This is a genomic window from Ornithinimicrobium sp. F0845 (assembly GCF_023015765.1).
Classification (GTDB): domain Bacteria; phylum Actinomycetota; class Actinomycetes; order Actinomycetales; family Dermatophilaceae; genus Ornithinicoccus.
In genome coordinates, this window is record NZ_JALKAL010000011.1 from 57,672 (window position 1) to 114,938 (window position 57,267).

Genomic DNA, 57,267 nt, shown 5'->3' on the forward strand with positions numbered 1-57,267 from the left:
CACACGGCCGGGAGCCCCAGCTGCACGGAGGCGATGCCGCCCCAGGCCTGCCCGAAGTCGCCGGTGTCGAGGCACTTCAGGGCTGAGGTGCACGGAGAGTGGTCGGAGACGACGGCGTCGATGCTGCCGTCGGCCAGCCCGCTCCACAGCAGGTCACGGTTGGCGGCGCCGCGGATCGGCGGGCAGCACTTGAACTCGGTGTGACCGTCGGCCACGTCCTCGTCGGCGAGCGTCAGGTAGTGCGGGCAGGTCTCGACGCTGAGCCGCGTGCCCCGGTCGCGGGCGGTGCGGAGCGTCGGCAGCGCGTCGGCCGCTGACAGGTGGACGACGTGCACGCGGGCACCGGTCTGCTCCGCCGCGGCGACCAGCCGCTCGATCGCGACCTGCTCGGCCCGCGGCGGACGGGTCGCGACGAAGTCGGCGTAGGCCCGGCTCTGCAGCGGCCTCGCGTCGATCTCCCCTTCGTCCTCGGCGTGGACCAGGAGCAGCGCGTCCAGCCGGGCCAGCTCGGTGAGCGCCTCGCGCAGCCCCGCGTCGTCGAGGTGGCCGAACTCCTCGACGCCGGAGGGCAGCAGGAAGCACTTGAACCCGAGCACCCCGGCGTCGTGCAGCGGCTCGAGGTCGGCGAGGTTGCCGGGGACCGCTCCGCCCCAGAAGCCCACGTCCACGTGCACCCGCCCCCGCGCCGCCTGCTGCTTGGCGCGCAGCCCGGCCAGGGTGGTCGTGGGCGGCACCGAGTTGAGCGGCATGTCGACGATCGTGGTCACCCCACCGGCGGCCGCGGCCCGGGTCGCGGAGTCGAAGCCCTCCCAGTCGCTGCGGCCGGGGTCGTTGACGTGGACGTGGGTGTCGACCAGCCCGGGCAGCAGCACCTCGTCGTCCGCGAGGACGACGTCGGGCTCCTGGCCGGGCGGGAGGACAGCGTCGAGGGTGGCGATCCGGCCGTGCAGTATGCCGAGGGTCACCGGCCGCTCCTGCTCGCCGACGACCGCCCGCTCGGCTCGGACGACGCGGTCGTAGGGCTCAGCTGCCACGGTAGGTCGAGTACCCGAACGGGCTGAGCAGGAGGGGGACGTGGTGGTGCTCGTCGGCGGTGATCCGGAAGGCGACGACGACCTCGGGATAGAAGGGTCCGTCCAGGTCGAAGCGCAGCCGGTAGCTGCCCGTCGGCAGGTCGCCGCCGAGCGCCCCGATCCGCCCGTCGTCGTCGGTCACCCACTCCGCGAGCGCGGTGCCGTCCGCGTCCAGCAGCGTGACGGGGACACCCCGGGCCGGTCGCCCGGTGGCGGTGTCGAGGACGTGGGTGCTCAGGGTTGCCATCAGACCAGGACCTCCTTGGCGCGCAGCAGCGCGATCTGCACGAGCTGCTCGATCGTCTCCGCGCGCTCCTGCTCGTCGGTGTTCGTCAGACGGATCCGGAGCTGGTCGAGGACCTGTTGCCCGTCCCGGCCGGCCGCGCGGATGATGAAGACCCGGCCGAACCGCTCCTCGTAGGCGCGGTTGCCCTCGAGCAGCGCCCGCGCCAGCTCCTCGTCGGAGCGGTCAATCGCGGACTGCTCGCGCTCGGAGTGAGTGGCCTCGTGGCGGTCGGCGTCAGCCCGCTCCCCGATGCGCGGGTGGCGGGCCAGGGCCAGGGTGAGCTCCTCGTCGGTGATGGTGAGCGCCGCGGACCGCATGGCGGCCTCCAGGCCGGACCACTCCGCATACTGCCTCCCGGCCACCACCTGGTGGGCCCAGCGGGGGACGTCCAGGCAGGTCAGCAGGCGGGCCCGGGCCTCGTAGGCGGCCAGCTCGTTGAAGGCGCGGGGGTCGGTCATTCTTCGTCCCGGGTGACGGTCGCCTCGATCAGGCCGTAGGGGCGGTCGGCGGCGATGAAGACCTCCCCGTCGTTGGCGACGTCGAAGGGGGACAGGTCGACCAGGAGGTGGTGCTTGTTGGGGGCGCTGAAGGAGATCTCGGTGATGCCGGGCTGCTGCTCGAGGACGGCGCGACCCATCAGCCACAGCGTCTCCTGGAGGGCGCGGCTGTAGGTCGTCGCGAAGGTCTCCAGGAGCGTGGCGCGGACCGCGGTGTAGGTGCTGTTCCAGTCCACGTCGAGGCCGGACCATCGCCAGGTGGCCGTCAGCGACGTGGCGAGGATGCGGTCGTCGGCCTCCGGCAGCGTCGTGTAGTCGTCCTTGAGGAACCCCTGGAACTCCGAGCCGGTGGACTTCAGCAGGACCAGGTCGGTCAGGCCGGAGGTGACGCTCGCGCCGTCGCGGGTGCGGTCGACCTCGGTGGTGCGCACCTCGCCGCCGCGCCGGACGAAGGCGTGGTCGTGTCCGCCGCCGTCGGGACCCACGGGGATCCGGTCCCAGGCGTACTCCTCGACGCGCGTCCGGCAGCCGGTCGCCGCGGGCGAGGCGTCCAGGAGCCGCTGCCCGAGGGCCAGGGCGTAGTCCTCGATCGAGGCGACGCCGTGCTCCTTGGCGTAGGCGAAGGCGGTGTTCTTCTGGGTGTCCGTGGGCAGCACCGCCGACTGGTCGCCGTCGACGTGCGCAGCCTCGAAGTCCCCGCGCAGGGACGTGGAGACGTTGAGGTCGCGGATCTCGTGGCGCTCGGAGTCGCGCACGATGCGCACCACCCGGCTCTCGGACTTGCCGTAGCGGTTGGCTCCCAGGCGGATGCCCATGCTCATGCTCCTCTCACAGGACGCCGGGCCATCGCCCACAGCGTCTCGGTCTGCAGACCGGTGGCCCCGACCACCTCGGACTCATCCAGCGCCCCGCAGTCGAGCCCGCGCACGACGAAGTCGGAGAGCGCCCGGGCGGTGGCCGGCTCGTCGAGGACCGAGGACTCCTCCCGGCGCACGTAGGTGCCCAGCCGCTCCGCCGCCGTGGCGAAACCGTCGCGGAAGTAGCGGTAGGTCGCGGCGTAGCGGGTCGGCAGCTGGGCCGGGTGCAGGTCCCAACCCTGGTAGAAGCCGCGCTCCAGGGAGCGCCGGACCAGGCGCAGGTGCTCCTGCCAGCCGGGGACCAGCTGGTCGCCGACCGGCAACCGGTTGGTGGAGCCGTCGGAGAGGCGCACACCGGTGCCGGCCGCGGCGACCTGCATCACTGCCTTGGCGTGGTCGGCCGCGGGGTGGTCGAGGGCCTGCTGACCGGCGGCGATCCCGCAGGCCGCGCTGTAGTCGTAGGTGCCGTAGTGAAAGCCGGTCAGCCGCCCCCGGGCGGCGGAGACCATCGGTGCGAGCAGCACGCGGCCGTCGGCGCCGAGCACCGACTGGGGTGTCTCGACCTGGACCTCGAACTGCAGCCGGCCGCCGAGGTGCTCCTCGAGGCGCTCGCAGACGTGCGCCATCGCCTCGACCTGCTCGACCGCGGTGACCTTGGGGAGGGTGACCACGAAACCCTCGGGCACCCGGCCGAGCGCGTCGAGGAAGAGGAGCAGGGTGCGGACCCCGCGCGCCCGGGTGGCCGCCTCGAAGCTGCGGATCCGGAGGCCGGTGAACGGTGGGGCGGCACCGTCGTCCAGCAGCACCGCCAGCGCCCGGCCCGCGGCCGTGGCCGCGTCGTCCTCCTGCGCATCCGGCGGTGTCCCGTAGCCGTCCTCGAAGTCGATCCGCAGGTCCTCGATCGGCTCGCGGTCGAGCTTGGCCCGGACCCGGTCGGCGAGGTCCTCGTCCCCGTCGATCACCGCGCGGAACTCCTCGGCGTGCTCGCGGACCACCTGCGCCGCCTCGCGCCCCAGGTCGTGGACCGCCCGCTCGTGGAACCGGTCGGCCGGGAGATAGAAGGTGTGCACGGGCTGGCGTCCTGCGCGCTCGCCCGGATAGTGCTGCGCCAGCGCCGCATCGGCGTCGGCCAGCAGCTCGTCCAGCTCAGCGGTGAGCGGGCCCAGCAGGTCCATCCCCAGACTCTAGTGGCCCGTCCACCACCTCGACCGAGCGTGGGACGGAGAGACCCCAACCCACCGGGCACGGGGCGTACCCCCAACCCCACCAGGAGCGTCGTGCTGCTGCCCCCCAACCCCACCGGGGCCCGGTCGGTGCGAGCAACATGCCGTCGGTGTCATGGCCCGGTGCTCGCGTCGACGGCGATTTGCTCGCACCGATCGTGACGGTGGCGTGCACCGATCTCGCCGACCGGGTGCACTGGCGCCGACCCGGTGCACTGGCGCGGACCGGGCGTCGTACGGCTGCCACCGCCCCACCGGGCGCGTCGCGCTGCTGCCGTCAGCCCCCACCCAGGCGTCTTCGAGCGCCTCGGTGATCCCCAGGCTGGCTGCAGTCGGCCCGAAGAACACGTGGGCGCTCGAAGAAGGCGGCGGTCCGGCCAGGCAGGCGTGCGGGAGCTGGTTGTCGGCGGCGCCGGCCCCACCAGATCGAGTCCGCTCGTATCGCGATGACCCGCTCGCTTGACAGGCCCCGCCCGGTCAGTGTCGCGACCTCGCGATCTGTGGCAGGCTCGACCCGTGAACATCGTCTTCGTGGAGCCACACTTCCCACGCAACCAGCGCGAGTTCGTGCGGGCGCTGGCGGAGGCGGGCGCGAACGTCCTGGGGGTGGGCGAGACACCCGCCGACTACCTGGACGACGAGCTGAAGTCCTGGATGGGCCACTACGAGCAGGTCGGCTCAGTCACCAACGTGGAGGCCATGACCGACGTGGTGCGCAGGCTCCAGGGGATGGTCTGGGTCGACCGGCTCGAGGCGACCATCGAGGCGCACACGATGCCCGCCGCGGTCGTCCGCGAGGCGACCGGCATCCCGGGCACCTCCGTACACACCACGTGGCTGTGCCGCGACAAACCGTCCATGAAAGAGGCCCTGCGTCAGGCGGGGGTGCCCACGGCCGCCTCCACGGGAGCCTCGAGCCTGGCGGAGGTCCGCGAGTTCGCCGAGCGGGTGGGCTACCCGCTGATCCTCAAGCCGCGCGACGGCGCCGGGGCCGCCGGCACCAGCAAGGTGGAGAGCGACCGGGAGCTGGAGGCGGCGCTGGCCCGCTTCGGACCCGGCACCACCTCGATCGCCGTCGAGGAGTTCGTCGAGGGCCACGAGGGCTTCTACGACACGATCAGCGTCGACGGGCGACCCCAGGTCGACTTCGCCTGCCACTACTTCCCCAACGTCCTGGAGGCGATGCGCACCCGGTGGATCTCCCCGGTCTACATCTCCACCAACCGGATCGACGGCGGCGGACTCTACGACGAGATCCGCGTGATGGGGCAGAAAGTCATCACCGCCCTGGGCATCGGCACCTCGGCCACCCACATGGAGTGGTTCTACGGCCCGAAGGGGCTGAAGTTCAGCGAGATCGGGGCCAGGCCGCCCGGGGTCGGCTGCTACGACCTCTACTCCGCCGGCAACGACATGGACACCTACCGCGCGTGGGCGGACGCCATCGTGCACGGCCAGGTGTTCACCCGGCCCAGCCGCAGCCACTCCGCCGCGATCATCGCGCTGCGCCCCGACCGGGACGGGCGGATCACCGGCTACTCCGGCCTGGAGGACGTCGAGAACCGCCTCGGCCGCTGGATCATCGACGCCCACCTGCCCCCGGCCGGCACCCCGACCCAGCCGGTGGAGGCGGGTTACATGGCCAACGCCTACATCCGGATGCGGCACCCCGACTACGACGTCCTGCACTCGATGCTGGACAACGTGGGCCAGGTCGTCCAGGTCCATGCCGGCTGAGGAGGCGCCGCACTCGGAGCACTCCGCCTCGGTCACCCTGCTCGGCCCGCAGCGCCAACCCCGGGTCGACGCGGTGCTCGAGTCGCTGCAGCTGCGCGGGGCCCGCGCGGCCGTCATCAACGCGGGGTGGCGCGAGCGGGAGCCCGAGGACGAGCTGCTCATGTCCCTCACCTCCGGCAACGCCGTCAACCTGCGGCTCTGGCACCGGATGCAGGAGGTCTGGGAGGCCGACCCCGAGTTCGCCGCCGCCGACCAGCAGCGCCGGATGCTGCTGGAGGAGATGCAGGACCTCTACGTCATCGCCCTGGACCACGTCGTCGACGCCCTGCGCACGATGGCCGAGCGCGTGCCGCGGTCGATCCAGGTGCAGCGGGTCGCCCTCGGGGACGCCCAGCAGATCATGCGGGAGATCGACGAGCGGCACCTGGCCCGGGTCAACGAGATCCACGCCGACTTCTGGGAGCGGTGGCCCCCGCACGAGCGGCGCGCCGTCCAGCTGCTGCGCCAGCTCATCAGCAAGGACCTGGCCGATGCCGAGGTCGTCCTGATCCCCGGCGGGCACGTGGGGGTGCTGGTCGGGGCTCTGCACCTGTTCAACATCGCCCCCCAGCTGCAGGTCCCGATCGTGGCGTGGGGTGCGGGGGCGATGGCGCTGACCGACCGGGTCGTGCTCTTCCACGACCGGGCCGCGCACGGCCCCTCGGTCAGCGAGATCTTCACCCAGGGGCTGGGGCTGGTGCGCAACACCGTCGCCCTGCCGGGCGCCCGCGAGCGGCTCGACCTGGGCAACCCGGCCCGAATGGGCGTGCTCGCCCGCCGCCTGGCCCCCGCGCGCTGTCTGTTGCTGGACGCCCGGGTGCGTGTCGACATACTGCCCGGTGGTGAGCTGCCCGAGGACGCCCCGGTGCTGGCCGATGACGGCGCCGTCACGACCCTGGGGCAGGTCCGGTGAGCGTCTCGCTGCCGGGACAGCCGGTGCGGGGCACGCCACGGGGCAAGCTGGCGATCAACCAGTTCCGGGAGCGCGAGCACCTCGACGAGGCCGCCGTCGACGCCTTCCTGCACGAGCGGCAGGTGCCGATCATCGAGGGGGCCAAGTGCACCTTCCTCTACCGCGGGCAGGCCGACGAGGTGCATCTGCTGCACCGCATCGTCAACCAGCCGCAACGGGTGCCGCTGCGCCGGATCGAGGGCACCGACCTCTGGTACGTCATCGTCGAGCTGCCCTACGGCTCCCGCGTGGAGTATCAGCTCGAGCTCTCCAACAACGGCCACACGGTCCGGGGCAACGACCCCCTCAACCCGCAGATCGCGCACAGCCCGGTCGGGTCGTCCTCGGTGTGCCAGGCCTTCGGCTACCAGACCCCGGAGTGGACCCAGCACGACCCGGACGCCCGCCCCGGCGAGCTGCACGACCTGACCCTGCCGTCCAAGGCACTGCGCCGCGAGACGCACAACCGGATCTACCTGCCGGCGCGGTTCCGCACCAGCTCGGCCTACCCGTTGCTGATCGTGCACGACGGCGACGACTACCTGAACTACTCGGCGATGAAGACCGTCCTGGACAACGTGATCCACGACCTGGACATGGCCGAGACGATCGTCGTCTTCTCCAACCCCGGCGACCGGATGCGGGAGTACCCGAACTACGCCCCGCACGCCCGGCACCTCGTGGCCGAGCTCATCCCGCACCTGGAGGAGCACTACCCGGTGATGCGGCGCCCGGAGGGGCGGGCCCTGATGGGTGCCAGCTTCGGCGCGGTCGCCTCGATGAGCGTGGCCTACCGCAACCCGACGATGTTCGGCTCGCTGCTGCTGCAGTCCGGCTCGTTCGTCTTCACCGACATCGGCGACGACCACGGCGGTGGCCCGGCGTTCGACCCCGTCGTGAAGTTCATGAACCGCTACCGCGCCCGGCCGCGCAAGGTGGCCGACCGGCTGTTCGTCTCGTGCGGGGTCTACGAGCCGCTCATCGTGCCGAACCGCTCGATGGTCCCGGTCTGGGAGAGCACAGGGAGTACCGTGCGATACGTCGAGGCGCGGGACGGCCACTCCTGGGAGAACTGGCGGGACCGGCTCCGCGACGGGCTGTCCTGGATCTACCCGGGGCCGCAAAAATTCGTCTATGAATAGTTGAGACCCACGGAGGTCACTGTGGATGACCACACCCAGCCCACGGCATACCTGCTGGTGGACGGCGAGAACATCGACGCCACCCTCGGCACCTCGATCCTGGGCCGGCGGCCCGAGTCGCACGAGCGACCCCGCTGGGACCGGCTGCTGCAGTTCACCCGGGAGAAGTGGGGTGGGTCGCCGCGTGGGCTGTTCTTCCTCAACGCCTCGACCGGGATGCCGATGTCGTTCATCCAGGCCCTCAAGGCGATCGGCTACCTGCCCGTGCCGCTGTCCGGGCCCGCCGACGAGAAGATCGTCGACATCGCGATCCAGCGGACCCTGCAGGCGATGACGCAGCGTGCGGGTGATGTGCTGCTGGTCAGTCACGACGGCGACTTCCTGGAGGACATCGAGCCGCTGCTGGGCGGGGACCGCCGGGTGGGTGTCGCGGCGTTCGCCGAGTTCCGCAACAGCGGCTTCACCCACCTGCTGGACCAGGGGCTGGAGTTCTTCGATCTGGAGTATGACGTGCGCGCCTTCACCGCACCGCTGCCCCGCATCCGGGTGATCCCGATCGAGGAGTACGACCCGCTGGCTTTCCTCTAGGAGGGGAGTATGCCGACCGGCCCGGTCTCCCCGCGCGTGGTCTATCGACCGGGCGAGGAGGGCGTCAATGCGTATCGCCTGCTGATCTCGGTCGTGCTGCCCCGGCCGATCGCGTGGGTCAGCTCGCTGGACGCCCACGGGGTGGGGAACCTCGCGCCGCACTCGTTCTTCTCGGTGGCCTCGGCCCGGCCGCCCGTGGTGTCGTTCACCTCGGTCGGTCGCAAGGACACCCTCGCCAACGTGCTGGCCACCGAAGAGTTCGTGGTCAACATCGTGAGCACCGAGCTGCTCGAGGCGTGCAACGGCACCAGTGCCGAGGTCCCGCCGGCCGTGGACGAGGCGCTGCTGCTCGGCATCGAGCTGGAGCCCAGCGCGGTGGTGGGGCCGCCCCGGGTCGTGGCGTCACCGGCGTCGATCGAGTGCACCCTGCACGCGACCGTCGAGGTGGGCGACAGCGTCGTGATCCTCGGTCTGGTGCAGGCGATCACCGTGCAGGGGCGGGTGCTGCGCGACGGCCGGGTCGATGCCCGGTCGCTCGACCCGCTGAGCCGGTTGGGCGGCCACCAGTGGGGCACGCTCGGTGAGATCCGTGAGGTGCGCCGGCCCCGACCCGAGGACGTGCTGCCGTAGTGATGCGCGGGTTCCGCCCGTGCGCGGCACGTGCGAGGCTCGCGGAGGCAGGGCCGCTGTTGGTGCGCGACCAACTCACCGTGCACCATGATCATGAGATCGCCCCCACGCGGGCCGGTCGCTCGCAGGCGGGGCCGATCGCACGCAGGCGGTCGCTGCGCGGTGGGCACACCCACGTTCGAAGGAGCTGGTGATGGTGGAGCTGGTGATGCGGGAGTTGGTGCGAGGTCGGTGGTGGTTGCCGTGGCGGCCGTCCGCGGGGCACGGGGTGGTCTGAGATGAGCACCCTGGCGGGGCTGCCCGACGCGATCCGGTTGGTCGAGGTCGGGTTGCGGGACGGGCTGCAGGCCGTGCCCGAGCCGATGCCGACCACGGAGAAGGTCGCGGTCGTCGAGGGTCTGATCGCCGCCGGCGTGCGGGAGATCGAGGCGGTCTCCTTCGCTCACCCCAGGGTCCTGCCGCAGCTGGCGGACGCCGAGGCCGTGATGGCGGCCGTGCCCCGCCTGGACGACGTGACCTATCGCGGGCTCGTCCCGAACCTGCGCGGCGCCCAGCGGGCGGTGCCCTGCGGTCTGGACGAGTGGACGCTGGTCATCGCCGCCGACGAGGAGACCAGTCTGCGCAACCAGCGCCGCACGGTCACCGAGATGCTGGAGGAGCTCGGCGCTGTGGCGGCCTTGGCGCGGGAGCACGGGGTGCGCCTGGTGGTGGCCGTCGCGTGCGCCTTCTTCGCGCCGGCGCGCGGCCCGGTGCCGCGGGAGGAGTACCTGCGTGCCGTGGACGCCGCGGTGGACGCGGGTGTGCCCGCGCTCTACCTGGCCTGCACCACCGGGCAGGAGCACCCCGGTGAGGTCGGTGACCGGATCGCGGAGGTGCGCGCACGGCATACTGCCCTCGAGGTCGGGGTCCACCTGCACAACCGCAACGGCTTCGCCCCGGCCAACGCCATCGCCGCCATGCAGGCCGGCGCCGCCTGGCTGGAGGGAAGCTTCTGCGGGCTCGGCGGCGACCTGTGGTTCCCCGGCGACCCGACCGTGCTCGGCAACGCGCCGCTGGAGGACCTGATCCACCTGTGCGACAGCCTCGGGGTTGCGACGGGGATCTCGCTGGAGAAGTACCTGCCGGTGGCTCGTCGGGTCGAGGAGCTGACCGGGGTGCCCAGCACCTCCTTCGTCGCCCGCGGCGGCAGCCGGAGCGACCTGGCCGCCGCCGAGTGGCCCGACAGCCCGCAAGGATCCGCCTGATGCGCGGCTGACGGCCGGCAGCCCACCGTGACCTGCCGGCCGTCAGGGTTCCCGGGAAGGGGTCAGGGACGGTCGAGGGAGAAGGTGTAGCTCCCGGACCCGCTGTAGGAGCGCACGACCCACGAGTAGTAGCCCGAGGAGCCGGCGTAGTTGATCTGCTCCTCCGACCCCGTGCTCAGACTCGAGGCGACGCGCACCCAGGAGTAGCCGTTCCACTTCTCCAGGTAGAGGTCGAAGTCGGCGCTCGCCGGACCGGACAGGCACCCGACGTGCGTCCCGGAGCCGCTGTAGTACATCCCGCTGCTGCCGGGGTGGTAGCGGTAGGCACCGCTGCCGGACAGCGTGCCGGACTCGGTCTCGGGCAGGTCGCAGCCAGGCTCCGGGTCCGGACCGGGATCCGGGTCGGGGTCCGGGTCAGGATCTGTGGCACCGAAGGTGGTGTACAGCAACAGGTTCGGCGAGCCGCTGCCGATGCTGGTCAGCCGGTTCGGCGTCGCCGCGCCGACGAGGGCGGCGTTGACCGTGGCCGGTGAGGCCCCGGGGTTGTCCTCCAGGTAGAGCGCCGCCGCCCCGGCGGCGTGCGGCGAGGCCATCGACGTGCCGCTGATGCTGTTGGTCGCGGAGTTGCTGGTGTGCCAGGCCGAGGTGATGCTCGAGCCGGGGGCGAACAGGTCGACGCAGCTGCCGTAGTTGGAGAAGGAGGAGCGCGCATCGCTGCTGGTGCTGGACCCGACGGTGAGCGCCTCGGCGACCCGGTTGGGTGAGCCGTTGCAGGCGTTGGCGCTGTCGTTGCCTGCCGCCACGACGTAGGTCACGCCCGAGTTGATCGAGTTGCGGACCGCCTGGTCCAGCGCGGAGGAGTTGCCACCGCCCAGGCTCATGTTGGCCACCGACGGGCCGGAGGCGTTCTGCGTGACGTAGTCGATGCCCGCGATGACGCCGGAGTTGGTCCCGGAGCCGCTGCAGTTCAGCACCCGGACCGCGATGAGGTCGACGTCCTGCGCCACGCCATACCGCTCGCCGCCCACCGTGCCGGCCACGTGCGTGCCGTGCCCGTTGCAGTCCTGGGCACCGCGCCCGTCGTTGATGGCGGTGAACCCCTCCGAAGCGCGGCCGGAGAACTCCGTGTGCGCGGTGCGGATGCCCGTGTCGATGACGTAGGCCGTGACGCCCTCGCCACTGGCTGCGTAGGTGTAGGTGCCGTTCAGGGGGCGGTCCCGCTGGTCGACCCGGTCCAGTCCCCAGGTCGCGTTGGTCTCGGTGCCCGAGGCGGTGAGCGCGACGGTGGTGTCCTGTTCGACGTAGGCCACGTGCGGGTTGTTGCGGATCCCGGCGAGTGCGCGGTCGTTGGCCTGCACGGTGAAACCGGTGAGGGCCGTGTCGTAGGACTGCAGCACCCGGCTGCCGGTGGAGGTCAGCGAGTTCCGCGCCACGGACAGGGCACGGCTGGGGGCGTCCTTGTCGAAGACGACGATGTAGCGGCCCTCGATCGGCTCACCGCCCTGGGGCACCACGAGGGGGGCGGGCTCGGAGCGCGTGGCGGCGAAGCTTCCTGCGTCCTCCCGGTCGGGTGGCGCACCCCGGTCCGTGGTGGCAGCCTGGACCGCTCCCACCGGGGCGAGGGCAACCAGCGCCCCGACGGCCAGCGCACCGGCACGTCGCATCAATGATGTGGACATCGGATTCCTTTCCTTTCCGCCTCGGGAATGAAGCGGTGCCGATCACCCTGCGGCCAGAAATCCGCGCTGGCAAGAGTTAACAATTAGAACGAGGTGTCAGGGAACGCATCATGCGGGTCATCGGTCCATTTCCAGCGCGCCCCCACCACGCCCGGACGGCCGTCCAGCTCCACGAGGAGCAGACCGTGCTCGGGGTCCAGCGGCAGCGGCTCGGTGGTCGGCTCTCCGTCGACAGGCTGGGCGTAACGCTCGCACGCGACGGGCACCGCCCCCGGGTCGAAGACCACCTCCAGGACGTACTGCCGGGTGCCCATGCGGCGTCGACGCTCCCAGCGGAAGGCGGGCGGGTAGGGGGCGGACTGGACGAACTCGTACTCCACCGTGACGAACTCACCGCGGCGCAGCGGCCGGGGCAGCAACAGCTCCGCGGCCACCACTCCCGACCCCGGCGAACTGGTGGTCCGGCCCACCCGGCAGCGCTGCAGGGCACGTGGCCGAGGCACCGGACAGCGGGGGTCGTCGTTGCCGTGCATGACGACGAGGCGGTCCACCCCGTCCCGCTCGCTCCGCATGATCTGCCTGGTCGTGGTGCTGCGCTCGGTCCGATCTGGTCCGACGCGCACCCGATCGTGGACGCTCACCCTCGTCAGGTAGTCCTCGGTGCCACCGGCGACGCCCTCCATCGCTGACACCACGGCTGGCAGCTCGTCCCACAGCTCCCGCAGGGTCGGCGGCGCTTGGTTGCGGCCCCGGACCGGTGGCCGACCCAACTGTCCCGCGAGGTGTCCCGGCTCGACCTCGAGGATCCGCTCCAGGGTGGCCAGGCACTCCAGGGAGGTGCGTCGCCCGGGCTGACTTCGGCCGGACTGCCAGTAGCTCAGGGTGGCGGCGCTGACGGGCGTGCCCGCGTCCTCCAGCCGGGCGACGAGACGCCCCAGGCCGAGGCCCCGCTGGTCGATCGCCTCGCGCAGGGCGGTCGCGAACGGTGTGGCGCTCGGTGCAGCGGCCACGGCTCTCACCCCTTGCGATCGCACATCCGGAAACCATTCCTGAATACGGCAAGGCTGCAGAGTACCCACCAGTAACCTCGACGTCTATGCCAGGGACGCAAAGAATAGGTCAAGAATGCGTTGGCCTTTGTCAAGAGTTGGATTAACAATCATGTGCCGCCCGGTAATCGAGGTGGTGCCCGGCCCAGATCAGGATCGCCACACCTTGCTAGCGCAGAGCGCGGTGATGGGTCTAGTTTCGACAGCATGGCTCTCAACGACACGCTCCTGAAGGCACTGTCCGACCAGATCACCCTCGAACTCGAGTCCTCGATCGTCTATCTCCAGCTGGGGATCGCCCTGGACGACCAGGATCTGCCCGGCATGGCCGGCTGGATGCGCCTGCAGTCCGACGAGGAGCGCGATCACGCCGCCAAGTTCATCGCGCACGTCACCGACCGCGGCGGCCGGCCACAGATCGGGGCCATCCCCGCGCCCCAGTCCGTGGACGGTCTCAGCGTGCTCGCGGCGTTCGAGACCTCCCTGGCCCACGAGCAGAAGGTGTCCGAGTCGATCCGCAACCTCTACCGGCTGGCCCAGGCGGAGGGCGACATCGACGTCATCCCGCTGCTGCACTGGTTCATCGAGGAGCAGATCGAGGAGGAGGCCACGGTCTCCGAGATCGTCGGCCGGGTGAAGCTGATCGGTGACGACGGGGCAGGTCTCCTGCGGCTCGACGCCGAGCTGGGGTCGCGCACCGCCGCCGAGTGACCCGACCGTGGCAGCCCTCTGGTTCCTGGCCAGGCGCCGGACCTACGACCAGTTCCTCGAGAGCTATGACCCCGCGCAGGCCAGGACCGTCGACAGCACCGGCTCGACCCTGCTGCACGCCGCACTGGCCAACAAGCCCCCGGACCGCGCGCTGATCGCCGGTCGCCTGCTCGATGACGGGGCTGACCCGGCGGCGTCACCGCAGACGGGGTGACCACCGCGCACGTGCTGCTGGGCCGACCCCGCCTGGACGCCGCCACGGACGCCGCGTTGCTGCGGCGCCTGTTCGAGGGCGGGTGCGATCCCAACCGCACCATGGAACGCTTCGGGACCCCGCTGGTCACCCTCGCGCGACAGCTGAAGTTCACCGACGAGACGCTGGCCCCCTTCTATGACGTGCTCCTCGCGGCACCGGGTTTCGACCCGATGGCTCCTCCACCACCCGCTCCCTCGACGTTCGAGGCCCTGGTCCTCCTGGGTGAGCGGCGCGCCATACTGACCGATCGTGTGCGGGATCTGCTGCGGGCGCAGGGCCGGCAGCCTCCGCCCGTGACGGCCCCCGTCGCGCAGGTCGGCGACGTAGCGGCCGCCCGGCGCGTGGCCCGGGCCGCGCTGGACGAGCTGGAGCGGGAGTATGCCGTACCGCTGGCTCTGTGGGAGGACAACCCTGCGGTGGACGTCGTCGCCGACCACGGGGACGTCTGGGTGGTGAGCTGGAACTCGGTCGAGTACCTGCGCACCCTCGAGTTCTCCCGGCAGGTGCTGGCCGGGCCGATCGCCGTGCCCAAGGACGGCAGCGGCTGGCTGGTGCTCGGCACCGCCCTACCCCTGGAGGAGGAGCTCCGGGAGTGGCGCGTGGCGACCGGCCGGGTGTCCGACTAACCGTCGAGCACCCTCCTGCGCGACCTCGTCGGTAGGGGATGGGTACCGTGGGCGCGACGGGCCAGGGCGGCCCGCCAGGCGAGGAGGCCCTATGTCACTGCTCACCCGGTCCAGCACCGTCGATGGCGTCCTGCGGCGCAGCGCAGCCCGCTACGAGGACACGGTTGCGCTCAGCTTCGCCGACCGGACCTGGACCTATCGCGAGCTCGACCACGCGGTCACCCGGGTGGCTGCCCACCTGCTGGGGCTCGGTCTGACCAAGGGTGACCGGGTCGCCGCCCTCGGGCGCAACAGCGACGGCTACCTCATCGCCTTCCTGGCCTGTGCTCGCGCCGGGCTGGTCCACGTCCCGCTCAACTACAACCTGCTGGGTGGCGAGCTCGACTACCTGCTGAAGCAGTCGGGCAGCACCGCCCTCCTGCTGGATCCTGCCCTCGGGAAGTCCCTGGACGGCATACCGGAGTCGACTCTCGGCGGGATCGCTCACCGGATCCCGCTGCGGGACGCCGACGACTCGGTCATCGCAGTCGCGACCGAGGGCGAGGTGCCGGCCCTCGATGTTGAGGTGACCGACGAGGACCTGGTGCAGCTGCTCTACACCTCGGGCACGACATCCCGGCCCAAGGGCGCCATGATGAGCCACAAGGCGCTCGTCCACGAGTACCTCTCCTGCATCGTCGAGCTCGACCTGGCGACCGACGACAACCCGCTGCACGTCATGCCGCTCTACCACTCGGCCCAGATGCACGTCTTCCTGCTGCCGTGGCTGGCCATCGGCGCGACCAACACCGTGCTGGAGGTCCCTGACCCCGGGGAGGTGCTCCGCCGCATCGAGCAGGACGGTCACCGGGCCTTCTTTGCGGCGCCGACGCTGTGGGTCGCCGTGGCCAACCACGCCGACTTCGCGGGACGGGACCTGTCTGGGCTGCGCAAGGCCTACTACGGCGCCTCGATCATGCCCGGTCCGGTCCTGCAGCGGCTGCTGGAGAAGGCGCCCGACTGCGGCTTCTACAACTGCTTCGGGCAGTCCGAGGTGGCGCCGCTGACCTGCGTGCTCCGTCCGGAGGAGCATCCCACCAGACCGGACTCGGCCGGCAAGCCCGTGCTCTTCGTCGAGGCCCGGGTGGTTGATGCCGAGGGTCGGGACGTCGCGGTGGGGGAGAGCGGTGAGATCGTCTATCGCTCGCCGCAGCTGTGCACCGGCTACTGGGACAACGAGGAGGCCACTGCCGAGGCCTTCGCGGACGGGTGGTTCCACTCCGGTGACCTGGTGCGCGTCGACGAGGAGGGCTTCGTCTTCGTCGTCGACCGGATCAAGGACGTCATCAACACCGGTGGTGTCCTCGTGGCCTCCCGTGAGGTAGAGGACGCGATCTACACCCACCCGGCGGTCGCCGAGGTCGCGGTCGTGGGGGTCCCCGACGAGAAGTGGGTGGAGGCGATCGCCGCGTTCGTGGTCCGCAAGGGCGAGGTCGACGAGGCCGCCATCATCGAGCACGTCCGCGGCAGCCTGGCGGCCTTCAAGGTGCCCAAGCGGGTCACCTTCCTCGACGACCTGCCCCGCAATGCCTCGGGCAAGATCCTCAAGCGCGAGCTGCGAGACGCCGGTGCCTAGACACGAGCCGCGCGGCGTGCGCACGGAGGTGGACGGCGCGGTGCTCCGCATCGTCCTGGACCGACCGGAGGCCGCCAACGCCTTCGACATCCCCGCGACGCTGGCGCTGCGTCAGGCACTCGATCGCGCCGAGGACGAGCAGTATGCGACGGTGCTGCTCTCCGGGGCGGGTGCCCGCTTCTGCGCTGGTGGGGACCTCGCCTCCTTCGCGGACGCACCCGTCGGTGAGCGGTCGGCATACTTGCTCGAGCTGGCGACCATGCTGGAGGCCGAGCTGCGGCGACTGGCCGCCCTGCCCAAACCCGTTGTTGCCGCGGTGCATGGAGCTGTTGCCGGTGCCGGCCTGGGCTTTGTGCTGAGCTCGGACATCGTCGTCGCGGCGCGCTCCACGAAGTTCGTGTGGGCCTACGCCGGGGTCGGGCTGACGCCGGACTGCGGGGTGTCCTACCTGTTGCCTCGGGCGATCGGGCTCCCGCGCGCCCTGGACTTCGCGATCGGCGGCACGGCGCTGAGCGCCGACACGGCCCGGGATTGGGGGCTCGTCGCCCGGGTGGCCGAGGACGACGACGTCCAGCAGGCGGGGATCGACCTGGCGCGCACCCTCGCGGCTGGCCCCGTCGGCGCCCATGCCCACGCCAGCCGGCTGCTGCGTCGAGGGTTCGAGGTGGATCGGGACACGCACGCCTCCGACGAGGCCGCGACGATCGCCGCGCGGATCACGACGCCCGAAGCGAGCGCACTCATCGAGCGTTTCATCGGCCGCTGACGAGGCTGGTCTGGTGGACGCCGGTGGACTCACACCCAACGTCTGGGTGCGGTTCGAACGCGTCGGTTCCGCGGGTCTGCAGAAGGGTCCAGCAGTGCAACAGACGTAGATGTCACGGCTCGGCGACAAACCCGCATGTCATGGTACTGTGACATTCGTGAATGTCACAGATCCGTGACATCGACGGGTTTGGAGGTAGGCCGCATGCTCAGGACCGTCCGAGACGTCGGTGCGGCGGTGCGCCGAGCACGCCGGGAGGCCGCGCTCAGCCAGCAGGCCCTTGCGGATCGGGCGGGGGTCTCTCGCCAGTGGCTCTCACGCGTGGAAGCGGGGAAAGGCCCATCTGCCGAGATGGGCAAGGTGCTCGACGTCCTCGCCGCGCTCGGACTCGCGATAGACCTGGTGACCACCCCCGTTGCCGAGGCCAAGGACGACGACCCGTTTGCCGGTCTCTTCGAGAACGGATCATGACAGCCTTCCTGAACGTCTACCTCGACGGCGTCCTTGCCGGACAACTGGCGCAGAACCCCGGTGGGGCGCTCGCCTTTGCCTACTCCAGTGCCTACACCGCCCGTGCCAACCCCACACCGCTCTCGCTGGCGATGCCGCTGAGTGGGTCGTCCCACTCGAACCGTGTCGTCTCCGCCTGGCTCGAAGGGCTCCTCCCGGACAACCTTGCCGTCCGGGAGGAGTGGGCTCGTAGGTTCGAGGTGTCACCGCGCAACCCGTTCGCCCTGCTTCGACACGTCGGGCGCGATGCCGCGGGGGCCGTACAGGTGCTCCCCGTCGACGTCGACCCATCGGATGCAGCTCAGCGCACGGGTGACGTCCGCCGGCTGACGGACGACGAGTTCTCGGATCTTCTCTTGCGGCTGTCGGTCCGCGATCACGGCTGGGACGTCGGTGCCGGCTCGGGACGATGGAGTCTGGCGGGAGCGCAGAACAAGGTGGCGCTTCACCGCCTGGACGACGGCGGGTGGGGTGTTCCCCAGGACTCGACGCCCACGACGCACATCCTCAAGCCGAACCCCGCCGGGACCCGCTTCGAGGACCTGCACGTCAACGAGTTCGTGTGCCTGCGCGCCGCGGGTCTCCTAGGGCTGCGCGTCGCCTCAGTGGACCTGGTCGACGTCGGCGGTGCCCAGACTCTGGTCTCCACCCGCTACGACCGCGGCCGCGGACAAGACGGGGTGTGGCTGCGCCTCCATCAGGAAGACCTGTTGCAGGCGATGAGCTACCCACCGTCCAAGAAGTACCAGTCCGACGGGGGCCCCAGCGTCAAGAACGTTGCCTCCCTCCTGTCGACGCTGTCCCTCGCCGACCGCGATGCCGTGCGGTCGGCGTTCTTCGACGCCTTCGCCTTCAACGTCCTGATCGGGGGGACCGACGCCCATGCGAAGAACTATTCGCTGCTCCTGCGTGGGCCGCGGGTGGCCATGGCACCCCTCTACGACGTCGCTTCCTACGCGCCGTACCTCAAGAGGGGCGAGGCGGTGCGGAGCTCGATGAAGGTGGGGCGCCACTGGCACGTCCGCGACGTGACCGTCGAGGACTGGGTGGCTGTCGGGCATTCTCTGGGCCTTGAGGCACCGGAGGCCGTGGATCGTGTGGAGCGCCTGCGCACCGGCCTTCCCGAGGTGGTTCTCGCAGCGGCTGAGGCTGCACCCGCACCCTTCGTCGAAGAGGCACGCCGCGTCGCAGATGCCGTCGCTGCGCAGGGCCATCTCAAAGTTCCACGCCTTCCGCGCGAGCCGCGCAGACAGCCAAGGTGACCACTGCAGTACTTTTCTGAGCACGGACGCGACGGAAGCCCTTCCCCGACGACCTGGAAGGGCTTCTGACCTCGGTGGAGCCTAGGGGACTCGAACCCCTAACCCCCTGCTTGCAAAGCAGGTGCGCTACCAATTGCGCCAAGGCCCCGTGCCGACCGCGGTCGGCGGGTGTTCAGTTGTGGTTGTGCTCAGTTGTCGCTGGGAGGCTCCGTGGTCACCCCGTCGGTGGCCTCGGCCCAGAGGTCACGCTCGGCCTCCTGGTCCTGGAGCTTCTTCACGACGGCCGCGACCCCCGCAGCCAGGGCGGCGAACACCAACAGACGCTTCATGAGACTCCTCAGCTCGAACGTGCCCAGCAAGGATACCTGCGCCGGGCCGCTCCGTCCTAAATCGAGCCGCCTCCCCACCGCACGCTCACCCGGGATGCTCCCGTCACAGGTCGCGCAGCTCCACCACGCTCGACGGCGTCGCGGCCTCGATCGCCTCGAGCAGCGCCTCTGCGTCGAAGGTCTCCGGGTCGGCGGTCAGCACCACCAGCGTGTCCCCGACCACCTGGCCGGCACCGACATAGAAGACCTGGCCGTCAGCACCGCTCCACCGCAGCCGCATCGCCTCCGTGCCGCCGTCACACTCCCGGTCAGTCATCGACTCGGCTGAGAGGGCGAGGCCGCAGGGGTCACGCCCCTCCAGCGGGATCAGCACACCGGTGACGGGCTGGTGGGCACCCTCGGCGTCGGCGTAGTAGTTCAGGGTGATCACGTCCACCGAGCCCTCGGCCCGCTGCCCCGGCCAGGCCGAGCTGAGGTGATAACCCGGGACCTGCGGCGTGACGACCTGCTCCACACCGACGGCCTCGAAGCGCGCCAGCCGCTGTGCAGCGCGCTCACTCTCGGCCCAGGTGAGCCCGGCAAACACGAGACCGATCACCACCACGATCGGCACGACGCGCGCCGGCCAGCTCCGCCCCGGCTGGTTGACCCAGTGCGCGAGCGCCGCGGCGAGGCCGCCCAGGAGCACCCACGTCCACCACGGCGCGAGCCCGTCCGGACCGTCGGACCACACGTCGAGCACGGTGATGAGGGTCACGATCAGGGCCGCCCCGCCGGCGAACCCGAGCACGGTTGTCACGAACACCGGCCGCACCCGCAGCAGCCGCAGGACGAGCAGGGTCACCAGGAGGGCCAGGACGGTCCCGATGAGCGCACCGATCGGTCTGCCGAGGCACTCACCGATGGTGTTGCAGTCCTGCGTCGTCGGCTGCCACGCCAGCCACAGCACCCCACCGACAACGGCCCCCACCAGGGCGCTGATCACGGTCCCCCGGTGAGCAGTGCGGGCCGGGCTGCCGGTGGCCCGCTCCATGGTCATCTGTTCCACCCTGGGAGCGTAGGCCTCCACCGACCGCGGCTGCGCCATTCGCACGAGTGGTTCGCCGGCGCCGCAGGGATGACATGGTGTCCACCTGCGGAGGTACGCCACTCCTCGCCCGCGCACCGGTCCCGGTGAGAACGCAACCCGTGCTGTGACCACTCCGATGGCTCCCATGGGCCCTCGGTCCCCTGAGAACGCACAAGACCGCGGACACGAGGTCCGCGGTCGAGGGTGGGCCTAACAGGACTTGAACCTGTGACCTCTTCCTTATCAGGGAAGCGCTCTAACCGACTGAGCTATAGGCCCGGGAGAGTGCCGTGCCCGACGGACACGCGCCGCATGAGATTACCCCATCGGACCCGCTTGCTCCAAAGCGAGCCGACCACGGAAGAGGGCCCGCGGGATGTTCTACTTGAGACCACCAGCCACCGCGGCCACAGGAGCCCGATGACGCCGACACCACCAGCCATCCAGACCCGCCACCTGCAGATGCAGTATGGCGCCACGAGGGTCCTCGACGACGTCACCGTGACCATCGGCCGGGGGGAGGTGGTCGCCCTCCTCGGTCCGAACGGTGCCGGGAAGACCACCACGATCGAGATCCTCGAGGGCTTCCGGGTCCCCTCGGGCGGCGAGGTGACCGTGCTCGGCGAGACGCCACACACCGCCGGCGAGCACTGGCGCGCCCGGGTCGGGGTGGTCCTGCAGTCCTGGCGCGACCACGGCAAGTGGCGGGTCGGGGAGTTCCTGGACTACCTGGGCATGTACTACGCCGACTACGCCACCCCCGACGTCCAGCGCCCCTGGCCCACGACCGACCTCATCGAGCGCGTCGGCCTCGGCGGCAAGACGCTGCGCAGGCTCGACCGGCTCTCCGGCGGGGAGCGGCGCCGCCTGGACGTGGCGGTGGGGCTCCTCGGCCGCCCGGAGGTGCTCTTCCTGGACGAGCCGACCGCCGGCTTCGACCCCCAGGCGCGGCGCGACTTCCACGAGCTGGTCCGGTCCCTGTCCGACCTGGACACCACGATCCTGCTGACCACCCACGACCTCACCGAGGCCGAGCTCCTGGCCAACCGCCTCCTGGTGCTCGCGGGCGGCTCGATCGTGGCCGACGGCAGCCCGGACGACCTGCGCCACCGGATGTCCGCGACCGCCTCGGTCCGCTACCGGCGCGACGGTCAGCTGCACACCGAGTCCACCGAGGACCCCGTCAGCCATCTGCGCGAGGCCTTCGCCGAGCCGGGGGTGATCCAGGACCTGGAGGTGCGCCGGGCGTCCCTGGAGGAGGCCTACCTCACCCTCGTCCACCAGGTCGAGACCGGCGCCGACACGGATCCGGCGAGCTTCGGCATACTGCCCGACGAGCTGCCCGACGAGCGGGAGGGAGCCTGAGATGCCCACGGTCGTGCGCGCCGGCCTGCGCCGGGCCAGGATCGAGCTGCGCCAGCAGATCATGACGCCGATGGCGCTGTTCGTGCTGCTGGGCCCGGCCGTCATGCTGGCCGTCCTCTACTGGTTGCGCGACTCCCCGCTGATGGAGAGCGCGCTGTCGGTGGGGCAGTTCCTGGTGCCGGCCTACCTCGCGTTCGGCATCATCAGCGGCGGCGTGCTCGGTGTCTCCGGCGAGATCACCACCGAGCGCGACGACGGCACCCTGCTGCGCGCCAAGACCGTGCCGCACGCGATGACCGGCCACCTGTTCGCGAAGTTCTTCGTCAGCATCGTGACCACCCTGCTGCCGATGACCGTCATCATCGTCGGCGCCTCCTTCCTCGTCGACGGCGTGACGCCCACGACGACCTGGGGGTGGATCCGGCTCCTGCTCCTGTCGGTGCTGACGATCGCCGCGATGCTGCCGCTGGGAGCGGTGCTGGGCTCGATCTTCAAGGGCCCCATCGCGCTGCTGTGGACGACGATGGTCATCTACGGCCTGTGCGCCGTGTCCGGGCTGTTCTACCCGATCACGGCGCTGCCGGTGTGGCTGCAGTGGATCGCCCAGGTCTTCCCCGTCTACTGGCTGGGCCTGGGCTTCCGCTCGGTGATCCTGCCCGCCGAGGCGGTGGTCCTGGAGATCGGGGAGTCCTGGCGCACCTGGGAGACCTTCGGGATGCTCGGTCTGTGGGTCGTCATCGGCCTCGTCCTGGCTCCGATCGCACTGCGCCGTATGTCGAGGCGCCAGTCCGGCTCGGCCCTCGCCTCCGCGCGGGAGCGCGTGCTCACGCGCGGGTACTGAGACGAGGGCCGAGGCGGTCAGTAGCGTCGGCGCACGTCGAACCTGACGACCTCGCCGCCACCCGGGACGACGGTGCCGGTGGTGACGTAGGCGGAGTTCTTGTGGACCGCCACGCCGTAGGGCGCGAACAGCCCGTCGGCGATCACCGTGGGGGCGTCCGACCCCTCGCGCACCCGCACGAGAGAGCCGGTCATGTCACCGGAGAGCAGGCCGTTGTCAGCCAGCTGCACGGCATACAGCTTGCCCTTGGCCCAGGTCAGGTCGGTGACGTTGGTCAGCCCGGTGGCCCACTCGGTCATCGACCCGTCGCGGGCGATCCGCCAGATGCTCGACCCACCGACGGGGAACGGGAAGCCCGTCAGCAGACTGACGTAGATCGCGCCGTCCGGACCCCGCTCGGCGGCCGTGGGCACCGGCTCGAACGGGATCATCGTGCCCGGTGGCAGCTCCAGGAAGGGCGGTGCCTCCGCCATGCCACCCGGTGGCACGGCGACCGTGCTCAGGTTGCCCCGCTTGCTGAGCCGGATGACGCTGTTGCCACCAGCGTCCGTGAGCAGCCAGCCGCTGCCGTCGCGCACGATGGCGTTGGGGTTGGTGTCCAGGAAGTCCGGGTGCGGGTTCACGTCGGCCTCGAACTGCGCCAGATCGGCGACCTCCCGCAGGGACACCCGGTGCTTGCCCCTGAAGCTGGCCTGCTGGACGGTGGCGAAGTCCTCGTAGGTGTCGTCGTCGAAGAGCTCGACCATCAGGTCACGCATCTCGGGCGGGGCGCCCATGCCGACCGTGATCATCAGCTTGTTGCCCCTGACCGCCACGTCGCTGGGCCCGGTGCCCTCGCCGCCGCCCAGGTCGATCGAGGGCAGCCCGGTGACGACCTGTCGCTGCCCGCCCTTGCGCGACACCTTGGTGATCGATCCGGTGTCGCCCAGCCGGACCTCCCCCCACATGGGGTGCTCCTCGGGGTCCCAGGTCCCGCACTCCAGCAGGACGTCACCGTCGAAGACCGGTGCGCCGTCGTCACCGAGCACCACGCAGTCGTCACCGCCGGTGCCGGCCTCGGCGACATAGAGGTCACCGTTGCTCGCGACGGTGAGGTGGCGGGGGCTGTTCAGCCCGCTCGCCACGACCTTCCCCTCAGCGGGGCGGTCGTGCCTGCCCTGTGACACACCGGCCACGGAGGGGGCGGTGAGGGCGGTGGTCACCAGACACGCGGCGGTGGCGACACCGAGCGCACGCAGGGGTCGGGATGTCATTGGGGCTCCTTGATTCGATAGTCACGGGGGACTCGAATCTAGGAGCGCGACGGCGCGGGGCGATATGGGTAGAAGTACTCACACGGAGAGGCTTGTCACGAGGCCTCCCGAGGAGGATCGTGGGGAGGTTGCCCTCCGGTGGCGCCGCTCAGCTCACTCGTCGGACAGCGTGAGGTGCGCGCCGCCGACGAGGGCCGTGCAGACGTTGTAGAGGAACGCCGTCAACGTGGCCAGCGCTGTCAGCAGGATCACGTTGATCACCGCGATGACCACCGAGAGGGACACCACGCGACCGAAGCCGACATAGTCCATGAGGTTGAAGCTGCTGGCCGAGGACTCACCCGTCGTGATCTCCACGATGAGGTCGTTCACCGTCGAGAAGACGTTCATGCCGTTCAGGACCGTCCACAGGACGGCCACCATGATCACCGTGGCGACGCCGAGGGCGACCGAGACCAGGAACGAGATCTTCATGACCGACCAGGGGTCGATCCGCTGCAGCACCAGGCGGACGCGCCGGGGGCCGGTGCGACGGACAGGCCGGGTCGGGGCGGTCCGTGCCGCGGAGGTCCTGGCGGTGCTCGCGCCCGGACCCGCGGTGCGGGGAGGCCGGGAGGCCGGCGCGGACGGAGCCGCGGCCCCTCCGCGCGCGCGGGCGGCGGCGGCGTTGAGGTCACGGCGCGGGGCGGTGCGGGCCATCGCGCCGTCGCGCATGCCCGTGCCCTGGCCGGTCTGGGTGCCCGGTCGGCGGATCTTCTGGGTGTCGTCCGCACCGGTCGCACCGACGGGGGTGCTCTGACCTGTCGTGCTCACTACTCGCCTCCAGTTTCCGGCTCATCGGCGTCCGCGGTGTCCGCGTCCGGGAGCTCCTCCGCGGCCTCGGTCACCTCGTCGACGTCCGCCGACCCCTCAGACGGTAGTGCATCACCCTGGGTCTCCACCGCATCGGAGCCCGGGGAAACCCCATCCGGTGACGCCTCCGAAGCAGCGTCCACGACCACGTCCTCACCCTCGACGGGCTCGGTCTCGATCGACTCGATCTCCTCGGACAGGGCGCTCTCGGTGTTCACCGCGACCGCCACGATGGTGTCTCCCTTGCCGGGCGTCGCGAACTTCACGCCCGCGGTGTCGCGGCCGGTCACCCGCACCTGGTCGATCGAGGAGCGCACGACGTTGCCGCGCTCCATGACGACGAGCACCTCGTTGCCCTCCTCGACCGTGAGGGCCCCCACCAGGTCGCCGCCCCGGTCGGTGGCCTTGGCCACCTTGATGCCCAACCCGCCACGGCCCTGTACGCGGTAGGCCGACAATGGGGTGCGCTTGGCCATGCCGGACTCGAAGACCACGAAGACGAACGGCTCGCTGCCGGCCGGCACGACCGACATGGCCAGCAGCCGGTCCTCGCCGCGGAACTTCATGCCGGTGACCCCCGAGGTCGCCCGGCCCATCGGCCGCAGCGCGGAGTCCGTGGCGGTGAACCGTACGGACTGGCCCTTCACCGAGACCAGCAGGATGTCGTCCTCCGGCCCGGCCAGCCCGGCGCCGACGAGCTCGTCGCCGTCGCGCAGGTTGATCGCGATCAGCCCGCCGGAGCGCGGGGAGTCATAGTCGCCCAGCCGGGTCTTCTTGACCAGGCCGTTGCGGGTGGCCAGCACGAGGTAGTCGGCCTGCTCATAGTTCTCCAGCGCCAGCACCTGGGCGATCTCCTCGCCCGGCTGGAAGGCCATCAGGTTGGCCACGTGCTGGCCCTTGCCCGTCGGACCACCCTCGGGGATCTCGTAGGCCTTGGCGCGGTACACCCGGCCGAGGTTGGTGAAGAACAGCAGCCAGGAGTGGGTGTCGGTCGTGAAGAAGTGCGACACCACGTCATCGGCACGCAGCGCGGCACCGCGTCGACCCTTGCCGCCGCGGTTCTGCGGACGGTACTCCGCGACCCTCGTGCGCTTGGCGTAGCCGCCGCGGGTGATGGTGACGACCACGTCCTCCTGGGGGATCAGGTCCTCCATCGACATGTCGCCCTCGAACGGGACGATCGTGGTCCGGCGCGGGTCGCCATACTTCTCCACGATCTCGGCCAGGTCGTCGCTGATGATCTGCCGCTGCCGCTCGGGCTTGGCCAGGATGTCCTCGTAGTCCAGGATCAGCGCCTCGAGCTTGTCGTGCTCGTCGATGATCTTCTGGCGCTCCAGGGCGGCGAGGCGGCGCAGCTGCATCTCCAGGATCGCGCGGGCCTGGATCTCGTCGATCTCCAGCAGCTCGATCAGGCCGTCCCGGGCGTCCTCGACGGTGCGGCTGCGCCGGATCAGGGCGATCACCTCATCGAGCGCATCCAGCGCCTTGAGGTAGCCGCGCAGGATGTGGATCTGCTCCTCGGCCCGCTTCAGACGGAACCTGGTGCGCCGGACGATGACCTCGATCTGGTGCTCGACCCAGTGCCGGACGAACGCACTGATCGGCAGCGTGCGCGGCACGCCGTCGACGATGGCGAGCATGTTGGCACCGAAGTTCTGCTGCAGCTGGGTGTGCTTGAACAGGTTGTTGAGCACGACCTTGGCCACGGCGTCCCGCTTCAGCACGATCACCAGGCGCTGCCCGGTGCGACCCGAGGTCTCGTCGCGCATGTCGGCGATGCCTTTGAGTTTGCCGTCGTTGACCAGCTCGGCGATCTTCTTGGCCAGGGTGTCCGGGTTGACCTGGTAGGGCAGGTCGCGGACGACCAGACAGGTCCTGCCCTGGATCTCCTCCACCTCGACGTTGGCCCGCATGATGATCGAGCCGCGCCCGGTGCGGTAGGCCTCCTCGATGCCGCGCCGGCCCATGATCTGCGCGCCGGTGGGGAAGTCCGGCCCGGGGATGATCCCGATGAGCGCCTCGAGCAGCTCCTCGCGGGTCGCCTCGGGGTTGTCCAGCAGCCACTGCACGCCCTTGGCGACCTCACCGAGGTTGTGGGGCGGGATCTGGGTGGCCATGCCGACGGCGATGCCCGCCGAGCCGTTGACCAGCAGGTTCGGGAACCGGGCCGGCAGCACGGCCGGCTCCTGGGTCTTGCCGTCGTAGTTGTCGACGAAGTCGACGGTGTCCTCGTTGATGTCGCGGACCATCTCCATGGCCAACGGCGCCATCTTGCACTCGGTGTAGCGCGCGGCCGCCGCGGGGTCGTCGCCCGGGGTGCCGAAGTTGCCCTGGCCGTCGACGAGCGGGTAGCGCATCGACCAGTCCTGCACCAGTCGCACGAGGGCGTCGTAGATCGCGCCGTCACCGTGCGGGTGGTAGTGACCCATGACGTCACCGACGACACGCGCGCACTTGTTGTAGCCGCGGTCGGGACGGTACCCCCCGTCATACATCGCGTAGAGCACCCGTCGGTGCACCGGCTTCAGACCGTCGCGGACATCGGGCAGCGCCCGGGCCACGATGACGCTCATCGCGTACTCGATGTAGCTGCGCTGCATCTCGGTGTTGAGGTCGACTGCCTCGACGCGGTCGGTCTCTGGCGGGTTGATGTCAGTCACGCTTCTGCCTTCGGGTTGAACTGCTCACTGGTATGCCGTGGGGCCGGGTCGGGCGAGAGGGTCACCTAGATGTCCAGGAACCGGACGTCCCGGGCGTTGCGCTGGATGAAGCCGCGTCGTGCCTCGACGTCCTCGCCCATCAGGATCGAGAAGATCTCGTCAGCCTTGGCGGCGTCGTCCAGGCTGACCTGCAGCAGCACCCGGTTGTCGGGATCCATGGTGGTGTCCCAGAGCTCGGAGTAGTCCATCTCACCGAGCCCCTTGTAGCGCTGGATGCCCGAGTCCTTCGGCAGCCGCCAGCCGCGGGACGTGCCGTCCTTGATCAACGCGTCCCGCTCCCGGTCGGAGTAGGCGAACTGGTGCTCGGCGTTAGACCACTTGACGCGGTAGAGCGGTGGCTGGGCCAGGTAGACGTAGCCGTGCTCGATGAGGGGCCGCATGAAGCGGAACAACAGGGTCAGCAGCAGGGTCCGGATGTGCATGCCGTCGACGTCGGCATCGGCCATCAGCACGATCTTGTGGTAGCGCGCCCGGGTGATGTCGAAGTCCTCCCCGATGCCGGTGCCGAACCCGGAGATCAGGGCCTTGACCTCCTGGTTGTTGAGCACCCGGTCGAGGCGGGCCTTCTCGACGTTGAGGATCTTGCCGCGGATCGGCAGGATCGCCTGGTTGTAGGGGTTGCGACCGCGCACCGCGGAGCCGCCGGCCGAGTCGCCCTCGACGATGAAGACCTCGCAGATCGTCGGGTCGTTGGACTGGCAGTCCCGCAGCTTGCCCGGCAGACCGCCGGACTCGAGCAGCCCCTTGCGACGGGTCGCCTCGCGGGCCTTGCGGGCGGCGACGCGGGCGGCGGCCGCCTGGACCGCCTTGGTGACGATCTCCTTGCCCTCCCGCGGGTGGGCCTCCAGCCAGTGGCCGAGCTCCTCGGTCATCGCGGACTGGACGAAGCCCTTGACCTCGGAGTTGCCCAGCTTGGTCTTGGTCTGTCCCTCGAACTGGGGCTCGCCGAGCTTGACCGAGATGACGGCCGTCAGCCCCTCGCGGATGTCGTCACCGGTGAGGTTGGGATCCTTCTCCCGGAGCACCTTGTTGGTGCGGGCGAAGTCGTTGATCAGCCTGGTCAGGGCCGCACGGAAGCCCTCCTCGTGAGTGCCGCCCTCGTGGGTGTTCACCGCGTTGGCGTAGGTGTGGACCGACTCGCTGTAGGACGTCGTCCACTGCATCGCCACCTCGACGGCGAGCATCCGCTCCTTGTCCTCGGTCTCGAAGCCGATGACCTCGTAATGGACCGGATCGGACTTCTTGGACCGGTTCAGGTGGGTGACGTAGTCGAGCAGGCCGTTGTCGTAGCGGTAGGTCACCGGCTTGCGCCGCGCCTCACCGACGGGGTTGGCCTCCGGCTCGGCCGCCGAGGCCGGGTCCTCCTCGACGCCGACCCCGTCGATCGGGTCGTCATCGAGGGCGTCGATATCGCGCACAACCTCGACGGGCCGCTCGTCGGTCAGCGTGATCGTCAGAGCCTTGTTGAGGAAGGCGGTCTGCTGCACGCGCGCCCGGATGGTCTCGAAGTCGTGGTCGACGGTCTCGAAGATGTCGGGGGAGGGCCAGTAGGTGATCGTCGTGCCGGTCTCGTCCTCGGGGATCTGCTCGTCCTTGGACAGCGGCTCCTGGGGGACCCCGAGGTGATAGGTCTGGCGCCAGACGTGGCCGCGCTGCCGGACCTCCACCTCGAACTTCTCCGAGAGGGCGTTGACCACCGAGGAGCCGACGCCGTGCAGGCCACCGGAGACCTTGTAGCCGGACCCTCCGAACTTGCCGCCGGCGTGCAGCTGGGTCAGCACCAGCTCGACGGCGGGCTTCTTCTCCACCGGGTGGATGTCGGTGGGGATGCCGCGGCCGTTGTCGACGACGCGGATGCCCCCGTGCTCCAGGATGGTGACCTCGATCCGGTCGGCGTAGCCGGCCATCGCCTCGTCCACCGAGTTGTCGATGATCTCCCACACCAGGTGGTGCAGACCCCGCTCGCCGGTCGAGCCGATGTACATTCCCGGGCGCTTGCGCACCGCCTCGAGACCCTCGAGCACCTGGATGGCGTTGGCGTCATAGGCGGAATCGGTCGCGAGTGATGCCGGGTCCCCCTGCTGAGGTGACACCTCGGGGAGCTCCGGCATCTCCGGCTCGACGTCCTGGGGATTGTCTGGTCCGACAGTGGCCACGGGGCTCCTAGGCAGAGTGGGTGGGTGAACCGTCTCAGTCTACCTGTCCCGCGCCCTGATTCATCCCTTCCACAGGCAGCAAACGGCCTTTTGGGCGACAGAATCCCCCTCCGTTGAGGTCCACCTCGTGTGCCGGGGGCTCGGGCGGCCCTGGGGCCGCTCAGCCGTAGGTGTCCCGGGGGCCGCGTCCGCGCGCCCGGAGGCGGCCCTTGCGCCAGCTCGGCGCAGCGGGACCTCGCACGACGATCTCGGTCACGACGCCGGCGCCGACCTCGGTCTCGACCCGGGCCAGCACCGAGTTGCTCAGCAGCTTCATCTGGGTCGCCCACGCGGTCGAGTCGGCCTGCACCGTGAGCACGGTCCCGTCGAACCCCAGTGGCTCGACGTGCGCAGCCACCTCCGCGCCGACTATCGAGGGCCACCGACCGATCACCGCCCCGACCTGGACGTCCGCCCCCCAGCCCCGCGCGGCGAGCAGGCGGTCCACCTCGGAGTCCAGGAGCCGGGGGTCCCGCGCGACGCCGTCGCCGGTGCCGGACCGCCGCTCGGACAACCCGGCGGCCGCCGTGCGGCTCCGATCCACCTGCCCCGGTCGGAAGCCACGGGTGCGGGCATTGGCCCGGGCGCGCGCCAGGGCGTCCGCGGCCGCGGCCAACGGATCAGGCCGCTCCGCGCCGGGGAGCTTCTCGTCGGGCCCGTCGCCAGGCTCCCCGCCAGACCGCGCGTCGCCGGACCGCTCGTCGTCGCGGCCCTCCGGCCCGACGGGCTGGTCTGCGTCGTCCACGTCACTCATCGGCCTCATTCTCCCGCGGAGTGCTCATGCTCCCGCGGCGTGACGGTGCCGTCGGCGACGTCCAGGATCCGGCCGCGCCCCGTCAACCACGCCGGCACGTCCTCGGCCACGGCGGCGGTGATCAGCACCTGCTCGCAGTCCGACACCAGCTGGGCCAGGCGCTCCCGCCGTCCGGCGTCGAGCTCGGCGAACACGTCGTCGAGCACGAGCACGGGGTCGGTCCCCACGTCCTGGCGGAGCAGGTGGAAGGACCCGAGCCGCATGGCCAGCGCGATCGACCAGGACTCGCCGTGGCTCGCATATCCCTTGGCGGGCAGTTCCCCCAGCCCGAGGACGACCTCGTCCCGGTGCGGCCCGACCAGGGTGACCCCACGCTCCTGCTCCTCGCGGCGGCGGTCGCGCAGGACGGCCAGCGTCGCGGCATACACCTCGTCCTGGTCGGGCACCTCGCCCGCGGCCACGGCCTCCGCGAACGGTCCCTCGAGGCTCGAGCGGTAGGTCGCGGTGACGGCCGTGTCGGCATCGCTGATGGTCGCGTAGGCCTGCGCGAGGTGGGGGCCCAGGTCCCGCAGCAGACGCAACCGCGCGTAGGTCAGGGCAGCACCCACCCGGGCGAGCTGGTCGTCCCAGACCCCGAGCGTCGCCTCCGCGGCGGCGCGGGCGTCCTCGAGCGTCTCACCAGGCACCAGCCGGTGCTCGGGCACCCGCCGGCCACCGGAGCGCCACAGGTGCTGTCCCGAGCGCAGCAGGGCGTTGCGCTGTTTGAGCGTCTTGTCGTAGTCGCTGCGCACCCCCGCCCAGCGTGGCTGCCGCGCCACGAGCAGGTCGTCGAGGAAGCGACGCCGCTCACCCGGGTCGCCCTTGACCAGCGCGAGGTCCTCCGGGGCGAACAGGACGGTGCGCAGCGTCCCCAGCACGTCGCGCGGCCGGGTCACCGGGGACTTGTTGAGCCGGGCCCGGTTGCTGCGCCCGGGCACGATCTCCAGCTCGACGATGCTCTCGCGACCCTCCCGCACCACCGCGGCCCGGACGATCGCGGACTCCGCCCCGTGCCGCACGAGGGGAGCATCGCTCGCGACCCGGTGGCTGGCCAGGGAGGCGACGTAGCCGGCCGCCTCCACCAGGTTGGTCTTGCCCTGGCCGTTGCGCCCCAGCAGCGTGGTGATCCCGGGCGAGAGCGGCACCTCCGCGCCGTGGTAGCTCCGGAAGTCGGCGACGCTCAGGTGGCGCAGGTGCACGGTCGATCAGCGATGCGGGGAGTATGCCGTGGGCTCAGCCCCGCTCGTCGGAGTCCGTGGAGCCGGACCCTGACGACGGGCCGTCCTGCGGGCTCGGGGTGCCGTCGGTCTCCCCGGACCCGGACGTGGGTCCTGCCTCGGCGGCCTCGGCCTCGGCGGACTCCCCACCGGGGGCTTCCGATCCCGCACCGGGACGGGCAGCGCCCTCGTCGTGCTTGGGCTCTGCGCCCGGGTGGATCTGCTCGGCTTCCTCGTCGAGCATCTTGACGGCGTGCCCGCCGAACTGGCCGCGGAGTGCGGCGACCGCCTGCATGGCGGGTGAGTTCTCCTGGCGGGAGGCGAACCGGGCGAAGAGCGCGGCGCTGAGCACCGGCATCGGCACGGCGTGCTCGATGCCCTCGATGAGCGTCCAGCGGCCCTCACCCGAGTCGCTGGTGTACTCGCTGATCCCCTCGAGCCCGGGCGTCTCGTCGAGGGAGCGCACCAGTAGGTCAAGCAGCCACGAACGCACCACGGTGCCGCGGGTCCACGCCTGGAAGACGCCCTTGACGTCCTTGACGGCGTCCTTGGCGGTGAGCAGCTCGAAGCCCTCGGCGTAGGCGTGCATGAGGCCGTACTCGATGCCGTTGTGCACCATCTTCGCGTAGTGGCCGGCACCGACGTCACCGGCGTGGACCCACCCCTCCTCGCGCGGCCCCTCCGGGCGGAGCGTGTCGAAGATCGGCAGCGCCTTCTGGACCCACTCCGTCTCGCCGCCGCACATCAGCCCGTAACCCTCGGTGATGCCCCAGATGCCACCGGAGACGCCGCAGTCGACGTAGCCGATGCCCTTGGTCGCCAGCTGCTCGTGGTGCTTGACGTCGTCGGTGAAGTGGCTGTTGCCGCCCTCGATCACCAGGTCGCCCTCGCTGAGCAACTCGCCCAGCTCATCGACGGTGCTCTGCGTCGGAGCCCCGTGGGGCACCATCACCCACACCACACGGGGGGCGTCCAGCGCCTCCACCAGCGCCTGCAGGCTGTCGACGTCGCGGACCTCGGGGTTCAGGTCGTAACCCACCACCTCGTGACCGCCCTTGCGCAGTCGGTCGCGCATGTTGGCGCCCATCTTGCCCAGTCCGATCATTCCCAGCTGCATGGTCCTGGCTCCTTCGGTCGCGGTGGTCGTGTAATGCCGGTCGACCAGAGGTCGACCCCAGGTCTACTCAACCAGCGAATCGGACGGGCATCAGCACATAGCGGTAGGTCTCGTCGGACTCACCGTCCATCTCGGCCTGTCCGGAGAGGACCGCAGGCTTGGAGGGCTGGGTGAAACTGATCCGCGCGAAGGCGGTGCCCAGGGCGGACAGTCCGTCGAGCAGGAACTGCGGGTTGAACGCGATCTCCAGCTCGGGGCCGGTCAGGGTGCTCTCGATGGCCTCGCTGCCCTGGGCGTCGTCCCCGGTGCCCGCCTCGATCGCCACCTGACCCTGGGAGAAGCGCAGGCGCACCGGGGTGTTGCGCTCGGCCACCAGCGCGACCCGGCGGACCGCCTCGAGGATCGTGTGGGTCTCGACCACGGCGACCGTGTCCACGCTGGAGGGGAAGATCGAGGTGACCTTGGGGTACTCACCGTCCAGCAGCCGCGTGGTGGCGCGGCGGGAGCCGGCCTCGAAGCCGATCAGCCCCTCGCCCCGGGCGGCGTCGCCGAGGGCCACCTGGATGGAGCCTGCGGCACCGAGCGCCTTGGCCGTCTCGGACAAGGTGCGCGCCGGGATCAGGGCCACGTGCGAGACATTGGGGTCCTGCGGCGCCCAGGTGAGCTCGCGCATCGCCAGGCGGTAGCGGTCGGTTGCGAGCAGCGTCATCTTCTCGCCCTCGATCTCGACGCGGACACCGGTGAGGATCGGCAGCGTGTCACCGCGGTCGGCCGCGATGGAGACCTGGCTGACGGCATTGGTGAAGACGTCGCCGGCCACGCTGCCGCTGCCCTCGCTCGAGCTGGGCAGCGACGGGTAGTCGCTCACCGGCATCTGGATCAGCGAGAACCGGCTGGAGCCGCACACCAGCTGGACCTTGGTGTTGTCCGTGGAGACCTCGACCGGCTTGTTCGGCAGGTTCCGCGCGATGTCGGCCAGCAGCCGGCCCAGCACGAGGACCTCGCCGCCCTCGGTGACGTCGGCCTCGACGGTCACCGTGGCCGAGATCTCGTAGTCGAAGGCGGACAGGGTCAGGGTGCCCTGATCGTCGGCCTGCAGCAGCACTCCCGCGAGGACGGGGACCGGGGGGCGGCTGCTCAGGCCGCGAACGACCCACGCGACGGCTTCGGACAGGACATCGCGGTCTACGCGGAACTTCACGACGGTCAGCCCTTCACGGATGCGGTTGGTGGACTTTGTGGCCCGGGCCGACGGTCAGTCGGCGCGTGGATGATGACATTAGCCTCCCGGGTCCGATGCGCCAACACCTGGACCCTGACTCGGTGGTGATCGGTCGGGGGTCAGCAGGGACGCGGGGCGAGGCCTCCCCAGAAGATAGTTGGTCTTCGTCATAGGCGTTGTGGATCCTGTGGATAACCGTCGAGGACCGCAGGTCGGCGCGGCGATTCACCGTGTGTATGCCGGGTGGACACCCTGGGGGAGGTGGAGCACCGGGTGGGGACGACGCGGCCCCGTCCACAGACCGGTGCCACGTCATACCAAGGATGTGCCCATCCCGGCCCGCGTTGGTCACAGGCACTCCCCGGGTCCTCCACAAGCACGCGGAGGGGCGGGCGTCCACGGACTGAGCCCCGTGGATGGACGGTAGGTGAACGGGAAAGTACTACCCACAGAGTTATCCACAGGCTGGGGACAAACTGGTGATGTTGCAGGTAAAGAGCGGGTAAAGCCGGTGGACGAAGCTGTGCACGCCCAACGCTGGGCGAGGCGAGGTCGTGTCACGAAGGCCTCGGCGATCAGCTCGCCGATCGTGGAGTCCGCCCACCTCGTGCCGCGAGTTGTCAGCGGGCGGACGCCTTGCGGATCTGGCCGGTGAGCTCGGTGATCTGGTCGTAGAGGGCGCGCCGCTCACCGATGAGCTGTCGGATCTTGCGCTCGGCGTGCATCACGGTCGTGTGGTCTCGGCCGCCGAACTCCTTGCCGATCTGGGGCAGGGACATGTCGGTGAGCTCGCGGCTCAGGTACATCGCGACCTGTCGGGCGTTGACCAGGGCGCGGGACCGGGAGGTGCCGCAGAGATCGTCGACGCTGATCCGGAAGTAGTCGGCGACCTCGGTCATGATCGTGCCGGCCGTGATCGCGGCGGCGTCACCGCTGGGGATGATGTCCTTGAGCACGTGCGCGGCCAGCTCGGCGCTGACCGGCTGCCCGGACAGCGAGGCGAAGGCGGTGACCCGGATCAGGGCGCCCTCGAGCTCGCGGATGTTGGTGGTGATCTTGCTGGCGATCAGCTCCAGCGTGTCATCCGGTGCCGTCATCCCCTCCTGGGCGGCCTTCTTCTTCAGGATCGCGATGCGCGTCTCCAGGTCCGGCGGCTGCACGTCGGTCAGCAGGCCCCACTCGAAGCGGCTGCGCATCCGGTCGGCGAAGCCGGACAGCTTCTTGGGGGGCTGGTCGGAGGTGATGACGACCTGCTTCTCGCTGTTGTGCAGCGTGTTGAAGGTGTGGAAGAACTCCTCGACCGTCTGCTCCTTGCCCTGCAGGAACTGGATGTCGTCGATGAGGAGGAAGTCGACGTTGCGGTAGCGCCGCTGGAACGCCCCGGCCTTGTCGTCGCGGATGCTGTTGATGAAGTCGTTGGTGAACTCCTCGGAGTTCACGTAGCGCACCCGCACGCCCGGGTAGAGGTTGCGGGCGTAGTGCCCGATCGCGTGGAGCAGGTGCGTCTTGCCCAGCCCGGACTCGCCGTAGATGAACAGCGGGTTGTAGGCGCGGGCGGGCGACTCGGCGACGGCGAGCGATGCGGCGTGGGCGAACCGGTTGGACGAGCCGGAGACGAAGGTGTCGAAGGTGTACTTCGGATTGAGCCGAGGGTCCATGTCGGCAGCCGGCTCGCCCTGGGCCGACGCGCCCGGCCGCGCGGAGCGGCCTCGTTCGCCGACTACGGGGCCACGGTCCTGGGGCGAGGTGCCGTTGTCCCAGGGCTGACCGTCGGCCTGCTCGGTGCGGGACGGGTCGGCGTGGGGTGGGGCGTCAACGTCCTGGGACTCACGGGATGGCGGCGAGTCCTGCGGTGTGGTCAAGGTGTCGGCCTCGCCCTCGACCTGACGCCGGAGCAGGTCGTCGACCGTGATGGCCAGCCGCACATCGAGGGTCAGGACGCGGGAGAGCGCCTCGCGGACGGGCTCGCGCAGCGTGGTCTCGAGCGTTTCCTTGGTGTGCTCATAGGGCACGGCCAGCAGTGCGGTGGAGTCGATGAGTCCGACCAGGCGGACCATCGCCAGGTAGGCCCGGTCCCGGGGAGAGGTGTCGTCCTCCAGCTGCCCGATGGTGTCGCGCCAGACCTCGGTGTAGTCGACTTCTGGCTGCGTCACGGTCGTGGACCCCTTAACTGTCGGCCTGGCCTCGGTCCACGTACCGTACCCCGAGTGTCCACAGGCTTATCCACACCTGTGCATAGATCCGTGGACAGAACTGACCGAAGCCGGGACCGTAACAAGGATGACGGTGCGAAGGCAAGTGCTGGAGCAGAGAATTTCTTGACCGAGCGGCAGTATGTCGGCGTGTCGCCACCGCGGTGCCGGCTGGACGGGCGATGATGGCCGGTTCGTCGGCGGTCGCCGGAGGTCCCGCCGGTTTGACCTGGGTCACCCCGCTCCCGTACCTTTGGAGACGGCCTGTTGTCTCGGCCGTTTTCGCCTGCCCACGAGTGGTGGCCCGCAGTTCACGTCTTCTACGTGGGTCTCGACGGCGTGGGCTTTCGATTGCGGCCGGTCCGCGAGCCGCCCCACCCAGACCAATGTGTCAGGCAGCACGACCCAGTGCTGCGGTAACGGAGTACCAAGTGAGCAAGCGCACCTTCCAGCCCAACAACCGTCGTCGCGCCCGCGTGCACGGCTTCCGCCTGCGGATGCGCACCCGCGCCGGCCGTTCCATCCTGGCGTCCCGCCGGGCCAAGGGCCGCACCAAGCTGTCTGCCTGAGCAGCCCGAGCTGACCGCGCAGTGCTGCCGCGTCACCACCGTCTGACCCGACCGCGGGACTTCTCCGCGGTGCTGCGGGGAGGCGGCAGTGTGACCCAGCGCCGACGCGCCGGCACGCCGCTGCTCGTGGTGCACTGCGCCGCGGTGACCGACTCGAGCCAACCGGCGCGGGTCGGTTTCATCGTGTCCCGGGCGGTCGGCAACTCCGTTGTGCGGCACCGTGTCTCGCGCCGCCTGCGGCACCTGGTGGCAGGTCGTTTGGGCACGCTGGCTCCGGGCACCGACCTGGTGGTCCGGGCCAACGCCGCTGCAGCAGGGGCGACCTCCGCGGCGCTCGGCGCGGCGCTCGACCAGGCGCTGACCAGTGTGTGCCGGGAGTCGCGATGAGCACCGCCGTGGGGGAGACGCGCACCGTGGGTGGCTACCTCGCGCTGCCGCTCATCTGGTTGGTGCGCGCCTACCAGGTCCTGGTCTCCCCGCTGCTCGGCCCCTCGTGCAAGTTCTACCCGTCGTGCTCGGCCTACGCGCTGACCGCGCTGCGCCGCTACGGCCCGGTGAAGGGAACCTGGCTGGCGGCCCGTCGGTTGGGTAGGTGCCACCCCTGGAGCCACGGGGGCGTGGACCACGTCCCCGCCCGGGAGTCAGGGCGTGACCCCGGACACCACGACACTGATCTCTGACCACACCAGCGGACGCACGTGAGATCGCGGCCCGCACCGACACCGAGGACCACATGCTAGACACTCTGCTCTGGCCGTTCACCTGGCTCGTCTCATCGATCCTGGCCGGTTTCCACTGGATCTTCGCCTCCCTGGGCATGGAGGACTCCAACGGCCTGACCTGGGCGCTGTGCATCGTCGGTCTGGTGATCGTCCTGCGACTTCTCCTGATGCCGCTCTTCGTGCGGCAGATCCACTCCCAGCGCCGGATGCAGATGATCCAGCCGGAGCTGATGAAGATCCAGAAGAAGTACAAGGGCAAGAAGGACGACATCTCCCGCCAGAAGATGCAGGAGGAGACCTTCGCCCTCTACAAGCGGCACGGGACCAACCCGTTCTCCTCGTGCCTGCCGATCCTGGCGCAGATGCCGTTCTTCTTCGCGCTGTTCCGGATCCTGAACTCCGTCCCGGCCATCGCCAGCGGAGACAAGACGGTGCCGGGCTTCTTCACCCAGGAGCTGGCCATCGCGATGAACGATGCGACGATCCTGGGCGCCAAGCTCTCCTCCAGCTTCCTGCACAGCGACGACACCTCGGCCAAGATCCTGTCGGTGGTGCTGATCATCGCGATGTCGGTGACGACGTTCACCACCCAGCACCAGCTGATGCGCAAGAACATGCCGGCCGCGGCCCTGGACAACCCCATGGCACGGCAGCAGAAGATCCTGCTCTATGCCCTGCCCCTGATCTTCGCGGTCACCGGTGTCAACTTCCCGCTCGGCGTGCTCATCTACTGGACCGTGTCCAACCTGTGGACGATGTGCCAGCAGTTCTACGTGATCCGTCGTATGCCGGCACCTGGCTCCCCCGCCGAGAAGGCCCTGGAGGAGCGCCGCCTGGCCAAGGGCAAGCCGGTGAAGAAGATGCAGCTGACCCCCGCTCCCGAGGAGGCCGAGGTCAGTGGAGGTTCCGGTGGGGGTGGCTCCGGACTCAGCGGCACCGGGGGCACCGCACACCGCGGCGGCCAACGCGTCCAGCCCCGCAGCAAGAAGCGCAAGAAGAGCGGCAACCGTCCCAAGGGACGATGACGAGCACGCTCGCACCCAGACCATGACCCACCCCCGCACAACCCAGGAGCCTTGGTGAGCACCGAACCCATGACACAGGGACAGCCCGATCAGGACCAGGACGAGTCGACCGTGGTCGACGTCGCACCTCTGCCGGAGGAGCCCGACCAGGATGCCGTTGGAGAGTCGGACGCGCCGGCGCAGGCCTCCGCGGAGACGTCCGAGGAGACCGGTGAGAGCAGTGCTCTCGCGGCGGACGGTGCTAGCCGTCGCGGTGGGCGTCACGAGCACCTCGAGCACGAGGGTGAGGTCGCGGCGGACTTCCTGGAGACGTTGCTGGACATCGCGGACCTCGACGGCGACCTCGAGGTCAACGTCGAGGGCGACCGGGCGGCCGTGGCCATCGTCGACTCCGAGGACGGGCCGGCTCCCAAGGCCCTCGTGGGTCGTGACGGCGCCGTGCTCGAGGCCCTCCAGGAGCTGACTCGGCTCGCGGTGCAGGCAGAGACGGGCGACCGGAGCCGGCTCATGCTGGACGTCGCCGGGCACCGTGCGGGCCGCCGGGCCCAGCTGGTGGAGCTGGCGCGGACCACCATCGAGCAGGTCAGGGAGAGTGGCGATCGGGCCGAGCTCGAGCCGATGTCCGCCTTCGAGCGCAAGGTCGTCCACGACGAGGTGCTCGCGGCCGGACTCGTCTCGGAGTCCGAGGGCGCCGAGCCGCAGCGCTACGTCGTGATCCTGCCTGCTGGCTGAATCGCGAGCGCTGCAGCCACGTCCCACCCCGTACGCACCGACCCACGCACGCACCGATTCAGGTACGCACTGACCCACCCAGGAACCGACCCACCCAGGACTTCCAGGGTGGGTCGGTGCGTGTCTGGAGGCAGGTGCCTGGTGTGTCACGCCGGGGTGACAGACTGTGCAGCGGTCGGAGCCGCAGGAGGATTCGCAGCAGACAGGCGCGGGGCAGCGCGCACGCGCCCGCCCCGCCCCGCGACACACTCGGAACAGCGCAGGATGGAGGACGTTTCACGTGAAACACGAGATGGGACAGGCGGGTCTGCCCGGGCGGCCACCGCCCGTCGCGGCTGAGGTCTTTGGCAACCGCCTGCCGCTCGCCGAACACTTCGCGCACCTCCTGGCGGACACGGGCGTGACGCATGGTCTGATCGGTCCACGGGAGACCCCACGGCTCTGGGACCGCCACCTGCTCAACTGCGGCGTCGTGGAGTCCGTGCTGCCGCACCGGACTCGGCTGGTCGACGTTGGATCCGGCGCCGGACTCCCCGGGATGGTCCTGGCCATCGCGCGGCCTGACCTGGATGTGGTGCTCGTCGAGCCGATGCTGCGCCGCACCACGTGGCTGGAGACCGCGGCTGCGGAACTGTCTCTCGGCAACGTCCAGGTGTTGCGCGGCCGGGCGCAGGACTTCTGGGGCAAGCTGCGGGCACCGGTCGTGACAGCACGCGCGGTGGCCCGCATCGGTGAGCTGGCCTCCTGGTGCCTCCCGCTGCTGGAGGCCGACGGCAGGTTGATGGCGCTCAAGGGGGCCAGTGCCGCGCAGGAGCTCGCCGAGGACGAGGCGACCGTCCGCCGCGCAGGCGGACGAGAGACCCAGGTCATCGTGCTCGGGGAGGACGTGCTGCCGGAGCCGACCAGACTCGTCGAGGTGCGCATCGGCCCCTCGACGGTGCGCCCGACGGTGCCCGCCCAACAGAACGGCAAGAGCCCCGGCCGTCGGCGCAGGCCCACGCCGGGAGGCCAGCCCGGCGCACAGAACCAGCGGTCCGCGCCCCACCGGCGTGGGTCCACGGAACCGGGACCACGTGGGAGATGATGCAGGGGATGAAAACCCTCACCCTCAAGGAGCCGACGACTCGCCTCGGATGGCCTACCCAGGACCGCGGCGTCGCAGAGCCAGCACTCCTCGATGGTGCCGGCACGACGATCGTCACGGGACGCTCTGCGGCGAAGGTCGGGTGGCCAGGTGCGTGCACAGCAGCCCCAAGTGCGGGGTCTCCCAGCGAACCAGGGCGTGTTTCACGTGAAACGGAGTCTTCGGCCATGACGACCGCACCGACGGCCACGACCACCTCCGTTGACGTTCCACGTGAAACACGCGAGGACGGTGCGACACGTCCACAGGAGCCAGCAGGTCACGACGAGTCCCAGGTGGCACCGAGCCCGCGGCTCGGCAGCTCACGGCTTCCCCGTCCTCGCGAGACCCGGATCCTGACCGTCGCCAACCAGAAGGGAGGCGTCGGCAAGACCACCACGACGGTGAACATGGCGGCCGCCCTGAGTCAGTCGGGGCTGAACGTGCTCGTGGTGGACATGGACCCGCAGGGCAATGCCAGCACCGCGCTCGGGATCCCGCACGGCGGCGACACGGCGGGCATCTACGACGTACTGATCGACGGGACCCCTCTGGCGGAGGTCGTGCGGGAGAGTCCGTCCCTGCCCGGGCTCTGGTGCGCGCCGGCGACCGTGGACCTGGCGGGAGCCGAGATCGAGCTGGTGCCGATGGTGGCCCGCGAGAGCCGGTTGCGGAAGGCCATCAGCGCCTACCTGAGCGCCCGGGCGAAGGCCGGAGATCCCTTCGACTATGTCTTCATCGATTGCCCGCCCAGCCTCGGGCTGCTGACGATCAACTCCTTCGTGGCCGGTTCGGAGGTGCTCATTCCGATCCAGTGCGAGTACTACGCCCTGGAGGGCCTGAGCCAGCTACTCACGAACATCGAGCTGATCCGGGAGCACCTGAACCCGTCCCTGGAGGTCTCGCACATCCTGCTGACCATGTATGACGGACGCACCCGACTGTCCGCGCAGGTCGCCGACGAGGTGCGTGCGCACTTCAGCTCCCAGGTCCTGCGGACCTCGATCCCGCGATCGGTCCGGATCAGCGAGGCCCCCAGCCACGGGGAGACGGTCATGACCTACGACCCCATCAGCAGCGGCGCCCTGTGCTATCTGGAGGCCGCGAAGGAAGTCGCCCGTGCCGCACGGGCCGGACAGGAAGGCAGCACGGATGACTGATCGACGACGAGGACTGGGCCGCGGACTGGGAGCGCTGATCCCTCCTGCGCCCACGGGAGTCGACCGGCCACGCGATGTCTTCTTCCCTCGCCAGACAAGCGTTTCCGCAGGTCAGAGCGCTGCGATGGCCCTGCTGGACAAGTCGGTGGATGAGTCCTCGGACGTCGCGGATCTGCAGACCGGGGGGCCGAGGGATGTCGACCAGCCGGCCGTCGATCAGGCGGCCGTCGATCAGGTGGTCGTCGACCAGGTGCGGGTCGACGATCAGGGTGTTGCTTCGTCGGGCGGGGACACGGCGCAGGACGTGGCGACCGAGCAGGACCAGGACCTGGCGACAGAGCAGGACCTGGAGCAGGTGCCGGGCGCACGGTTCGCCGAGCTCCCGGTGGAGCAGATCGTGGCGAACCCCCGCCAACCGCGCCAGGTCTTCGACGAGGACGAGCTGGCGGAGCTGGAGCACAGCATCCGTGAGATCGGCGTGCTGCAGCCTGTCGTCGTCCGTGCCGTCGCCAGCGGCTATGAGCTCATCATGGGTGAGCGTCGCCTGCGCGCGACCCGGAATGTCGGCCTGACGACCATTCCGGCCATCATCCGGGACACCGGCGATGAGGACATGCTTCGGGACGCGCTCCTGGAGAACCTCCATCGGGCACAGCTGAACCCGTTGGAGGAGGCCGCGGCCTATCAGCAGCTGCTCGAGGACTTCGGCTGCACCCACGAGGAGCTCGCGACGCGCATCGGTCGATCCCGCCCGCAGATCAGCAACACCCTGCGGCTGATGAAGCTACCCCCGTTGGTGCAGCGCCGGGTCGCCGCAGGCGTGCTCAGCGCCGGGCACGCCCGGGCGCTCCTCGGCCTGTCGGACGGCGCGGCCATGGAACGCCTGGCCCAGCGGATCGTCGCCGAGGGCCTGTCGGTGCGCAGCGTCGAGGAGATCGTCCTTCTCGGCGAGGGGGGCGAGCCCGCCAAGAAGCGCCCGTCAGGTCCGCGCGAGACCCAACCCGAGCTCGAGGACCACGCGGCACGCCTGGCGGATCGTCTCGACACCCGGGTGGCGATCGCCATGGGCAAGCGGAAGGGTCGGATGACGGTGGAGTTCGCCTCGCTGGAGGACCTGGAGCGCATCCTGGGCCTGCTCGGCTCGGAGTAGCCCACAACACGCAAACGCCCCGGACCACGGAGGTCCGGGGCGTTCGCGACCGACGAGCGATCAGTTGAGGTAGTCCTCCAGCTCGCGCACGAGCTTCTGCTTGGGCAGCGCCCCGACGAGGGTCTTGACGACCTCGCCGTCCACGTAGACGTTCATGGTCGGAATGCCGGTGATGCCGTAGCGCCCCGTCACGCCAGGGTTGTCGTCAGTGTTGAGCTTGACGACCTGGATCTTGTCGGCATACTCCTCGGAGAGCTCCTCAAGGATCGGAGCAACCATCTTGCACGGCCCGCACCAGGGCGCCCAGAAGTCGACCAGGACCGGAGTGGACTGGTCGAGGACGTCGGCCTGGAACTCGGCGTCGGAGGTGTGCTTGGTAGCCATTGGGATTCCTTCCCTCGTGGTGTGCTGCCGTGGTGTCCCGCGTGGAGCAGGTGTGGCAACGTCTCTGAATTCAGTTGTGGCAGTTGCTATTTGAGTAAATGGAGGTCAGTGGACGAGCTCAGCGACGCCCTGCTGCGCGTCCTGGTTGGCGAGGAAGCGCTCGGCGTCGAGCGCTGCCGAGCAGCCCGTGCCGGCTGCGGTGATGGCCTGGCGGTAGGTGTGGTCCACGAGGTCGCCACAGGCGAACACCCCGGGCAGGTTCGTGGCCGTGGTGCGACCCTCGACGAGCACGTAACCCTCGTTGTCGAGCTCTACCTGGTCGCCGATCAACTCGTTGCGCGGGTCGTGGCCGATGGCCACGAAGACGGCCGCGAACTCAGCTTCTCGCTCCAGCCCGGTCACCGTGTCACGCAGGGTGACCCCGGTGAGCTTGGGGTCACCGTGCAGTGCGACGACCTCGGAGTTCCAGGCGAAGGTGATCTTGGGGTCGTTCATGGCCCGCTCGGCCATGATCTTGGAGGCCCGCAACTCGTCGCGGCGGTGGATGACGGTCACGGACCGGGCGAACCGGGTCAGGAACGTGGCCTCCTCCATGGCGGAGTCGCCACCACCGACCACGGCGATGTCCTGGTCACGGAAGAACGCCCCGTCGCAGGTCGCGCACCACGACAGACCGTGGCCGGAGAGGCGCTTCTCGTCCGGCAGACCGAGCTCACGGTAGGCCGACCCCATCGCCAGGATGACCGTGCGCGCCCGGTGGACCTGGCCGTTGGCGTCGGTCACCAGCTTGACCGGCCCGGTCAGGTCCAGCGCGGTCACGTCGTCGCGGACCAGTTCGGCACCGAAGCGCTCGGCCTGACCGCGCATCGCGAACATCAGGTCAGGACCCATGATGCCGTTCTCGAAACCCGGGAAGTTCTCGACGTCCGTGGTGTTCATGAGGGCGCCACCAGCGGTGACCGCACCCTCGAAGAGTAGTGGTCGCAGGTTCGCCCGCGCGGCGTAGACCGCCGCCGTGTAGCCGGCCGGGCCTGACCCGACGATGATCACCTCACGCACGTCGCCCTCGGCCGGAACGGGTGCGGTCGGCTCCACGGGAATAGTGATCATGCAGGAATCTCCAGTGCGCGTCGTCGGGTCCACGGCACCCACCTCGGGGGCACCATCGTTGTGCTCAACCGATCCTACGTGCTGGATGTTCCCGCGCCCTGGATGTTCCCGCGGCGGGCAGAGCCTGTGCCCAGAGCGGACAGGGTTGGGACCGGACTGGACAGGGTTGGGACCGGACTGGACAGGGTTGGGGCCGGACTGGACAGGGTTGGGGCCGGACTGGACGGGATCAGGCCCTGGCGGGGCGCAGGATCAGGGAGCGAGGGTGACCGGGCCCGAGAAGATCTCCCGGCAGTCGGCGCTGAGCACCCAGGCCACGTCGTCCTCGGGGTTCACGGCGACCACGAGCCGGGCCGCCTCGTCGTCCCACTGTGCCTCCGAGAGCAGGAACCGCTCGGCCGAGTCCGAACGGACAGTGCTCGCCGTGAGGCAGTCAACGCCCTCGCCCGCGCTGAGCTCGCGCTCTGCGGGACCGGACGCGAGCAGGGCCGTCACCTGGTCCGCCCAGCCGGTGGCCGACAGGTCGATGCTGCCCTCGAGGCCCACGACCACGGTGCGCGCGGGCAGGGGACCGGCAACGCCCATCTCCTCGTCGCCGTTGCCGGCCACTGCGCCGTCGGTCTCCTCGTCTGCCGCGCTCTCGCTCGAGGCTGGCGCCTCGCCGAGCGCCCCGTCCTCCGTGGCAGCCTCCCCGCCGGCGTCCGCACCGGCGTCATCGGCGCCGCCCGCGTCCCCGGACTCCTCACGGTCGGCGGAGTCGCTGGCCGCGGGGTACTGCGCGGAGACCCCGGCATCCGTGTCACCGTCGCCGAACAGCTGGGTCACCGACACCGTGGCCACCATGGCGACCGCGGCCGCGCCCCCCAGCCACAGCAGCGTGCGGCCGGGACGCCGACGGGTCCGCTCGGCCTCGAGGGACACCAGCGAGCCCCCACCGGTGGCCGAGGCCGTGGAGTCCGACGCGGTGTCCGGGGCCGGGGTGTCGGAGGCCGCCGCAGCACGTCGCCGCTGCTCCAGCTCAAGGCTCTGCGAGATCCGGGCGACCAGGTCCTCCGGCATGGGGCCGGGGTCGGGAAGGTTGGCGAGCATCGCCCGGACGCCGGTGGGGTCCATGTCGTCGGACGGGGTGGGTTCGTGGCGCGACCCAGTCACTGGGACCTCCTTACGGGTGCGTTGAGCGGCTTCGCCAGGTGGGGCTGCCAATGTGCTCCACGGGGATACGACGCACGGCCGGCCGCAGAGGTTCCCGAGCCAGCGCGGCTCGTGGATGTGAGGCGTGCCACGGTGTCCTGCGTGCTCATGCCGGCTCCAGCAGCGCTGCCATGGCGGCCCGTCCTCGTGCGCAGCGTGACTTGACCGTGCCCTCGGCCACCTCAAGGATCTCGGCGGCCTCGGCGACGCTCAGCCCGTGCATGTCCACAAGGACCAGTGCCATCTTCTGCCCCTCGGGGAGCTGGTCCAGGGCCTCGCGCACGTCGAGGCGGACCTCGACGCTGCGGTGGTAGTCGCGGGGCTCCACCGGGTCGTGATCGGCGATGTCGGCGGTCGGCTTGACCCGGCGGAGGCGGTCCAGGCAGGCGTTGACCACGATGCGGTGCAACCAGGTCGTGACGGCCGCGTCACCACGGAAGGAGCCGGCGCGCCGGAAGGCGTTGATGAAGCCGTCCTGGACCGCGTCGGCGGCGAGCTCGGGGTCACGGGTGGTCCGCAGGGCCACCGCCCACATCCGGTCCTTGTGCCGCCGGAACAGTTCACCAAACGCCTCGGCGTCACCGTCGTTGTGCAGCGCGAGCAGCTCCTTGTCCGAGCGTTCAAGCAGGTCAGCCGTCATGAGCGGGCGGTCACCTCGGCCACCTTGACGATCTCGCCGCCCGGCCCGGCCCAAGCCCGGTCGAACCAGATGACGATGTAACGGCCCTCGACCGGCTCCTCGGCGTCGACCGTCCAGGTGCCCGACGCGGAGTCGGACGTGCCGATCACCGTGCCGCTGGTGTCCGGGCTGTCACCGACGTGGATCGTGGCGCCGTAGTCACCCTCGGGGAACTCCACGGTCACCTGGGAGATCGACTGGGTCTCGCCGGTGTCGATCACCAGGCCGACGCCGTCCTTCAGGCCACCCCAGTTGGGCGTGAGGTAGGTGAAGGTGTTCCACCAGGTCTCGGGGTCACCGTCGATGGCCCGCGCGGTCAGGTCCGGCTTCTCCTCGCCGCCGTTGCTGTCGAAGTCGCTGGCGCCCACGAAGGAGATCTCGGCGCCGGGCTCGGGGGCCGCGGTGGTCTCCTGGACGTCGTCCGTGGTCTCCTGGACGTCGTCGGTGGTCTCGGTCTCGCCGTCGGTCGTGGGCGAGGAGGTGGTCAGCGGGGGCTGGTCACCGGCGTCGGTGTCGTCGCCGAGGGTGCTGATCGCCAGGTAGGCGGCGTAGAGAGCGGCTGCGAGCAGCACACCGATGATCGCGAGCACGATCCAGCTCTGTCGGCCGGAGGAGTCGCGTTCGGGAAGCCCGGGGGGCAGGCCGCGGTCGGGCGTCTGTGCGTAGCCGTCGCCCAGGGCGACACCCTCGTCCTCCGCCTCGTATGACGTGTGGTCGGCAAGGCTGCCCGCTCGCTCGTCCTCGGGCAGGGTGGAGCGGTAGTAGGCCTGCTCGCTGGGGGCCACCGGCATCGCGCTGGTCTCCGACCGACCCGGCGTGCGGTCGCGCGCGGCGGCTGCCCCCACCGCGGCCGCGCTCGCGGCTGTCGCCGCGGCACCGGCACCGCTGGGCTCATCGGTGCCCCGCGGTCTCGGTCGTGGGACGGCAGCACCGCCCTCGCCCGTCACGATCTCCGAGGACCAGGGCGCCAGCTGGCGGGCGAGCTCGCCGGGGGTCGCGGGACCGGCGCCGGGGTCGTAGTCCAAGGCGAGCATCTGACGGCAGAGGGCGTCGAGGTCGCCGGGCACTCCGGCCACCACCTCGGAGGCGGCGGCCAGCGAGCCGTCGGAGAGGCGCCGAGCCGAAGGGAGCCCCTCGATCTCGTCGCCGGGCCACCGGCCCGTCAGCCCGGTGTAGAGCAGACTGACCAGGTCGCCGGTGTCGATCAGCGAGGACTCACGGGCGCCGATGTCGTCGGTCTGCTCGATCGCGGCGGTGACGCCGACGCCGGAGACCTTGACGCTGCCGTCCCGCGTGCGCAGGACGGAGTGGGGGTTGAGGTAGAGGTGGTGCAGCCCGCGGCGCCGCGCGGACTCCATGCCGACGGCTGCCTCGCCGACGATCCGGCGGGCCTCCTCGGCCGGCAGCGGCTGCGAGGCGGTCAGGGAGGCCAGGGACTCGGCGTCGGGCAGGCCCTCCTCGACGATCCAGCAGTAACCTTCCTCCTCGCCGACGTCGAGCACCCGCACCAGACGCGGGTCGTCGACCCCCGCGGTGCGCCGCGCACCGTCCAGCACGGCGTGGGCCAGGATGGCGCGGTCACCGGTCGAGGGCAGCAGGGTGACGGCGACCAGACGTTCGAGGGTGGTGTCCTGCGCGGACCAGTACTCCAGGACGTCGCCGCGCTGGGCCAGCAGCTCCTCCAGGGCATAGCGACGCCCCAGCATGGTGCCCGGCTCGATGCCCATACCCCACACCTCCCAGTCCTGCGCGTTCCCGGTTGCTCCGGCCAATCCTAGGCTGGGTCCGCCCGTGGTCCATGCCGACGGGCCCTCTTCTGCGTGCCGAAGGTCCTGATAGGCGGCCTGCCACCCCGTGTCGTCGGGGCCAGCGAACGGGTCCACGCCGCGATGCTCCGCACCCGTGCGATGGTGGCCGTCCTCGTCGTGGGGGAGGTCCGGGCCGTCCTGGTCGTGGGGGAGGTCCGGGCCGTCCTGGTCGTGGGGGAGGTCCTCGTCGTGCGGGCGGTCCCCGTGGGGTCCCGCCTCGTCGAAGAACCAGGGATCCCCCTCGGCTGCCTCAGTGCCGTGGTGCTCGCCCCCGACGGCATCGTGCCGTCCCGGCTGACCGGTCGAGGACCGGTCGGCTGAGCCGTGCGCGGGATGGGCGCCGGTGGCGGAGGCCGCCCGCTGCGCAGACTGGGCGTCGCGCGGCCCGGTCGCTGCGCCGACCGGCTGCCGTCCGCGTCCGAGACGACGCAACAGGGGCCCGGCGGCCTCGGCGAGCTCGGTGACGCCGAGACGGTGGGCGACCGCTCCGTAGACCAGGAAGAACAACGGTCCGCCCACGAAGAGCATGACCAGCGCCCCGACCCGCCCGTCCAGCAGCGCTCGCGTCCCCAGGACGACCAGCAGCAGGACGGCGGCGGCAACAAGGGTGGCCAGGATGATGCGGGAGTAGCTGCGGAACACGTCGCCCAGCGGCAGGCGGCCGAGCTTGCGGCGCACCCAGTACAGGCCCAGGACGGCCGCCGCGGCCTGCCCGAGCGTCTGGGCGAAGCCGACACCGATCGCGGTGCGCTCGGCGGGCAGTGTCGCGGCGACCAGGATCCCGATGATCGAGATCGTGGTGATCGCCACCTGCAGCTTGAAGGGTGTCCACCCGTCCTGGAAGGCGTGGAAGATGCGCCCGGAGAGGATGTACACGGCATACGGGGCCAGGCCGATGACCATCGCCATGGTCACCCAGGCGGTGGCCTGGGTCTCGGCGGCGGTGTTGTTGAAGAACAGGATGCTCGTGATCGCGGGGGCGAGGATGAACAGCCCGATGCTGATGGGCACCATGGCGACGCCCAGGAGCCGCAGCCCGTGGCGGTACTGCACGCCCAGACCGGAGAGGTCCTCCGCCTGCGCCGAGCGGGACATCTGCGTGAACATCGCGGTGATCAGCGAGGTCGCGATCAGGCTGTGCGGCAGGATGTAGATGAGGAAGGCGTTCTCGTAGAGGATCTTGCCCGGGGCCGACTGATCGATGGTGGTCGCCCGGTTGAGCACGTTGGTCGACAGCCACATCCCGGCCTGGGAGACCCCGATGATCGCGAGCATCCACAGGGCCATCCGGGAGGCTGCGCCCAGACCCACCCCGCGGAAGCCCCACCGGGGGCGGTAGCGGAAGCCGGAGCGCCAGACCGGCCAGATCAGCACACCGGCCTGGACGGCGACCCCGAGCGTGGCGGTGCCGGCGAGCAGCCAGATCATGCTCCCGGTCCACTCTCCCGGCCCGATCGTCCGGGCCTCGGGGTAGAGCGTCATGAAGAGCACGATCCCGACGATCGCCACGATGTTGTTGGCGACCGGGGCCCACATGTACCACCCCCACTTCTCGCGGGAGTTCAGGATCTGTCCGAGCAGGGTATAGACGCCGTAGAAGAAGATCTGCGGCAGGCACAGGTAGGCGAAGGTGATCGCGAGCGCCAACTGCTCACCGGACCAGGTCAGGGCGTAGAACCGGGTCAGCACCGCCGCGCCCGCCGTGAAGACGACCGTGATGAGCAGCAGTCCGGCCAGGGCCAGGGTGATCAGTCGGTCGGTGAAGTCGCGGCCCTTCTCCGGGCTCATCGCCATGGCCCGGGTCAGGGCGGGGACCAGCACGACGTTCAGGACACCGCCGGCCAGCAGGATGTAGATGGTGTTCGGCAGGGTGTTGGCGGTCTGCCAGGCGTTGCCGGCGGGGGAGTTCAGGACACCGATCGCGCCGGCCAGGAGGAGCACCCGCACCATGCCGAGGATCCGGGAGACGAACGTCCCGGAGGCCATGAGCGCGCTGGCCCGCGCCAGGGAGGCCGACGAGGCGCCGCTGTGCGCGGTGGCGGGCTGCTCGCTCACGGACTCTCCAGTTCGGGCCCGGCGGGCGGGACGCGCGGCTTAGGGGGCTGGGTGGCGGGCCGGGGGCGCAGGGCGCGCACCAGGCCGAGGACCAGGATGGCACCCGCGACACCGCCGAGCAGCCAGTAGATCCAGACGCCCGTCGGCCGGACCCGCACCTCGGTCTCCGCGACCTGCCCCACCGGCGTGCCGTTGGGCGTGCTCAGGGTGGTGTTCAGCGGCACGTTCCCGGCGGCGATGGCCTTGGCCCGGAACTGGACGGTTGCCCGCGACTCCGGCCCGATGGTGATCGGCTCGGGCTGCGCCAGGATCCGCAGCCGGGCGTTGCCGGGCCGGACCGTCATCCGCAGGTCGTCGATCTGGAGCGGGAGCTCGTTGGTCACGGTGATCAGGATGACGCCCTCGTCGGCGAAGAAGTTGATCGTGGTCGGGTTGATCGTCAGACCCTCGAGGATCTCCTGCGAGACCGCGGCGGCCTGCTCGACCGGTGCGTCCCACAGGTCGGGGTCCTGACGCCACCGGGCGGAGTACTGCCGGTCCAGGGCGCGCCACCACGTCTCGCACGCCTCCTCGCTGCCGGGCACGATCTCGCAGGCACCGTCCAGGTCGGCCCGCGCCTGCTCCACCCCGGTGATGCGCGCCGCGGTCAGCGGGCTCGGGCCGGGGCGGGAGTATGCCGTGAGGTCGCCTTCCACCGGTGCCGTCCCGGTGAGTGCCACCGGGGCCGGGTCGGCCGAGTCCAGCAGCTGGGTCGCGGTGGCCTGCGCCAGCCACGGCGCAGTCTCCGAGACGCTGACCAGGCGACGCAACGTGGTGGCGTCGACGGTGGCCGCGCGCGGGATCGCCACGACCACCGACCGGTCCTGTGCCGGCTGCTCCTGGTAGGTGGCGAGCGTCTCGGCGAGGAAGCGCTGGACGCCGCGACCGTCCCGCTCCGGCTCCCCGGCGGTTGCGACGATGCCGCTGAGCCGCTCGTCGTAGCCCAGCAGGGTGGTCCCCGAGGTGTGCGTCACCGCGGCCGACCCGGTGTGCGCGTCGTCGGTGACGGCACTGGAAGGCAGCACCGTCCCGGCCAGGGCGCCGTTGCCGACGCCCTTGGTGCCCAGGGCGCCACCGGCATGGGTCCAGACCCGGCTGAGCCGGTCGATCAGCTGGTCGTCGATGCTGGTGGCCAGCGGCCAGGCGACGTCGGTGCGGCCGGCGGCCACCGGGGTCTGGGCCGGGGGGCGGCCGACCAGGGCGGCGACGTCGCTCACCTCCTCGTCGAGCTCCAGCATCGCGCCGGTGTCGGTGTCACCGACCGGGAGCCACCAGAGCTGCTCTTCCGGGACCGTCGCGAGCTGCTCGGCCAGGGCCCGGACCGCATCCTCGGTCGTCGGTGGCGTCGGCGGCTCGACCGGTTGCTGCGGTGCGTCGGGGTCGTCCGGGCCGCCGGTCGTGGTGGCCTCCGTCCCGTCGGCCGGGGGAGTCTCGGTCGCGGCGGGTGCGAGCGGTGTCGGCGCAGGGGACAACTCCCCATCGGGCTCCGGACCGGACGTCTGGGTGTCCGAGGACCCAGGTTGCGGCTCCTCAGGGGTGCTCGTGGCGTCGTCCCCTGGGTGCTCCGTCGGCTGCGACGTGGGCTGCTCGGTGGGCTCCTGGGTCTGCTCGGGCGTCGGCGTCGGCTCCTCGCCCGGTGGCGCCACGGCCTCGGTGAGCGACGCGACGGGGTCCAGGGGCTCCAGGATGGCCGGGTCGACCACGAAGGTGGCTGCGGTCCCCGCCAGACCCTCCAGCAGCGCGGTGTTGCGCGACCCGGGCCCGATCGCCGCCGCCCAGGCGGCCGCCCTGGTCTCGTCATCGGGATCCACCAGGGCGGCACCCCCAGGCAGGGTCAGCGGCGCCACCCAGGCGATGTCGATCGGGTTGAAGCTGTCGTCCTCCGTCGAGCGCCACGGCAGGAAGGTGCGCAGCTCACTGCCGGCCATCGACTGGGCCTCCTGGCCCTCCGACGCCGGGGGCTCGGTCACCTCAATGCGCAGGGGGAGCGTGGCGAAGTCGAACCCGGGCTCAAGTGCCTCCGCCGGGGCGGGCGCGTAGAAATGCACGAGGGCCCCGGGGGCGAGGAGGGCACCGATGTGGTCCTCGGCGATCACGTTCGGCGTCGCCAGATCACCGGTCACCGCCCACGCGTCCACGGCCGCCCGGGTGTCCAGACCACGGTAGGCGGTGCTGACCCGCACGTCATGCACCATCACCGGGTCCGGGCCGGCGTTGCTCAGGGTGCCGGTGAGCAGGACGCCGGTGCCCGGTCCGGCGATCGCGGGTGTCACGGCGTCCAGGCGGACCTGCACCGGGACGAGGTCGGGATCGGCCGCGGTCACGTCCGTGGAGGTGGTGGGGATGGCGGTGGAGGTGGTGGTGGCGGCTGCGGTGGAGGTGGTGGTGGCACCTGCGGTGGAGGCGGTGGCGAGAGGCGCAGGGGCGAGCATGACCACGAGAGCCAGCGCCACGGCATACGACACGAACACGAACAACGAACCGCGCCACCGGGGCACGGCACCTCTGCGGCTCACGCCGTCCCGGCCAACCTCGCCCAGGCGACCTGGGCGATCCGGCGCTCGTTGGGGAAGGTGAGCACGCGGTGCGCCTCGGTCAGCGGGCACCAGATGGCGTCGAAGGCCTCCTGGTCAGGATCCCCCTCGACCGACAGCTCGCCGCCCATGGCCTCGAGCAGGTAGTGGTGCACCCGTTTGTGGATCCGGTGCTGCGGCGTGGAGAACCAGTAGTCCACCGTGCCCAGGGTCAGCAGCACGCGGCCGATGATGCCGGTCTCCTCGGCGACCTCCCGCTCCGCGGCCTGCTCCAACGTCTCACCGGGCTCCATGTGCCCCTTGGGCAGGCACCACTCGACCCGGCCGGCCCGGTTGCGCCGCGCGATGATCGCGATCCGCGCCGCGCCCTCGTGGATGTCGATGACGACGCCACCCGCCGAGGTCTCCTGCACCGACGGCAGATGGTTCTGCCATCGGCGCGGAGGCGGAGCGGTGGTCATCTTGCTCACTCTAACGAGGCGGGGGCCCGTTCCGGTGCCGCGCGGGCCGTAGGCTTGATGCTCGTGTCCAACTCTCCGTCCGAGCCCGAGCTGCTGGCCCGCGCCGTCCGCCACCTGGCGCCGGTGCTGCCCGTGCTGAGCGAGCTCGGTGAGCGGTTCCGCGAGGCGGGGCACGAGCTGGCGCTGGTCGGGGGACCGGTGCGCGACGCCTTCCTCGGTCGCTCCTCACCCGACCTGGACTTCACCACCTCCGCGCGCCCCGAGCAGATCGAGGCGGTGCTGGCGGGGTGGGCCGAGCAGACCTGGGACATCGGACGGGCGTTCGGCACCATCGGCGCACGGCGGGAGGGTCACACGGTCGAGATCACCACCTACCGCGCCGACGCCTACGACCCCGACTCCCGCAAGCCGGTCGTCGCCTTCGGCGACAACCTCGAGGACGACCTGGTGCGCCGGGACTTTACCGTCAACGCGATGGCGCTGCGCCTGCCCGAGATGCTCTTCGCCGATCCGCACGACGGCCTCGGTGACCTGGCCGCCGGGGTCCTGACCACACCGCATACTCCGCAGATCTCCTTCTCCGACGACCCGCTGCGGATGATGCGTGCGGCCCGGTTCACCTCCCAGCTCGGGCTGGTGGTGACGCAGGAGGTGCGGGCAGCCATGACCGACATGGCCGGGCGTCTGGCGATCATCTCGGCCGAGCGGGTCCGGGACGAGCTGAGCCGGCTGCTGCTGGGGGCCGACCCGCGCGCCGGCCTGGAGCTGATGGTCGACACCGGGCTGGCCGACATCGTGCTGCCCGAGCTGCCGGCGCTGCGGCTGGAGATCGACGAGCACCACCGGCACAAGGACGTCTACGAGCACTCGCTGACGGTGCTGGAGCAGGCCATCGCCCTGGAGGACGAGCCGGGGGCCGAGGGGCCGGACCGCGTCGTCGGCCCTGACCTCGTGCTCCGCCTCGCCGCGCTGCTGCACGACGTGGGCAAGCCGGCCACCCGCCGGTTCGAGAAGGGCGGCGGCGTCAGCTTCCACCACCACGAGGTGGTCGGGGCCAAGCTCACCCGGGCGCGGCTGCGGGCACTGCGCTACGACAAGGACACCGTCAGGGCGGTCTCCCGGCTGGTCGAGCTGCACCTGCGCTTCCACGGCTACGGCGGTGGCGAGTGGACGGACTCTGCGGTGCGGCGCTATGTCACCGACGCCGGCCCCCTCCTGGGCCACCTGCACAAGCTGACCCGGTCGGACTCCACGACCCGCAACCGGCGCAAGGCCGAGCGGCTGGCCCGCACCTACGACGACCTGGAGGCCCGGATCGCGCGCCTGCGGGCGCAGGAGGAGCTCAACGCCGTCCGCCCGGAGCTCAACGGCAACGAGATCGCCGAGATCCTGGGCATCTCGCCCGGGCCGGTGCTGGGCCGGGCCTACAAGCACCTGCTCGCGGTCCGCCTGGACCAGGGCCCGATCGGTGCCGAGGCCGCCGCCGAGGAGCTGCGCCGCTGGTGGGCCGAGCAGCCCGAGGCTCAGGGCTGACCGAGCGGTCCGTGGCGCGTTCCTGAGTGCCACCGCGGCACTCGGTGCGGGTTCCGCTGTCGGCGGGTTCCGCTGTCGGTGCCCGTCGGCATACTGGCCCTGAGGCAGGTCCGGTCGGTGGTCAACTGGCCGGTCAGGCCCAGCCCACGCGATGACGGAAGGACGGCGATGACCGAGCACGGACGGATGGGTGGGACGCCGGAGCGCCCGGCCCGCTTCTTTGCCTCAGCGGAGGAGTTCGACGCGTGGCTCGCCGCGCACCACGACAGTGAGACCGAGCTGTGGATGGGGCTCCACAAGAAGCACGTGCCGGATCACGGGCTGACCTGGGCAGACGCCGTCCCGGTCGCGCTGTGTTGGGGCTGGATCGACTCCGTGGCCCAGCGGATCGACGAGGACTCGCGGCGGCAGCGGTGGACGCCCCGGCGGGCGGGCAGCAACTGGAGCGCGATCAACATCGCGCTCGTGGAGGAGCTGATCGCGGGCGGCCGGATGCAGCCCTCTGGCCTGGCCGTCTTCGAGGCGCGGCGGGAGGACGCCTCAGCCGTCTACTCCTACGAGCGCCCTGAGCAGGCCCTGACGGAGCAGTATGCCGCCCAGCTCGCGGCCTCCGCCGCAGCCACCGCCTTCTGGGAGGTGGCGCCACCGTCCTATCGCCGCCTGGCCCTCACGTGGGTGCTCACCGCCAAGCAGGAGGCCACGCGCGACCGCAGGATGACCCAGCTCGTGGAGGACTCCGCGGCGGGGCTGCTGATCCGCCCGCAGCGCTACGGCGACGTCCCGAAGTGGGTCGAGCGCGCCGCCGCCGCCGCAGCAGAGAGCTAACGTCCTGCACCTACGGGGTCCCGACCCTGTGGGTGCAGGACATAGTGGCGGAGGCGCGCGAGTCGGCGACCCGGCGTTTCGGCATACTGGGAGGACACCCAAGGATGCTGGAGGCAACGTGCGTGCGGTCGTGGTCAGTGAGCAGGGCGGTCCGGAGGTCCTGGAGCTCGTCGAGCGGGAGACGCCAGAGCCCGGGGAGGGGCAGGTGCGGGTCGACGTCGCCGCGGCGGGCGTGAACTTCATCGACATCTACCAGCGCTCCGGTGCCTACCCGATGCAGACGCCGTTCGTGGCCGGCTCGGAGGGAGCGGGCACGGTGAGCGCTGTCGGGGCCGGGGTCGACGGGGTCGCGGTCGGTGACCCCGTGACGTGGGCCATGGTCGCCGGGACCGGCTACGCCGAGCAGGTGCTGGTGCCGGCGGACCGGGTGGTGCCCGTCCCTGCCGGGGTGGACCCCGAGCTCGCGGCGGCCGTGATGCTGCAGGGGATGACCGCGCACTACCTGGTCGAGACCACCTTCCCCGCCCGTGAGGGGCAGACCGCCCTGGTGCACGCCGCGGCCGGGGGCGTCGGGCTGCTGCTGTGCCAGCTGCTCGCGGCCAAGGGGGTGCGGGTCATCGGCACCACCTCGACCCCGGAGAAGGCCGAACTGGCCCGTGCCGCGGGTGCCTCGGACATCGTCTTCTACCGCGACCAGGACCTGGTCACCGAGGTGGAGCGGCTCACCGACGGCGAGGGTGTCCACGTCGTGTATGACGGGGTGGGCGCCACCACCTTCGACGCCGGTCTGCAGGTGCTCCGGCCCCGCGGGACGATGGTCCTCTTCGGGGCCTCCAGCGGCCCCGTGCCGCCGATCGACCCGCAGGTCCTCAACCAGCGCGGCTCGCTCTTCCTCACCCGGCCCTCCCTGGCGCACTATGTCGCCGACCGGGCCGAGCTGCTGGAGCGGGCGGGTGACGTGCTCGGTCGGGTGGCCGCCGGCACCCTCGACGTCCGCGTCGGGGGCCGGTACCCGCTGGCCGACGCCGCTCAGGCGCACACCGACCTCGCCTCGGGTCGCACGACCGGCAAGCTGCTGCTCCTTCCCTGACGGCGCACTGGCCGGTTCCCTGACCGTCCCGCGACAGGCACAATGGGGAACCGATGGGGGAAGGCCTCCGTCACACCGCCGTCAGACACCAGGGGCCATGGGGGCCTGCCAGGACCGCAGGAAGGGACCGTGATGACCCGCACGCGCGCCGCAAGCCTCGTGATCGCTCTCCCGCTCGCGCTGTCCGCGTGCGCCGATGGGGCACCCGACACCTCGGCGGTCGTGATGGGTCAGCAGCAGACCGCGGACGCGGACGCCACCACCTCCACGGCAGACCCCGGGTCGGAGGATCCCACCGAGGACGTGGCGGAGACTGCCGCCGACCAGCCGGGACCGATCACCCGGTTCGACCAGGCCCAGCCCGCGGTGGTGCAGATCATCGCCACGGGCACCCTGCGTGACCCGGAGGTCGGGCTGTCGTCGACGGCCGGCTCGGGCAGCGGCTTCCTGATCAGCCCGGACGGGTTGATCGTCACCAACAACCACGTCGTCACCGGGGCCAGCACCCTGGAGGTCTATGTCGGCGGCGACGACAGCACCAGCTATCACGCGTCGGTCGTGGGTGCCTCGGAGTGCAGCGACCTCGCGCTGATCAAGATCGACCCGGACGAGCCGATGCCCTACCTGGAGTGGGCCGACGAGGTCGCGTCGCCGGGTCTCGACGTCTACGCCGCCGGGTTCCCGCTGGGCGACCCGGAGTACACCCTGACCAAGGGCATCGTCTCCAAGGCCAACGCCAACGGCGACATCACCGGGTCCTCCTCGATCGAGCACACCATCGAGCACGACGCGACCATCCAGCCGGGCAACAGCGGGGGACCGCTGATCACCGTCGACGGCGAGGTGCTCGCGGTCAACTACGCCGGGGGCACGCTGGCCGAGGGTGCCTCGCGCCAGTTCTGGGCCATCGCCGCCGGCCTGGCCGAGCCGATGGTCGAGAAGCTGGCCGACGGGGACACCGAGTCGCTAGGCATCAACGGGATGCCGTTCTTCGACGAGAAGCTGGCGCTGAGCGGCATCTGGGTCAGCGGGGTCAAGCCCGGCAGCCCCGCCTCCCGGGGCGGGCTGCTGCCTGGCGACATCGTGCTCAGCCTCAACGGCCTGCCGATGGCCACCGACGGGGGTTACCGCGACTACTGCGACGTGGTGCGCACCAGCGGCAGCAACGCG

The 57,267-nt window shown here is 70.7% G+C and carries 52 protein-coding genes and 2 tRNA genes (2 of these 54 running past the window's edge); 27 read left to right on the forward strand and 27 right to left on the reverse strand.

Translation table 11 applies throughout. The features are described 5' to 3' along the window. The 5 genes in view from allB to MWU75_RS14965 are tightly spaced (each overlapping or abutting the next) and all read right to left on the reverse strand, a layout consistent with a single transcriptional unit that may run on beyond the window. Positions 1–1,034, reverse strand: partial view of an allantoinase AllB gene (allB, locus tag MWU75_RS14945; RefSeq protein ID WP_247092253.1) — the 5' portion only. Its footprint begins 316 nt before the window's first position; 1,034 of the gene's 1,350 nt are visible here — the first part of the coding sequence; the start codon lies at positions 1,032–1,034; the stop codon falls past the left edge of the window. Next, complete coding sequence (gene uraH / locus MWU75_RS14950; RefSeq protein ID WP_247092255.1) at positions 1,024–1,320, reverse strand: hydroxyisourate hydrolase; 297 nt, start codon at positions 1,318–1,320, stop codon at positions 1,024–1,026. Before uraH ends, allB begins: the two co-directional genes overlap by 11 nt. Next, positions 1,320–1,817 (reverse strand): 2-oxo-4-hydroxy-4-carboxy-5-ureidoimidazoline decarboxylase, encoded by a 498-nt coding sequence (gene uraD, locus MWU75_RS14955; RefSeq protein ID WP_247092257.1) that lies wholly within the window; start codon positions 1,815–1,817, stop codon positions 1,320–1,322. The genes uraH and uraD overlap by 1 nt, the downstream gene beginning before the upstream one ends. Then, positions 1,814–2,677 carry a factor-independent urate hydroxylase gene (gene pucL, locus MWU75_RS14960; protein WP_247092259.1) on the reverse strand — a complete coding sequence of 288 codons (864 nt, stop codon included), beginning with the start codon at positions 2,675–2,677 and terminating at the stop codon, positions 1,814–1,816. The genes uraD and pucL overlap by 4 nt, the downstream gene beginning before the upstream one ends. After that, on the reverse strand, positions 2,674–3,888 hold the full coding sequence (locus MWU75_RS14965) for an aldolase (protein WP_247092260.1): 1,215 nt from the start codon (positions 3,886–3,888) through the stop codon (positions 2,674–2,676). The genes pucL and MWU75_RS14965 overlap by 4 nt, the downstream gene beginning before the upstream one ends. 564 nt (positions 3,889–4,452) lie before the next feature. Between MWU75_RS14965 and MWU75_RS14970 the strand changes: the two genes are divergently transcribed. The 6 genes from MWU75_RS14970 (at position 4,453) to MWU75_RS14995 (ending at position 10,268) form a co-directional block, all read left to right on the forward strand. Next, the gene (locus tag MWU75_RS14970) at positions 4,453–5,673 is read left to right on the forward strand and encodes an ATP-grasp domain-containing protein (RefSeq protein ID WP_247092262.1); all 1,221 of its coding nucleotides are present in this window, start codon (positions 4,453–4,455) and stop codon (positions 5,671–5,673) included. Further along, positions 5,663–6,625, forward strand: a complete 963-nt coding sequence (locus tag MWU75_RS14975; RefSeq protein ID WP_247092264.1) for a hypothetical protein — start codon at positions 5,663–5,665, stop codon at positions 6,623–6,625. Before MWU75_RS14970 ends, MWU75_RS14975 begins: the two co-directional genes overlap by 11 nt. Continuing rightward, positions 6,622–7,806 (forward strand): alpha/beta hydrolase-fold protein, encoded by a 1,185-nt coding sequence (locus tag MWU75_RS14980; protein ID WP_247092266.1) that lies wholly within the window; start codon positions 6,622–6,624, stop codon positions 7,804–7,806. Before MWU75_RS14975 ends, MWU75_RS14980 begins: the two co-directional genes overlap by 4 nt. 21 nt (positions 7,807–7,827) lie before the next feature. Continuing rightward, positions 7,828–8,394: an NYN domain-containing protein gene (locus tag MWU75_RS14985; protein ID WP_247092268.1), complete on the forward strand. Its 567-nt coding sequence runs from the start codon at positions 7,828–7,830 to the stop codon at positions 8,392–8,394. 9 nt (positions 8,395–8,403) lie between these two features. Continuing rightward, entirely contained in the window at positions 8,404–9,024 is a 621-nt protein-coding gene (locus tag MWU75_RS14990; RefSeq protein WP_247092270.1) for a flavin reductase family protein, read from the forward strand. A gap of 278 nt (positions 9,025–9,302) precedes the next feature. Continuing rightward, positions 9,303–10,268: a hydroxymethylglutaryl-CoA lyase gene (locus MWU75_RS14995; protein WP_247092272.1), complete on the forward strand. Its 966-nt coding sequence runs from the start codon at positions 9,303–9,305 to the stop codon at positions 10,266–10,268. Between the two features lie 62 nt (positions 10,269–10,330). On the opposite strand, the gene MWU75_RS15000 is transcribed toward MWU75_RS14995, so the two are convergent. Continuing rightward, positions 10,331–11,947, reverse strand: coding sequence for a S8 family peptidase (locus MWU75_RS15000; protein ID WP_247092274.1), 1,617 nt, complete (start codon positions 11,945–11,947; stop codon positions 10,331–10,333). Between the two features lie 83 nt (positions 11,948–12,030). Then, a complete protein-coding gene (locus tag MWU75_RS15005; protein WP_247092276.1) occupies positions 12,031–12,957 on the reverse strand; it encodes a hypothetical protein in 927 nt (308 codons plus the stop codon). Between the two features lie 246 nt (positions 12,958–13,203). Between MWU75_RS15005 and MWU75_RS15010 the strand changes: the two genes are divergently transcribed. The 7 genes from MWU75_RS15010 to MWU75_RS15040 all read left to right on the forward strand — a co-directional run bounded on the left by MWU75_RS15010 (position 13,204) and on the right by MWU75_RS15040 (position 18,742). After that, on the forward strand, positions 13,204–13,707 hold the full coding sequence (locus MWU75_RS15010) for a ferritin (protein WP_247092278.1): 504 nt from the start codon (positions 13,204–13,206) through the stop codon (positions 13,705–13,707). A gap of 7 nt (positions 13,708–13,714) precedes the next feature. Continuing rightward, on the forward strand, positions 13,715–13,921 hold the full coding sequence (locus MWU75_RS15015; protein ID WP_247092280.1) for a hypothetical protein: 207 nt from the start codon (positions 13,715–13,717) through the stop codon (positions 13,919–13,921). Continuing rightward, positions 13,918–14,589 (forward strand): YrhB domain-containing protein, encoded by a 672-nt coding sequence (locus MWU75_RS15020; RefSeq protein WP_247092282.1) that lies wholly within the window; start codon positions 13,918–13,920, stop codon positions 14,587–14,589. The genes MWU75_RS15015 and MWU75_RS15020 overlap by 4 nt, the downstream gene beginning before the upstream one ends. 91 nt (positions 14,590–14,680) lie before the next feature. After that, positions 14,681–16,204, forward strand: coding sequence for a fatty acyl-CoA synthetase (locus tag MWU75_RS15025; protein WP_247092284.1), 1,524 nt, complete (start codon positions 14,681–14,683; stop codon positions 16,202–16,204). A gap of 16 nt (positions 16,205–16,220) precedes the next feature. After that, complete coding sequence (locus MWU75_RS15030) at positions 16,221–16,970, forward strand: enoyl-CoA hydratase-related protein (protein WP_247092286.1); 750 nt, start codon at positions 16,221–16,223, stop codon at positions 16,968–16,970. Between the two features lie 204 nt (positions 16,971–17,174). After that, the gene (locus tag MWU75_RS15035) at positions 17,175–17,441 is read left to right on the forward strand and encodes a helix-turn-helix domain-containing protein (RefSeq protein WP_247092288.1); all 267 of its coding nucleotides are present in this window, start codon (positions 17,175–17,177) and stop codon (positions 17,439–17,441) included. Further along, the gene (locus tag MWU75_RS15040; RefSeq protein WP_247092290.1) at positions 17,438–18,742 is read left to right on the forward strand and encodes a type II toxin-antitoxin system HipA family toxin; all 1,305 of its coding nucleotides are present in this window, start codon (positions 17,438–17,440) and stop codon (positions 18,740–18,742) included. The genes MWU75_RS15035 and MWU75_RS15040 overlap by 4 nt, the downstream gene beginning before the upstream one ends. Positions 18,743–18,817: 75 nt before the next feature. Here the strand turns inward: MWU75_RS15040 and MWU75_RS15045 are convergent. The 4 genes from MWU75_RS15045 to MWU75_RS15060 form a co-directional block, all read right to left on the reverse strand. Beyond that, positions 18,818–18,890 (reverse strand) — tRNA-Ala (locus tag MWU75_RS15045). Between the two features lie 40 nt (positions 18,891–18,930). Continuing rightward, positions 18,931–19,071 carry a DLW-39 family protein gene (locus MWU75_RS15050; protein ID WP_247092292.1) on the reverse strand — a complete coding sequence of 47 codons (141 nt, stop codon included), beginning with the start codon at positions 19,069–19,071 and terminating at the stop codon, positions 18,931–18,933. 103 nt (positions 19,072–19,174) lie between these two features. Beyond that, positions 19,175–20,119, reverse strand: coding sequence for a hypothetical protein (locus MWU75_RS15055; RefSeq protein ID WP_247092294.1), 945 nt, complete (start codon positions 20,117–20,119; stop codon positions 19,175–19,177). 226 nt (positions 20,120–20,345) lie between these two features. Then, positions 20,346–20,419: transfer RNA gene (locus MWU75_RS15060), tRNA-Ile, on the reverse strand. Positions 20,420–20,560: 141 nt separating this feature from the next. Between MWU75_RS15060 and MWU75_RS15065 the strand changes: the two genes are divergently transcribed. Next, complete coding sequence (locus MWU75_RS15065) at positions 20,561–21,505, forward strand: ABC transporter ATP-binding protein (protein WP_247092296.1); 945 nt, start codon at positions 20,561–20,563, stop codon at positions 21,503–21,505. A gap of 1 nt (position 21,506) precedes the next feature. Further along, on the forward strand, positions 21,507–22,346 hold the full coding sequence (locus tag MWU75_RS15070; RefSeq protein ID WP_247092298.1) for an ABC transporter permease: 840 nt from the start codon (positions 21,507–21,509) through the stop codon (positions 22,344–22,346). Positions 22,347–22,363: 17 nt separating this feature from the next. On the opposite strand, the gene MWU75_RS15075 is transcribed toward MWU75_RS15070, so the two are convergent. The 9 genes from MWU75_RS15075 to dnaA all read right to left on the reverse strand — a co-directional run bounded on the left by MWU75_RS15075 (position 22,364) and on the right by dnaA (position 35,868). Continuing rightward, positions 22,364–23,599, reverse strand: coding sequence for a ScyD/ScyE family protein (locus tag MWU75_RS15075; protein ID WP_247092300.1), 1,236 nt, complete (start codon positions 23,597–23,599; stop codon positions 22,364–22,366). A 153-nt stretch (positions 23,600–23,752) separates the two neighbouring features. Beyond that, entirely contained in the window at positions 23,753–24,412 is a 660-nt protein-coding gene (locus MWU75_RS15080; RefSeq protein WP_247092301.1) for a DUF3566 domain-containing protein, read from the reverse strand. After that, the gene (gyrA, locus tag MWU75_RS15085) at positions 24,412–27,111 is read right to left on the reverse strand and encodes a DNA gyrase subunit A (RefSeq protein WP_247092303.1); all 2,700 of its coding nucleotides are present in this window, start codon (positions 27,109–27,111) and stop codon (positions 24,412–24,414) included. Before gyrA ends, MWU75_RS15080 begins: the two co-directional genes overlap by 1 nt. 65 nt (positions 27,112–27,176) lie before the next feature. After that, the gene (gyrB, locus tag MWU75_RS15090; protein ID WP_247092383.1) at positions 27,177–29,282 is read right to left on the reverse strand and encodes a DNA topoisomerase (ATP-hydrolyzing) subunit B; all 2,106 of its coding nucleotides are present in this window, start codon (positions 29,280–29,282) and stop codon (positions 27,177–27,179) included. Between the two features lie 205 nt (positions 29,283–29,487). Beyond that, positions 29,488–30,120: a DciA family protein gene (locus MWU75_RS15095; protein ID WP_247092305.1), complete on the reverse strand. Its 633-nt coding sequence runs from the start codon at positions 30,118–30,120 to the stop codon at positions 29,488–29,490. Between the two features lie 5 nt (positions 30,121–30,125). After that, complete coding sequence (gene recF / locus MWU75_RS15100) at positions 30,126–31,358, reverse strand: DNA replication/repair protein RecF (protein WP_247092307.1); 1,233 nt, start codon at positions 31,356–31,358, stop codon at positions 30,126–30,128. Between the two features lie 34 nt (positions 31,359–31,392). Then, the gene (gnd, locus tag MWU75_RS15105) at positions 31,393–32,493 is read right to left on the reverse strand and encodes a phosphogluconate dehydrogenase (NAD(+)-dependent, decarboxylating) (protein ID WP_247092309.1); all 1,101 of its coding nucleotides are present in this window, start codon (positions 32,491–32,493) and stop codon (positions 31,393–31,395) included. A 67-nt stretch (positions 32,494–32,560) separates the two neighbouring features. Then, positions 32,561–33,694: a DNA polymerase III subunit beta gene (dnaN, locus tag MWU75_RS15110; protein ID WP_247092311.1), complete on the reverse strand. Its 1,134-nt coding sequence runs from the start codon at positions 33,692–33,694 to the stop codon at positions 32,561–32,563. Positions 33,695–34,335: 641 nt separating this feature from the next. Continuing rightward, a complete protein-coding gene (gene dnaA / locus MWU75_RS15115; RefSeq protein WP_247092313.1) occupies positions 34,336–35,868 on the reverse strand; it encodes a chromosomal replication initiator protein DnaA in 1,533 nt (510 codons plus the stop codon). A gap of 470 nt (positions 35,869–36,338) precedes the next feature. Here dnaA and rpmH point away from each other — a divergent pair, with 470 nt between their 5' ends. The 8 genes from rpmH to MWU75_RS15155 all read left to right on the forward strand — a co-directional run bounded on the left by rpmH (position 36,339) and on the right by MWU75_RS15155 (position 42,388). Next, on the forward strand, positions 36,339–36,476 hold the full coding sequence (rpmH, locus tag MWU75_RS15120) for a 50S ribosomal protein L34 (protein ID WP_247092315.1): 138 nt from the start codon (positions 36,339–36,341) through the stop codon (positions 36,474–36,476). 69 nt (positions 36,477–36,545) lie between these two features. Beyond that, positions 36,546–36,863, forward strand: a complete 318-nt coding sequence (gene rnpA / locus MWU75_RS15125) for a ribonuclease P protein component (RefSeq protein ID WP_247092385.1) — start codon at positions 36,546–36,548, stop codon at positions 36,861–36,863. Continuing rightward, complete coding sequence (gene yidD, locus MWU75_RS15130; RefSeq protein ID WP_247092317.1) at positions 36,860–37,156, forward strand: membrane protein insertion efficiency factor YidD; 297 nt, start codon at positions 36,860–36,862, stop codon at positions 37,154–37,156. Before rnpA ends, yidD begins: the two co-directional genes overlap by 4 nt. A gap of 53 nt (positions 37,157–37,209) precedes the next feature. After that, the gene (gene yidC / locus MWU75_RS15135) at positions 37,210–38,223 is read left to right on the forward strand and encodes a membrane protein insertase YidC (RefSeq protein WP_247092319.1); all 1,014 of its coding nucleotides are present in this window, start codon (positions 37,210–37,212) and stop codon (positions 38,221–38,223) included. 54 nt (positions 38,224–38,277) lie between these two features. Next, positions 38,278–38,955, forward strand: coding sequence for a R3H domain-containing nucleic acid-binding protein (locus MWU75_RS15140; protein ID WP_247092321.1), 678 nt, complete (start codon positions 38,278–38,280; stop codon positions 38,953–38,955). Between the two features lie 280 nt (positions 38,956–39,235). Continuing rightward, positions 39,236–40,039 (forward strand): 16S rRNA (guanine(527)-N(7))-methyltransferase RsmG, encoded by an 804-nt coding sequence (gene rsmG / locus MWU75_RS15145; protein ID WP_247092323.1) that lies wholly within the window; start codon positions 39,236–39,238, stop codon positions 40,037–40,039. A 227-nt stretch (positions 40,040–40,266) separates the two neighbouring features. Next, on the forward strand, positions 40,267–41,238 hold the full coding sequence (locus tag MWU75_RS15150; RefSeq protein WP_281497320.1) for a ParA family protein: 972 nt from the start codon (positions 40,267–40,269) through the stop codon (positions 41,236–41,238). Next, entirely contained in the window at positions 41,231–42,388 is a 1,158-nt protein-coding gene (locus tag MWU75_RS15155; protein ID WP_247092327.1) for a ParB/RepB/Spo0J family partition protein, read from the forward strand. The genes MWU75_RS15150 and MWU75_RS15155 overlap by 8 nt, the downstream gene beginning before the upstream one ends. A gap of 60 nt (positions 42,389–42,448) precedes the next feature. Here the strand turns inward: MWU75_RS15155 and trxA are convergent, their stop codons facing one another. The 7 genes from trxA to MWU75_RS15190 all read right to left on the reverse strand — a co-directional run bounded on the left by trxA (position 42,449) and on the right by MWU75_RS15190 (position 52,649). Then, complete coding sequence (gene trxA, locus MWU75_RS15160) at positions 42,449–42,772, reverse strand: thioredoxin (protein WP_247092329.1); 324 nt, start codon at positions 42,770–42,772, stop codon at positions 42,449–42,451. Between the two features lie 105 nt (positions 42,773–42,877). Beyond that, positions 42,878–43,882: a thioredoxin-disulfide reductase gene (trxB, locus tag MWU75_RS15165; RefSeq protein ID WP_247092331.1), complete on the reverse strand. Its 1,005-nt coding sequence runs from the start codon at positions 43,880–43,882 to the stop codon at positions 42,878–42,880. Positions 43,883–44,134: 252 nt separating this feature from the next. Further along, positions 44,135–45,034, reverse strand: coding sequence for a hypothetical protein (locus tag MWU75_RS15170; RefSeq protein WP_247092333.1), 900 nt, complete (start codon positions 45,032–45,034; stop codon positions 44,135–44,137). A 145-nt stretch (positions 45,035–45,179) separates the two neighbouring features. Further along, on the reverse strand, positions 45,180–45,713 hold the full coding sequence (gene sigM, locus MWU75_RS15175; RefSeq protein WP_247092336.1) for an RNA polymerase sigma factor SigM: 534 nt from the start codon (positions 45,711–45,713) through the stop codon (positions 45,180–45,182). Continuing rightward, complete coding sequence (gene murJ, locus MWU75_RS15180) at positions 45,710–49,615, reverse strand: murein biosynthesis integral membrane protein MurJ (RefSeq protein WP_247092338.1); 3,906 nt, start codon at positions 49,613–49,615, stop codon at positions 45,710–45,712. Before murJ ends, sigM begins: the two co-directional genes overlap by 4 nt. Further along, on the reverse strand, positions 49,612–52,170 hold the full coding sequence (locus tag MWU75_RS15185; protein WP_247092339.1) for a DUF6049 family protein: 2,559 nt from the start codon (positions 52,168–52,170) through the stop codon (positions 49,612–49,614). The genes murJ and MWU75_RS15185 overlap by 4 nt, the downstream gene beginning before the upstream one ends. Further along, a complete protein-coding gene (locus tag MWU75_RS15190; RefSeq protein ID WP_247092341.1) occupies positions 52,167–52,649 on the reverse strand; it encodes an NUDIX hydrolase in 483 nt (160 codons plus the stop codon). Before MWU75_RS15190 ends, MWU75_RS15185 begins: the two co-directional genes overlap by 4 nt. Before the next feature lie 63 nt (positions 52,650–52,712). On the opposite strand from MWU75_RS15190, the gene MWU75_RS15195 reads away from it, so the two are divergent. The 4 genes from MWU75_RS15195 to MWU75_RS15210 all read left to right on the forward strand — a co-directional run. After that, positions 52,713–54,182: a CCA tRNA nucleotidyltransferase gene (locus MWU75_RS15195; protein WP_247092344.1), complete on the forward strand. Its 1,470-nt coding sequence runs from the start codon at positions 52,713–52,715 to the stop codon at positions 54,180–54,182. Positions 54,183–54,350: 168 nt separating this feature from the next. Continuing rightward, positions 54,351–55,007, forward strand: a complete 657-nt coding sequence (locus MWU75_RS15200) for a YdeI/OmpD-associated family protein (protein WP_247092345.1) — start codon at positions 54,351–54,353, stop codon at positions 55,005–55,007. A 118-nt stretch (positions 55,008–55,125) separates the two neighbouring features. Further along, on the forward strand, positions 55,126–56,097 hold the full coding sequence (locus MWU75_RS15205; protein ID WP_247092347.1) for a quinone oxidoreductase: 972 nt from the start codon (positions 55,126–55,128) through the stop codon (positions 56,095–56,097). Between the two features lie 132 nt (positions 56,098–56,229). Continuing rightward, on the forward strand, positions 56,230–57,267 hold the 5' portion of the coding sequence (locus tag MWU75_RS15210) for a S1C family serine protease (RefSeq protein ID WP_247092349.1). It continues 618 nt past the right edge of the window; only the first 1,038 of its 1,656 coding nucleotides appear in the window; it begins with the start codon at positions 56,230–56,232; its stop codon lies beyond the right edge, outside the window.

Excerpts from the sequence above, each read along its gene's own strand:
- uraH (WP_247092255.1), bottom strand. The coding sequence starts at position 1,320 with ATGGCAACCCTGAGCACCCACGTCCTCGACACCGCCACCGGGCGACCG.
- uraD (WP_247092257.1), bottom strand. The coding sequence starts at position 1,817 with ATGACCGACCCCCGCGCCTTCAACGAGCTGGCCGCCTACGAGGCCCGG.
- pucL (WP_247092259.1), bottom strand. The coding sequence starts at position 2,677 with ATGAGCATGGGCATCCGCCTGGGAGCCAACCGCTACGGCAAGTCCGAG.
- MWU75_RS14965 (WP_247092260.1), bottom strand. The coding sequence starts at position 3,888 with ATGGACCTGCTGGGCCCGCTCACCGCTGAGCTGGACGAGCTGCTGGCC.
- MWU75_RS14975 (WP_247092264.1), top strand. The coding sequence starts at position 5,663 with ATGCCGGCTGAGGAGGCGCCGCACTCGGAGCACTCCGCCTCGGTCACC.
- MWU75_RS14990 (WP_247092270.1), top strand. The coding sequence starts at position 8,404 with ATGCCGACCGGCCCGGTCTCCCCGCGCGTGGTCTATCGACCGGGCGAG.
- MWU75_RS14995 (WP_247092272.1), top strand. The coding sequence starts at position 9,303 with ATGAGCACCCTGGCGGGGCTGCCCGACGCGATCCGGTTGGTCGAGGTC.
- MWU75_RS15000 (WP_247092274.1), bottom strand. The coding sequence starts at position 11,947 with ATGTCCACATCATTGATGCGACGTGCCGGTGCGCTGGCCGTCGGGGCG.
- MWU75_RS15010 (WP_247092278.1), top strand. The coding sequence starts at position 13,204 with ATGGCTCTCAACGACACGCTCCTGAAGGCACTGTCCGACCAGATCACC.
- MWU75_RS15025 (WP_247092284.1), top strand. The coding sequence starts at position 14,681 with ATGTCACTGCTCACCCGGTCCAGCACCGTCGATGGCGTCCTGCGGCGC.
- MWU75_RS15035 (WP_247092288.1), top strand. The coding sequence starts at position 17,175 with ATGCTCAGGACCGTCCGAGACGTCGGTGCGGCGGTGCGCCGAGCACGC.
- MWU75_RS15040 (WP_247092290.1), top strand. The coding sequence starts at position 17,438 with ATGACAGCCTTCCTGAACGTCTACCTCGACGGCGTCCTTGCCGGACAA.
- MWU75_RS15050 (WP_247092292.1), bottom strand. The coding sequence starts at position 19,071 with ATGAAGCGTCTGTTGGTGTTCGCCGCCCTGGCTGCGGGGGTCGCGGCC.
- MWU75_RS15065 (WP_247092296.1), top strand. The coding sequence starts at position 20,561 with ATGACGCCGACACCACCAGCCATCCAGACCCGCCACCTGCAGATGCAG.
- MWU75_RS15070 (WP_247092298.1), top strand. The coding sequence starts at position 21,507 with ATGCCCACGGTCGTGCGCGCCGGCCTGCGCCGGGCCAGGATCGAGCTG.
- MWU75_RS15075 (WP_247092300.1), bottom strand. The coding sequence starts at position 23,599 with ATGACATCCCGACCCCTGCGTGCGCTCGGTGTCGCCACCGCCGCGTGT.
- gyrB (WP_247092383.1), bottom strand. The coding sequence starts at position 29,282 with ATGCCGGAGCTCCCCGAGGTGTCACCTCAGCAGGGGGACCCGGCATCA.
- MWU75_RS15095 (WP_247092305.1), bottom strand. The coding sequence starts at position 30,120 with ATGAGTGACGTGGACGACGCAGACCAGCCCGTCGGGCCGGAGGGCCGC.
- gnd (WP_247092309.1), bottom strand. The coding sequence starts at position 32,493 with ATGCAGCTGGGAATGATCGGACTGGGCAAGATGGGCGCCAACATGCGC.
- yidD (WP_247092317.1), top strand. The coding sequence starts at position 36,860 with ATGAGCACCGCCGTGGGGGAGACGCGCACCGTGGGTGGCTACCTCGCG.
- yidC (WP_247092319.1), top strand. The coding sequence starts at position 37,210 with ATGCTAGACACTCTGCTCTGGCCGTTCACCTGGCTCGTCTCATCGATC.
- MWU75_RS15150 (WP_281497320.1), top strand. The coding sequence starts at position 40,267 with ATGACGACCGCACCGACGGCCACGACCACCTCCGTTGACGTTCCACGT.
- MWU75_RS15155 (WP_247092327.1), top strand. The coding sequence starts at position 41,231 with ATGACTGATCGACGACGAGGACTGGGCCGCGGACTGGGAGCGCTGATC.
- trxA (WP_247092329.1), bottom strand. The coding sequence starts at position 42,772 with ATGGCTACCAAGCACACCTCCGACGCCGAGTTCCAGGCCGACGTCCTC.
- trxB (WP_247092331.1), bottom strand. The coding sequence starts at position 43,882 with ATGATCACTATTCCCGTGGAGCCGACCGCACCCGTTCCGGCCGAGGGC.
- sigM (WP_247092336.1), bottom strand. The coding sequence starts at position 45,713 with ATGACGGCTGACCTGCTTGAACGCTCGGACAAGGAGCTGCTCGCGCTG.
- MWU75_RS15190 (WP_247092341.1), bottom strand. The coding sequence starts at position 52,649 with ATGACCACCGCTCCGCCTCCGCGCCGATGGCAGAACCATCTGCCGTCG.
- MWU75_RS15200 (WP_247092345.1), top strand. The coding sequence starts at position 54,351 with ATGACCGAGCACGGACGGATGGGTGGGACGCCGGAGCGCCCGGCCCGC.